Origin of the sequence: Bradyrhizobium sp. SSBR45G, from assembly GCF_030159255.1 — a bacterium.
Taxonomy (GTDB): Bacteria; Pseudomonadota; Alphaproteobacteria; order Rhizobiales; family Xanthobacteraceae; genus Bradyrhizobium.
Window position 1 is genome coordinate 18,074 of record NZ_BSCT01000044.1, and the last position, 45,480, is coordinate 63,553.

Annotated in this window: 33 protein-coding genes; 15 read left to right on the forward strand and 18 right to left on the reverse strand. The window is 66.9% G+C overall.

Annotated features, from left to right (window positions below; genetic code table 11):
- The first annotated feature begins 130 nt into the window (after nt 1-130).
- Nucleotides 131-850, forward strand: a complete 720-nt coding sequence (locus QQL87_RS32575; protein WP_284422379.1) for a ribonuclease activity regulator RraA — start codon at nt 131-133, stop codon at nt 848-850.
- Nucleotides 851-1,045: 195 nt separating this feature from the next.
- Here the strand turns inward: QQL87_RS32575 and QQL87_RS32580 are convergent, their stop codons facing one another.
- The 4 genes from QQL87_RS32580 to QQL87_RS32595 form a co-directional block, all read right to left on the reverse strand.
- Nucleotides 1,046-3,145: a S9 family peptidase gene (locus tag QQL87_RS32580; protein WP_284422381.1), complete on the reverse strand. Its 2,100-nt coding sequence runs from the start codon at nt 3,143-3,145 to the stop codon at nt 1,046-1,048.
- A gap of 8 nt (nt 3,146-3,153) precedes the next feature.
- Nucleotides 3,154-4,341, reverse strand: a complete 1,188-nt coding sequence (locus QQL87_RS32585; protein ID WP_284422382.1) for a pyridoxal-phosphate-dependent aminotransferase family protein — start codon at nt 4,339-4,341, stop codon at nt 3,154-3,156.
- 140 nt (nt 4,342-4,481) lie between these two features.
- Entirely contained in the window at nt 4,482-5,207 is a 726-nt protein-coding gene (locus QQL87_RS32590; protein ID WP_284422384.1) for a thermonuclease family protein, read from the reverse strand.
- Between the two features lie 399 nt (nt 5,208-5,606).
- Entirely contained in the window at nt 5,607-7,331 is a 1,725-nt protein-coding gene (locus tag QQL87_RS32595; protein WP_284422385.1) for a hypothetical protein, read from the reverse strand.
- 430 nt (nt 7,332-7,761) lie between these two features.
- Between QQL87_RS32595 and QQL87_RS32600 the strand changes: the two genes are divergently transcribed.
- Nucleotides 7,762-8,622 (forward strand): caspase family protein, encoded by an 861-nt coding sequence (locus QQL87_RS32600; RefSeq protein ID WP_284422386.1) that lies wholly within the window; start codon nt 7,762-7,764, stop codon nt 8,620-8,622.
- 176 nt (nt 8,623-8,798) lie between these two features.
- Here QQL87_RS32600 and QQL87_RS32605 read toward each other — a convergent pair whose 3' ends face one another.
- Nucleotides 8,799-9,689, reverse strand: a complete 891-nt coding sequence (locus QQL87_RS32605; protein WP_284422388.1) for an efflux RND transporter periplasmic adaptor subunit — start codon at nt 9,687-9,689, stop codon at nt 8,799-8,801.
- A 207-nt stretch (nt 9,690-9,896) separates the two neighbouring features.
- Between QQL87_RS32605 and QQL87_RS32610 the strand changes: the two genes are divergently transcribed.
- Nucleotides 9,897-10,943 (forward strand): L,D-transpeptidase, encoded by a 1,047-nt coding sequence (locus QQL87_RS32610; RefSeq protein WP_284422389.1) that lies wholly within the window; start codon nt 9,897-9,899, stop codon nt 10,941-10,943.
- Nucleotides 10,944-11,269: 326 nt separating this feature from the next.
- Complete coding sequence (locus tag QQL87_RS32615) at nt 11,270-11,557, forward strand: hypothetical protein (protein ID WP_284422390.1); 288 nt, start codon at nt 11,270-11,272, stop codon at nt 11,555-11,557.
- A 1,056-nt stretch (nt 11,558-12,613) separates the two neighbouring features.
- On the opposite strand, the gene QQL87_RS32620 is transcribed toward QQL87_RS32615, so the two are convergent.
- Entirely contained in the window at nt 12,614-13,420 is an 807-nt protein-coding gene (locus tag QQL87_RS32620) for an N-acyl homoserine lactonase family protein (RefSeq protein ID WP_284422391.1), read from the reverse strand.
- Nucleotides 13,421-13,772: 352 nt separating this feature from the next.
- On the opposite strand from QQL87_RS32620, the gene QQL87_RS32625 reads away from it, so the two are divergent.
- The 4 genes from QQL87_RS32625 to QQL87_RS32640 all read left to right on the forward strand — a co-directional run bounded on the left by QQL87_RS32625 (nt 13,773) and on the right by QQL87_RS32640 (nt 20,354).
- Nucleotides 13,773-15,296 (forward strand): caspase family protein, encoded by a 1,524-nt coding sequence (locus tag QQL87_RS32625; protein WP_284422445.1) that lies wholly within the window; start codon nt 13,773-13,775, stop codon nt 15,294-15,296.
- A gap of 142 nt (nt 15,297-15,438) precedes the next feature.
- Nucleotides 15,439-16,113, forward strand: a complete 675-nt coding sequence (locus tag QQL87_RS32630) for an OmpA family protein (RefSeq protein ID WP_284422392.1) — start codon at nt 15,439-15,441, stop codon at nt 16,111-16,113.
- Nucleotides 16,114-16,281: 168 nt separating this feature from the next.
- Nucleotides 16,282-17,208 (forward strand): efflux RND transporter periplasmic adaptor subunit, encoded by a 927-nt coding sequence (locus tag QQL87_RS32635; RefSeq protein WP_284422393.1) that lies wholly within the window; start codon nt 16,282-16,284, stop codon nt 17,206-17,208.
- Nucleotides 17,208-20,354, forward strand: a complete 3,147-nt coding sequence (locus QQL87_RS32640; protein WP_284422394.1) for an efflux RND transporter permease subunit — start codon at nt 17,208-17,210, stop codon at nt 20,352-20,354. The genes QQL87_RS32635 and QQL87_RS32640 overlap by 1 nt, the downstream gene beginning before the upstream one ends.
- Before the next feature lie 13 nt (nt 20,355-20,367).
- On the opposite strand, the gene QQL87_RS32645 is transcribed toward QQL87_RS32640, so the two are convergent.
- Together QQL87_RS32645 and QQL87_RS32650 are read right to left on the reverse strand one after the other, a co-directional pair.
- Nucleotides 20,368-22,002, reverse strand: coding sequence for a glycosyltransferase family 39 protein (locus QQL87_RS32645; protein ID WP_284422395.1), 1,635 nt, complete (start codon nt 22,000-22,002; stop codon nt 20,368-20,370).
- A 314-nt stretch (nt 22,003-22,316) separates the two neighbouring features.
- Complete coding sequence (locus QQL87_RS32650; RefSeq protein WP_284422396.1) at nt 22,317-22,991, reverse strand: Crp/Fnr family transcriptional regulator; 675 nt, start codon at nt 22,989-22,991, stop codon at nt 22,317-22,319.
- Nucleotides 22,992-23,203: 212 nt separating this feature from the next.
- On the opposite strand from QQL87_RS32650, the gene QQL87_RS32655 reads away from it, so the two are divergent.
- Nucleotides 23,204-25,315, forward strand: coding sequence for an AsmA family protein (locus tag QQL87_RS32655; protein WP_284422397.1), 2,112 nt, complete (start codon nt 23,204-23,206; stop codon nt 25,313-25,315).
- Between the two features lie 266 nt (nt 25,316-25,581).
- Complete coding sequence (locus QQL87_RS32660; protein ID WP_284422398.1) at nt 25,582-28,038, forward strand: adenylate/guanylate cyclase domain-containing protein; 2,457 nt, start codon at nt 25,582-25,584, stop codon at nt 28,036-28,038.
- 125 nt (nt 28,039-28,163) lie between these two features.
- Here QQL87_RS32660 and QQL87_RS32665 read toward each other — a convergent pair whose 3' ends face one another.
- The 6 genes from QQL87_RS32665 to QQL87_RS32690 all read right to left on the reverse strand — a co-directional run bounded on the left by QQL87_RS32665 (nt 28,164) and on the right by QQL87_RS32690 (nt 35,880).
- Complete coding sequence (locus tag QQL87_RS32665; protein ID WP_284422400.1) at nt 28,164-28,313, reverse strand: hypothetical protein; 150 nt, start codon at nt 28,311-28,313, stop codon at nt 28,164-28,166.
- A 469-nt stretch (nt 28,314-28,782) separates the two neighbouring features.
- Nucleotides 28,783-30,510, reverse strand: a complete 1,728-nt coding sequence (locus QQL87_RS32670) for a hypothetical protein (protein ID WP_284424055.1) — start codon at nt 30,508-30,510, stop codon at nt 28,783-28,785.
- A gap of 328 nt (nt 30,511-30,838) precedes the next feature.
- Entirely contained in the window at nt 30,839-32,458 is a 1,620-nt protein-coding gene (mdlC, locus tag QQL87_RS32675; protein WP_284424054.1) for a benzoylformate decarboxylase, read from the reverse strand.
- Between the two features lie 122 nt (nt 32,459-32,580).
- On the reverse strand, nt 32,581-33,429 hold the full coding sequence (locus tag QQL87_RS32680; protein WP_284424053.1) for an HTD2 family dehydratase: 849 nt from the start codon (nt 33,427-33,429) through the stop codon (nt 32,581-32,583).
- A gap of 2 nt (nt 33,430-33,431) precedes the next feature.
- The gene (locus QQL87_RS32685) at nt 33,432-34,544 is read right to left on the reverse strand and encodes a CaiB/BaiF CoA transferase family protein (RefSeq protein WP_284424052.1); all 1,113 of its coding nucleotides are present in this window, start codon (nt 34,542-34,544) and stop codon (nt 33,432-33,434) included.
- 169 nt (nt 34,545-34,713) lie between these two features.
- Nucleotides 34,714-35,880, reverse strand: a complete 1,167-nt coding sequence (locus QQL87_RS32690; RefSeq protein ID WP_284424051.1) for an acyl-CoA dehydrogenase family protein — start codon at nt 35,878-35,880, stop codon at nt 34,714-34,716.
- 91 nt (nt 35,881-35,971) lie between these two features.
- On the opposite strand from QQL87_RS32690, the gene QQL87_RS32695 reads away from it, so the two are divergent.
- Nucleotides 35,972-36,895, forward strand: a complete 924-nt coding sequence (locus tag QQL87_RS32695) for a LysR substrate-binding domain-containing protein (RefSeq protein WP_284424050.1) — start codon at nt 35,972-35,974, stop codon at nt 36,893-36,895.
- On the opposite strand, the gene QQL87_RS32700 is transcribed toward QQL87_RS32695, so the two are convergent.
- Together QQL87_RS32700 and QQL87_RS32705 are read right to left on the reverse strand one after the other, a co-directional pair.
- Nucleotides 36,892-37,473 carry a thiamine pyrophosphate-dependent enzyme gene (locus QQL87_RS32700; RefSeq protein ID WP_284424049.1) on the reverse strand — a complete coding sequence of 194 codons (582 nt, stop codon included), beginning with the start codon at nt 37,471-37,473 and terminating at the stop codon, nt 36,892-36,894. The genes QQL87_RS32695 and QQL87_RS32700 overlap by 4 nt on opposite strands.
- Nucleotides 37,473-38,018: a thiamine pyrophosphate-binding protein gene (locus tag QQL87_RS32705; protein WP_284424048.1), complete on the reverse strand. Its 546-nt coding sequence runs from the start codon at nt 38,016-38,018 to the stop codon at nt 37,473-37,475. Before QQL87_RS32705 ends, QQL87_RS32700 begins: the two co-directional genes overlap by 1 nt.
- A 240-nt stretch (nt 38,019-38,258) precedes the next feature.
- Here QQL87_RS32705 and QQL87_RS32710 point away from each other — a divergent pair, with 240 nt between their 5' ends.
- A complete protein-coding gene (locus tag QQL87_RS32710) occupies nt 38,259-38,516 on the forward strand; it encodes a hypothetical protein (protein WP_284424047.1) in 258 nt (85 codons plus the stop codon).
- 65 nt (nt 38,517-38,581) lie between these two features.
- Here QQL87_RS32710 and QQL87_RS32715 read toward each other — a convergent pair whose 3' ends face one another.
- Both QQL87_RS32715 and QQL87_RS32720 read right to left on the reverse strand, forming a co-directional pair.
- Complete coding sequence (locus QQL87_RS32715) at nt 38,582-39,853, reverse strand: cytochrome P450 (RefSeq protein WP_284424046.1); 1,272 nt, start codon at nt 39,851-39,853, stop codon at nt 38,582-38,584.
- 301 nt (nt 39,854-40,154) lie between these two features.
- Nucleotides 40,155-41,450 (reverse strand): cytochrome P450, encoded by a 1,296-nt coding sequence (locus QQL87_RS32720; RefSeq protein WP_284424045.1) that lies wholly within the window; start codon nt 41,448-41,450, stop codon nt 40,155-40,157.
- 218 nt (nt 41,451-41,668) lie between these two features.
- Here QQL87_RS32720 and QQL87_RS32725 point away from each other — a divergent pair, with 218 nt between their 5' ends.
- The 3 genes from QQL87_RS32725 to QQL87_RS32735 all read left to right on the forward strand — a co-directional run bounded on the left by QQL87_RS32725 (nt 41,669) and on the right by QQL87_RS32735 (nt 45,387).
- The gene (locus QQL87_RS32725; protein ID WP_284424044.1) at nt 41,669-42,841 is read left to right on the forward strand and encodes an isovaleryl-CoA dehydrogenase; all 1,173 of its coding nucleotides are present in this window, start codon (nt 41,669-41,671) and stop codon (nt 42,839-42,841) included.
- Nucleotides 42,842-43,043: 202 nt separating this feature from the next.
- Nucleotides 43,044-44,261 carry a DUF898 family protein gene (locus QQL87_RS32730; RefSeq protein ID WP_284424043.1) on the forward strand — a complete coding sequence of 406 codons (1,218 nt, stop codon included), beginning with the start codon at nt 43,044-43,046 and terminating at the stop codon, nt 44,259-44,261.
- On the forward strand, nt 44,236-45,387 hold the full coding sequence (locus QQL87_RS32735; RefSeq protein WP_284424042.1) for a M48 family metallopeptidase: 1,152 nt from the start codon (nt 44,236-44,238) through the stop codon (nt 45,385-45,387). Before QQL87_RS32730 ends, QQL87_RS32735 begins: the two co-directional genes overlap by 26 nt.
- Nucleotides 45,388-45,480 lie beyond the last annotated feature (93 nt).

Sequence of the window (45,480 nt, forward strand, 5' to 3'; positions counted from 1 at the left end):
GGCCCGGGGCCCGCCCCCCCCCCCCCCCCCCCCCCCCCCCCCCCCGCCCCGAGCGACACCGCTGATGTGGACCCCCACCCCCAACCCCTCCCCGCAAGGGGGAGGGGAGCGCAGCGAGCAAGACCAAGACATGACCAAACTCAGCACCGCCACCCGAAACAAGCTCAAGACCGTCTCGACCGCGACCGTCGCCACCGCGCTGTTCAAGCGCGGCCTGCGCGTCCAGTGCATCCAGAACGTTCATGCGCTCAATCCGGACGCCCCGACCATGGTCGGCGAGGCGTTCACGCTGCGCTACATTCCGGCGCGCGAGGATCTCAACACGATCGAGGTGTTTCGCGACCGCGGCCATCCGCAGCGCAAGGCTGTGGAAGACTGCCCGCCCGGCGCGGTGCTGGTGATGGACAGCCGCAAGGACCCGCGCGCCGCCTCGGCCGGCGCGATCCTGGTCAGCCGCCTGCAGCAGCGCGGTGTCGCCGGTGTCGTCACCGACGGCGGCTTCCGCGACGCCGCCGACATTGCCAAGCTCGGCATTCCAGCCTTCCACCAGCGCCCGAGCGCGCCGACCAATCTCACCTTGCATCATGCGATCGAGATCAACGGCCCGATCGCCTGCGGCGATGCGCCGGTGTTTCCGGGCGACGTGATCCTCGGCGATTCCGACGGCGTCATCGTCATCCCCGCCCATCTCGCCGACGAGATCGCGGATGAGACCTTCGAGATGACCGCGTTCGAAGACTTCGTCGCCGAGCAGGTCGCCCAGGGACGCTCGATCCTCGGCCTCTATCCGCCGACCGATCCGCAGACGCCGCAGGACTTTGCGGCGTGGCGCGCGAAGAATAACAGGTAGCCGCTCCAATTTCCGCTGTCGTCCCGGCCTTGAGCCGGGACCCATAACCACAGGGCGTCGTTATGGCAAAGAACGCAGCTCCAGCGCGCTCAACACTAACCAACGGTGGTTATGGGTCCCTGCGTTCGCAGGGACGACACCGTTGATGAGGCGCGATCTTGCCAAACATTCAGCTGGTGAACTGGCCTCAGCCGCTCACGCCGTCCGATCCGCCAATCCCACGGCCCACAGCGCGAACGCATAGACGATCGCGACCTCGTCGAGCCGGTTGAAGCGGCCGGAGGCGCCGCCGTGGCCGGCGCCCATGTTGGTGCGCAGGATGACCGGGCCGCCTGACGTCATCGTCGCGCGCAACCGTGCGACCCACTTGGCCGGCTCCCAATAGGTGACGCGCGGGTCGGTCAGTCCGGCCATCGCCAGGATCGCCGGATACTCCTTGGCCGCGACGTTGTCGTAGGGCGAGTAGGACAGGATGGTGCGAAAATCCTTCTCGCTCTCGATCGGGTTGCCCCATTCGGGCCATTCCGGCGGCGTCAGCGGCAGGGTGTCGTCGAGCATCGTATTCAGCACGTCGACGAACGGCACTTCCGCAACGATGCCGGCGAACAATTCGCCCGAGCGATTGGCGACCGCGCCCATCAGCATGCCGCCGGCACTGCCGCCATGGCCGACGATGCGCTTGGCGCTGGTGTAGTTCGCCGCGATCAGCGCCCGTGCGCTGGCTGCGAAATCGTCGAAGCTGTTGGTCTTCTTCTCGCGCTTGCCGTCGAGGTACCAGCCCCAGCCCTTGTCCGTGCCGCCGCGAATGTGCGCGATGGCGTAGACGAAGCCGCGGTCGACCAGCGACAGCCGGTTGGCCGAGAACGACGCCGGCATCGCCATGCCGTAGGAGCCGTAGCCGTAGAGCAGCAGCGGCGCCGTGCCGTCGGCTTTGAAGTCGCGCCGGTGCAGCAGCGACACCGGCACCTCGGCGCCATCATCGGCCTTGGCCATGATGCGCGTCGTGACGTAGTCGGCCGGATTGTGACCCGACGGAATCTCCTGGCGCTTGCGCAGGCGCTTTGCCCGCGTCACCATGTCGTAGTCATAGACTTCCGACGGCGTCGTCATCGACGAATAGGCAAAGCGCAGATTGGTTGTGTCGAATTCGTAGGAGCCCATTGCGTCCAGCGAATAGGCGCCCTCGTCGAACGCGATCGCGTGCTCATCGCCGGATTTCAGATCGCGGATCACGATCGACGGCAGCGCATTGGCGCGCTCCAGCCGCACCAGATGGCCAGCATAGAGATCATGGTCGAGCACATAGATCCCGGCGCGATGCGGAATGAGGTCGCGCCAATTGGCGCGCGCAGGATCGGCCAGCGGCGCGGTGACGATCTTGAAGTCGATGGCGCCGTCGGCATTGGTGAGGATGAACAGCTCCTCGCCGCGGTCGGCGATCGAATATTGCACGCCGTTTTCGCGCGCGGCCACCAGCCGCGGCGGTGCCTCGGGGTGGTCGAGATCGATCAGGCTCTGCTCGGAGGTCTCGTGATCGCCGCCGGCGATGACGCAGAACCGGCCGGAGGTCGACTCGTGCACATGGGTGAACCAGCCGGCGTCCTGCTCCTCATACACCAGCACGTCGTCAGACTGCTTGGTGCCGAGCTTGTGTCGCCACACCTGCATCGGACGGTGGTTGTCATCGAGCTTGACGTAGAAAAAGCTCGTGCAGTCGCGCGACCACACCACGCCGCCATCGGTCTCCTCGACGATGTCGTCGAGGTCATGGCCGCCATCCCAGTCGCGGACGCGGATGGTGAAGTATTCCGAGCCCTTGGTATCGGCGCTCCAGGCGACGAGCCTGTGATCATGCGAATGGCGGCTGCCGCCGAACTTGAAGTAGTCGTGGCCCCTGGCGAGCGCATCGCCGTCGAGCCCGATCGTCTCCGCCCCGCCGTTGCGCGGCGTGCGGCAGAACAGTTCGTGCTGGCCGCCTTCGCGATATTTGCGGAAATAGGCGTAAGCGCCGTCCGGCGACGGCACCGAGGAATCGTCCTCCTTGATGCGGCCGCGCATCTCCGCGACGATCGTCTTCTGCAGCGGCGCGGTGTGGCCGAGCACGCCCTCGGCATAGGCGTTCTCGGCCTCGAGATACGCCCTGATGTCGGCGTCGAGCAGCGCGGGATCGTGCAGCACCTCCTGCCAGCGCGCATCCTTCAGCCACGCATAGTCGTCGCTCACGGTGATGCCGTGACGGGTGAAGGAATGCGGGCGGCGCGGCGCCACCGGCGCCTGGTTGCTGCTGTCGGTCATGTCGTCCTTTACGGGGTCACGCTCTCGCCGAGCCATTGGATCGCGGCATCGAGGCCGCCGCGGCCGTGCGGAATCTTCAGCGCCACCAGCGCCATCTCGATCACTCCGAGCGTGCCCAGCACCATCGGCGCGTTGACATGGCCCATATGGGCGATGCGGAACGCCTGGCCGCTGAGATCGCCGATGCCGGTGCCGAGCACGACGCCGCATTGCTCCTTGCAATAGGTCTGCAGCACGGCGGGATCATAGCCGCCGCCGACCAGCACGGTGGTCACCGTGTTGGAGCGCTCCGCGGCGTCTGCGATGTTGAAGCCGATCACCTGGCCCTCGCTCCACTTCGCCACCGCGCGGCGCACGGCCTCGCCGAGCAAAGCATGGCGGCGGAATGCATGCGGCAGGCCTTCGGCGAACAGCATGTCCATCGCCTGGCGCAGCGCGAACAACAGATGCACCGGCGCGGTGCCGCCATATTTGCGATAATGCTCGGCGCCCTCGCGCTCGCTCCAGTCCCAATAGGGCGTGCGCATGTTGGCGCGCTTGTGCACCTCCAGCGCGCGGGCGTTGGCGGCGACGAAGCCTAAGCCAGGCGGCGTCATCAGGCCCTTCTGCGAGCCGGACATCGCGACGTCGATGTGCCACGCGTCCATCTCGAACGGCATGCAGCCGAGCGAGGCCACGGTGTCGACCATATACAGCGCCGGATGGCCGGAGGCCTTGACCGCGCGGCCGATCGCCTCGACGTCGTTGACGACGCCGGAGGCGGTATCGATCTGCGCCACCACGATGGCCTTGATGGTGTGCTCCTTGTCGGCGCGCAGCCGCGCCTCGACTTCGGCGGGACGCACCGCGCGGCGCCAGTCGCCGCGGAGCACCTCGACTTCGGCGCCCATCGCCTTGGCCGCATTGCCCCAGCCGATCGCGAAGCGCCCGCTCTCCAGCACCAGCACCTTGTCGCCGCGCGACAGCACGTTGGAGAGCACCGCCTCCCAGGCGCCATGGCCGTTGGCGATGTAAATGTAGGTCTTGCCCTTGGTGGCGAACAGACGGCCGAGGTCGGTCATGAGGCCGTCGGTCAGCTCGACCATCTGCTTCGAATAGATGTCGAGCGCCGGGCGGTGCATCGCCTGCAGCACCTCGTCGGGCATCGTGGTCGGTCCCGGGATGGCCAGAAACTCCCGGCCCGCGCGAACGGTCATTTGCGATTGTCCTTGATGGGTTGACGCGGCCCTCAAACCCGGTCGGGGCCTTTCGTAGGTCGGTTTTACGTGGCGCCGCCGCATAAGAAAAGCCGGAGAAGCCGGGGGGCTGGCATGCCCTATCTGGCCGAGCGTCCCGGCTAGCGCCTTGTCTCGCGGCAGCCGGCGGCCTCGGCCTCGTCGACCGAGCAGAACCAGCGTGTGCCCTTGGCGACGTGCATCTTGACCTGCGCGTACCAACGGCTCTGCGGCGTGTGATAGATGCATTCGCCGGCGCTGTTGACGTTGCCCTTGATGGTGCAGTCGGGCGAGGGCGCCACCGGTCCCGAAGCCGAGGCGAGCAGGATGGTGCTGGCATTCTCCGGCGGCTTGGCGGCGCCGAGGATCGTCGTCTTCTTGTTGCGCACGCGCCAGTCCCATGGCGCGATGAACGCGCCCTGCCACATCCCGGCCTTGGCGGCGCGCGCCTCGGCCTCGTCGGGCTCGTAGTCGTGCGAGATGGTGCGATAGGCCAGCGCCCAGCCGCTGCGCACCAGCCATTTCTGGATATCCTCGCCATCGACGTCGCAGCGCGCCACTTGGCGGCCGCGGCGGTCGATGGTGCGTGGATGGCACACCCAGCTCTTGCCGTCGGCATGCTTGATCAGTTCGTCGCGCGCCGCAACCCCGCAGGTCCAGCGCTCGCCATGGGGGTTGAGGCACAGCTGATCGACCGACGGCGCATCGATGCCGCCGAGCCGGATGCGCGTGGTCCCGATCACGACGCTGTCGGCCTCGCGGATCTTGGGAATGCCGGTGATGTCGGCGGCGGACGCGATCGAGGGCAGCAGCAGGAATAGCGCGAGGAGGGCTGATTTCATCGGCATGAACGGCGCGGGACGTCCTTGGGGATGGAAGCTTGGGATGGTGCCCAGCAATTGTGCGGCGGATCCGCCCGCCGTTCCAGCCCCGTCATTGCCTGAGCCACTCAACTTCGCGCGATGGTGGCTGAGAGTTGAATTCGAGCTATCGCCACAACGGCAGCGCGCTCCCCTCCCCCTTGCGGGGAGGGGTCGGGGGTGGGGGTCCGCGAGTGCTGAACTCAGCTGTTGTGCGAGATCACGCCAAGCCTTTCGCCGAGACCTTCGGCTACGGTCCTTGCGAAGCGGAGCGAAACGCTGACGTCCTCAGCGGCACCTCCTGTCATCACTTGGAGCGTGACTCGTGGACCCCCACCCCCAACCCCTCCCCGCAAGGGGGAGGGGAGCAGACCGCCGTCGGCTCCCTCACCGCACCACGGCCCGCCGGGCCAGCGCCAGGCCCATCAGCACGAAGGCTGATGTGACTTCGGGGCCGCCGACCAGGATGCGGGTCGGGGTCTTCATCTTGTTCCACTCATAGGCGCGGTACGGATGCCGCCGGCCGCCTTCGCCGAACGATGCGACGATGCAATGCACCGCCGGCGCGAAGCTCGCGGCATTGCCGCCGAGATGGCCAAGCGCGATCAGCGCCAGCGCCGCGTCGAACGGGTTCATCTCGCGGCCGACCAGCTCGTCCTCGACATAGCCGAGCACGCGCAAGCGGATCAGCTCGAAGGCGCCGTCCGGATCGATCGCCTGCCGTGCCGCCGGCGGCAGCGCCATGAAGGCGTGGTAGCAGCGTCCGAAATAGGCGCAATACAGCTCCGGCAGATAATAGATGTGCGAGCGCGGATCGGCGAAGGCGCCGCTCAGCACCAGCCGCTGCTGGAAGCCGATGATCCGCCGGATGACGTCCAGGCGATGCTGCGTTTCCAGGATCTGCCAGCGTGCGAGGTTGCGGAACGACACCTCGAGCACGTCGAGATTCAGGGTCGGATCGAGATCGTTGCCGTAGGGCCGCTCGCCGGCCATGCTGTCGATCCAGGTCGCGATGCCGCCGTCATAGTCGATGTTGTCGTTGATCGGCACCGTCACCCGCGGCTCGTTGCCGCCGGCCCGCACCTGATAGCCGGCATAGAAATCGACCAGCGGCTGATCGAGGATCGGATCGTTCGAGCCGGCCTGCGTCGCGGCCGAGAACGAGCACGCCGTGGTGTCGCAATCGGGCACGTAGACGCCGAAGCCGAGGTCCTGCTTGATCTGGGTGAAGAAGCGCGAGAAGCGCGGATGCGGCGGCGGCGCCAGCGCCGTGACGACGTTGTAGGTCTTGCCGTCGGCGCCCCGCACCTCCTCGCGGCTGATGGTCAGGCAGAAGTCGACCATGTCAGCGACCGCGCTGCGCGCCGCGCTGGCCTGCGCGGACGAAGCGAGGCCGGTCTCGACATAGCTCAGCAGCGCCTCGGTGAAGAACGCGTCGTAATAGGCCGAGCGGTGGCGGATCTGCACCGGCTCCCACATCGGCTCGGCGATGCCGCGCCACGGCGGATTGATCACGGCCGCCGCCGGCGAGCGCGCGATGAAGACGCGCGCGAGGTTGAACATCAGGGTCGAGTTCTTGTAGCCGCGGGCATCGAGGCCTTGCAGGGCCATCGTGACCTCGCGGCCCTTGATGTCGGGGTCGCCGATCAGGTTGAACGCCGCATAGGTCGGGATGAAGCCGTTGCGGCTGAACGACCCCAGCAGGTCGGCGCCGCAGGCGCGGATCACGCGGTCGATCTCATCAGCGCCGGGCATCGCCACCGCCTCGGTCCGGCGCGGCGGCGCTGGGTGATGCAGCGCGACGCTGTCGACCAGATCAGCGATCGGGCGGCCGACCTCCTCCCAGTCCGGCGTCGGATTGTCGCGGGCGAGAACCAGCGCCTGGCGCAGCGCATTGAGGCGAGCCGGATCGTTCAGCTCCGGCAATCCGGCGCGGCGCAGCAGCGCGCGCAGCGCGGGGTTGCCGAGCGCGGTCCGATAGAATTTCGACAGATGCGGGTCGCCGCTCCCGGGCTGGCGCAGGATGGGATCGCAGACCTCGTAGAGCGAGGGACCATCCTTCCGGGCCGTGAGCGCGCGACAGGCGGCTCCGGCGAAATATTGCAAACTCAACGTCGGACTCGCGGGTTGTCGGGGCGGGGACAGACGACATGCACGGCTCGAGACGCCCGGCAAACGGCTCGCACGCGCATCCATCGCGCAAGCTCGCATGCGCGGCGGCCAAAGACAACGTGACCGGGATCACGGCGCGCGCTGTGGATCTGGCGGCAATATGGCGTCCGGGCGGTCCCGCCGCGGCCGTTCCGGGATCCGCGCCATGGTTAAATTTGCGTTTCTCTTCAAGTGCTTGAAATGTCAATGGTGTTCCGATGTTGCCTCGCTTGCGGGTTCGGGTTAAGCCTTTCTTCGTTGCGGTGCCGCAATTTGCGCGCAAAGTGACGACACATCGTCTCGCAACCCCTCAAACCTCAGAGGCGCCAGCGCGACCAAAGGGTGCGACCCTTTGGCGATGACCGGACCGGCTCGGACCAGGATTGACGTGATGACCGCAAGGCAGCCCTCTCTTTCTCGCCGATCGGCCGTGATCGCCGCCGCGCTTCTCTGCACGGTGTCGCTCGCGCTCGGCGCACATGCTGCCCTGAACAAGCGTTCGCCCGATGCCGGCAAGTCCGCTGCGACCGAGCAGAGCGCTGCGCTCGGCAATGGCGCGCGCCTCGCCCTCGTCATCGGCAATGCGCATTATCCCGACGCCAATGCGCCGCTGGCCCAGCCGATCAACGACGCCCGCGCGCTGACCGGCGCGCTGCGCCGCGACGGCTTCGACGTCGACATCGTCGAGGATGCGACCAGGGAGGACATGAGCCGCGCGATCGAGCGGCTGAAATCCAGGATCAAGCCGGATTCGGTGGTGATGCTGTTCTTCGGCGGCTACGCCATCCAGGCCGGACGCGAGAGCTACATGATCCCGGTCGACGCCAGGATCTGGAAGGAAGCCGACGTGCGCCGCGAGGGCACCAGCATCGAGCAGGTGCTCGACGCCGTCCGCGAGCAGGGCGCGCGCGCCAAGCTCCTCGTCGTCGACGCCTCGCGCCGCAATCCCTATGAACGCCGTTTCCGCGCCTATTCGCACGGCCTCGCGCCGATCTCCGCTCCCGCCAACGCGCTGATCCTGTCGTCGGCGACGCCGGGCAAGGTGCTGGATGATCCGAACGGCCAGAGCAACAGCGTGCTGGTGTCGGAGCTGCTGCGCCAGATCGGCAAGACCGCGAGCGCCGAGGCCGTGTTCACCAAGACCCGCAACGCGATCGTGCGCAGCTCCGACGGCGAGCAGGTGCCGATGATGTCCTCGTCGCTGGTCGAAGACATCCGCCTGAGCACCGACGTCGCCAACGCCGGCAGCTGAGGCTGTCACTACAGTTCAGCACATCTCCGCTTACTGCCGAGTTCGACGGCCTCCAACTTCTTCCGTGGAGGCTCAGTCGCGTTGTAAGCGACACGCTCGCCACGCCGACGGTCGGCTCCCCTCCCCGCAAGGGGGAGGGGAGCGACCGCGTCTGCCGCTCTGCTCGGCTACCTCGCTCAGTTGCTCGCCATCACCGGGCGCACCGGGTCGCCCTCGCGCAGCAGCGCGCCGGCGCGGGTGACGACGACGTCGCCCTCGGCAAGGCCGTCCTTGATCTCGACCTGGCCGCCGGCCATCAGGCCGATCTCGACCCGCTTGGTCTCGATGCGCTGGGCGCGGACCACCTGCACCACGGTGCCGTCGGGATCGTAGAGGATGGCGGTCAGCGGCACCGCGACGCCGCAGCTCTGGCCGATCTTGATCACCGCGCGGCCGAACGCATTGACCAGCAGCCGGCCGGTGCCGGTGATGGCGATGAAGGCCTGGCCGAGCTGGCTATTCGGCTCGACGGTCGGCCCGACGCGGCGGATCTTGCCGTCGACCTCGCCGGCGCCGACGATGCGGATGCGCGCCGGCTGGTTGACCGCAAGCTTGCCGATCTGGGCTGATGGCACCAGCCCGACCAGATCATATTCGTTGCGGGCGATGATCGAGAACAGCGCCTCGCCGCGCCCCGAGGCGAAGGCGCCGATGGTGGCGCTGGACGACATGATGGTGCCGGCGACCGGCGCCTGGATCATGATCGAGCCGCCCTCGGGCGGCGTCAGCCGCGCCAGATTCTGTCCCGCCGTGACGGTGTCGCCGGCATCGGCCATCACCTCGGCGACCTTCAGTCCGGGGCGGTCCGGCCTGACCGCGGTCTCGTCGCGGGCGAGCACCATGCCGGACACCTCGACGGTGTTGTCGAAGCAGGCCTTGGTGGCCTTGAGCACGTTGACGGCGGCGCCCTTCGGCGCGTCGCCGCCGTCAGCCGCCGCGGCTTGGGCCGTGGCCTGGACCACAGCCAGCAGGCTGGCGACGGCGAGCATCGGCATCCGGCGCATCGTGGCAATTGCGGCATGTCCCATGCGAAACCGGTCCTCGACCCCATTCATCGAACGGCTGTTGCCGGAGATAGCAGACGCACAGCCGCCGGGCCAGCCGACCCGCATCCCCCGGTAGTCGCGCCAGGGTGCCGCGACGTTCAGCCGACAGCCCCGACCGCGCCGAACTTCTCGGTCATGGCCACGTTGTCGCTGCCGAACGTCGGCCGTCTTTCATCTGGGATCACGATCATGCTTCGGCTCTGGATACCGCTTCTGCTCTGCGCCGCCCTCATGACGCCCGCGGTCTCTGCCGAGCTCACGGCGGAGGCGGTCAACACCGCCGAGCTGCGCAAGCGGCCGCCGGCCGAGGACAAGACGGACCCGGTGGCGATCCGCGCCCAGGTGCTGCTCGACCGCGCCCACGTCTCGCCGGGGGAGATCGACGGCCGCTTCGGCGACAATGCCCAGAAGGCGCTCGCCGCCTTTGCCGCCGCCAAGGGCCTGAAGAGCGGTGCCAAGCTGACGCCCGAGCTGTGGGCGGCGCTGACCCAGCAGGACCAGGAGCCGGCGATCGTTACCTACAAGATCACGAAGCAGGACGTGAAGGGACCGTTCCTCAATCCGGTGCCGAAGAAGCTGGAGGCGATGAAGGACCTGCCGGTGATCGGCTATGCGACGCCGCGCGAGGCGCTGGCGGAGAAATTCCACATGAGCGAGGACCTGCTCGCCGCGCTCAACCCCGGCAAGGCCTTCGACAAGGCCGACGAGGAGATCGTCGTCGCCAACGTCGTCGCGCCGCCCGAGACTGCCAAGGGTGGCCGCAGCGAGAAATCCAAGGGGGAGTCCAAGGACAAGAAGGATCAGCCGAAGCCGAAACTCGCGCAGATCACCAGGCTTGCCGTCAACAAGGACGAGGGCACGGTGCAGGCCTTCGACAAGGACAACCATCTGGTGGCGTTCTTCCCGGCGACGGTCGGCAGTGACGAGAAGCCGACGCCCGAGGGCAGCTTCAAGGTGACCTCGCGCGATGCCGATCCGACCTATCGCTACAACCCCGACTACGACTTTCCCGGCGTCAAGGCGCGCACGCCATTCGTCATCAAGCCCGGCCCGAACGGTCCGGTCGGCTCGTATTGGATCGGCCTGTCGATCGGCAATGGCTACGGCATTCACGGCACCGCCGAGCCATCCAAGGTCGGCAAGTCCGAGTCGCATGGTTGCGTGCGCATGACCAATTGGGACGTCCGCTTCATCGGCGAGCACCTCGCGAAGAAGGCGACGGTGGAGCTGCATTGAGGGGGGCGGCGCTGCCTCCTCGTAGTCCGGATGAGCGACAGTCTGCGCCCGCAAGGGCGCAGGCGATAGCGACATCCGGGCTCATCGCCACAGTTCGTGAGAAGGTCTGATGTGGCGTCCGCCTCCGCCCTCCGGGCTTCGGCTTCCGCTCATCCACGCGACGGCGCGCGCTCCGACATCCCGCCGTGGCTCCGCAAATTCCCGTGCGCCGATGATCGGCGCCCGCAAGGCTTTGTTTGCCCTGGTGGCGATTACCACCCGCCGTCCTTGACGGGGATCGATCGATCCGCTGTTTAGCCGCATCGCAGCAAATCGCGGAGCCCATCGTGCAAGCCATCGCCCAGACCTTCTACCGTGTCCCCGTGATCGGCTGGATGACGCGGGAGGCTGTCCACGGCCCCGCTGATGCGAAGTACTTCTTCGCCTTCAACCTGGTCGTGCTGTTCGCCGCACTGGTCTACACCTTCGGCTATCCCTTCCTGATCTCGGTCGCACTGTTTGAAGCCGCCGCCGGCCTCGCCTTCCTGGTCGTGCTGACCGCCTCCGACGCCTTCACCAAGCAGCGCGCCCCCGCGCCCGACCCGACACTGCGCGCGCCGCGCAAGCGCGGCTGACGCCAGGACGACTAATAACCTGAATCTCGTCACTCCGGGGCGGTCGCCAACGGCGACCGAGCCCGGAATCCCGGTATCATCGTGGAATGCGCCAGCCCCGCGCCATTGCGAGCGAAGCGAAGAATCGTAGGGTGGGCAAAGGCGCGCAAGCAATACTATCAGCCCAGCCCACGTTGCATCGCGCGCCGTGCCCACCGCTCCCATCCACGATGCCGATGGTGGGCACGGCGCGCCGGACAGCGTTGCCAGCCGAGAGCGCAGGTGAGCGCGCCTTTGCCCACCCTACGAATCGCCTCGTCTTCCTGCGCGCAGGGACTGATTTGGTCAGCCATCTCAAGCTGATTTGGCCTGTCCAGATCTTCGTCAAAAAAGAAATCACTTGCACCGTCGGGCAAATCAGGTGGAGATTTCCGCCCGTCCCGCCTCATTGAAGAGGGGCGCCTTCGCGAACGTCACGATGCGTTGGGGTGGGATGCGATGGCCGCGGTGGGGTGCAGCGTGCTCGAGGGCATGCCGACGTACGCCACGCCGCGGACGGTGAAGTCGCAGGGTCCTGGCCTCCCGACGCTGAGGTCCGCGCAACGTGCGTCATGCGCGCGTTGTCGCCACGGTGGCAAACAAGCCGGTCGCCGAGGAGACTGCGTATAAAACGTAAAGCCATCGCGCAGGGAGGGCCGGGTCGTCCGGCTGACCTGTGGTTCTGCCGCGTGCTTGTTTGCTGCACGCGGACCGCAGGCCCCAGCCGGGGCCTGGCTCTCCCTGCGCCCTCTCGTTGGAGAGGGTGTCCCGATGCACAGCTCGGACGCGAAACGCGCCGCGAGAACGAGGTGTCATGTGCGCAGTCGTGCGCCGGAGATTCTCGATGTCGTCGCGCACGACATCAGCCCCGCGTCATTGCGAGCGAAGCGACTTTGTCCGCCGAAGCCCTTGGGCGACGGCGGAAGCAATCCAGAATGTTTCTGCGGAGGCAGCCTGGATTGCTTCGGCGCAAGGCGCCTCGCAATGACGGAGCAAGAGCCACGAGTGTGCGACTCACGTCTCCTCATCCTGCATCGCCTACCTCGCAAACGACCGCGACGGTGCGACATGCAGCGCATAGGCATCGGCGGCCTCGTTGACGCGCGGATAGAGCTCGGTGACCAGCGGGTCGTGGCCGGGGATGAATCGATCCGGGTGGCCGGCGAGGCGTTCGATGATCTCCCAGCCCAGCGCCATGTCGCCGACATTGTAGACGATCGGAAACGGGCTGCGGCGCTGCAGATTGGCGTAGTAATGCGCGGCGTCGGAGGCGAGCACCACGGGGCCGCGCGCGGTCTCGACCCGCACCACCTGCAGCCCGTCGGAATGGCCGCCGACGCGGTGCACGGTGACCCCCGGGGCGACCTCGCCGTCGCCGGCATGGAAGCTGACGCGCTCGCCATAGACATGGCGCACCATGGTGGTGACGTGCTCGACCGAGAACGGGTGGCGCAGCAGGCCGTTGCACATGCAGCGTCCGGTCGCATAGGCCATCTCGCGCTCCTGCAGATGAAAGCGCGCGTTCGGGAAGCGGTCGAGATTGCCGGCGTGGTCGTAATGCAGATGCGTGACGATGATGTCACGGATGTCGGCAGCGTTGACGCCGAATGCTTCGAGCGCGTCGACAGGATTGCGGGTGAGCCTGCGGTTGCGCGCCTGCGCCTCCGCGGCATTGAAGCCGGTGTCGACCAGGATGTCGCGCCCGGGCTGGCGGATCAGCCAGACGAAATAGTCGAGGTCCTGCGCGGTCGTGTCGTGCGGATCGGGCTGCAGGAAGTTCATGTGCAGGGTGCGCGGCGACATCGTCGCATAGCGCAGCGCGTAGATCTCGGCGGCGGTTCCCATGATGCCTTCGCGTTGCCTCGCTCGTCGTTGATCGGTCCGGCGGCATCGAGCCACCGGCGCGCACCAAGGTCAACCAGGGTCGAAATCGAACCGGAGCGAGGCGGGCGGCGACAGAGCGTGAGGTTTCTCACATTGCAGGACGTCGGTATCGCGGCATGGTCGGGTGGTGTCGTTCGACGAAAAGGATCGCAAGATCCCTTCGTCAGCGGCTGCCCCGGGCGACGATTCATCAACCGCCGCAAGCAGTTGACGTGTCGTCACGGCGATTTGATAATGCCTGACGCGTGGGTTAATGTCGCCGCGGCGCAAGCTGGACGGCGCCTGTTTGCTGGACCGCTGGACCGCCATCGTGATGATTCTCCGCCTGCTGTTGCTGCTCGGTTTGATGGCCTCTGTCGCCACGTCGGTCGGGTTCTCCCGGCCCGCGCACGCGGCCGGCGAGCGCTTTGCGCTCGTCATCGGCAATGCGAAATATCCCGATGCCGAGGCGCCGCTGAAGGAGCCGATCAACGACGCGCGCGACCTCAGCGACGAGCTGAAGCGCGATGGCTTCGTCGTCGAGACGATCGAGAACGCCACCGGCGATACGATGCGCCGCGGCCTCGATCGGCTCTATGGCAAGATCAAGCCGGGCTCGGTGGCGCTGTTGTTCTTCTCCGGCTACGGCATCCAGTCGAACCGGACCAGCTACATGGTTCCCGTCGACGCCCAGATCTGGCAGGAGGCCGACGTGCGGCGTGACGGCATCAGCCTCGAGCAGGTGCTGCAGGAGATCAACAGCCGCGGCGCCGGCGTGAAGATCGCGCTGCTCGATGCCTCCAGGCGCAATCCCTATGAGCGCCGCTTCCGCACCGCCTCGTCCGGCCTTGCGCCGGTGATCGCCCCGAGTGGTACCCTGGTCATGTACTCGGCCGCGCTGTCCTCGGTCGTCTCGGACACCGGCCGTGACCGCGGCCTGTTCGTGCAGGAATTGCTGAAGGAGATCCGCGTTCCCGACCTCACCGCGGAAGAGACGCTGAACCGTACCCGCGTCGGCGTGACGCGCGCCTCGCGCAGCGAGCAGGTGCCGTGGATCTCGTCCTCGCTGGCCGAGGATTTCTCGTTCGTGCCGGGCGCTGGCGGTGCACGCCCGACCGTGACGGCCGACGCCACCCCGGTGCCGCAGCCGACGCCCACACCGACTCCGCCGCCCGCACCCGCTCCGCCGGCGCCGCTGCCGCCAGCGCCTCTGCCGCTGCCGCCAGCTCCGCCGCCCCCGCCTCCAAAGGCGGAGACGCTGCCGGCGCCGCCGCTTCCGCCAGCCCCGCCTGTGCCGACGCCCGCGCCGACCAATCCTCCGACGGCCAACGTGCCGGCTCAGCCGCCGCAGGATCCGTTCGCCGACGATCCGAAAATCAAGGCTCTGACGGCCAGGATCCAGGCCAATCCGGATGACGCCGGCGCCTATTACGGGCGCGGCCAGGTCTATGCCAGCAAGGGCGCCTATCCGCAGGCAATCCGCGATTTCGACGAGGCCATCCGGATCAATCCGAAGGACGTCGAGGCGCTCAACAATCGCTGCTGGGCGCGCACGGTGGTCGGCGAGCTGCAGGCGGCGCTGCGCGACTGCAACGAGGCGCTGCGGCTGCGGCCGAACTTCGTCGACGCGCTCGACAGCCGCGGCCTCGTCAACCTCAAGAGCGGCGCCACCAAGAACGCGATCGCCGATTTCGATGCGGCGCTGAAGATCAACCCGCGGCTGACGTCATCCTTGTACGGGCGGGGTCTCGCCAAGCAGCGCAACGGCGCTGCGCAGGAGGGCGCGCTCGACATCGCCAACGCCAAGACGATCGATCCGAACATCGCGCGCGAGTTCGAGGATTACGGCGTGCGCTGATTTCTTGCGCGCGATGGCCGGCCGCCTCGAACCAGGCGGCGGGCCGGACCGACATATCTGCGGACAGCCGAAGTCGCGAGCGGGCGTTCGCGGCGGGACAGGCAGGTGAGTTCGCGTGCGTACTGCGCGAGGAGGGATGGCAATGACCGCAAAGACCAATTCGACCCACGCCGTCGGCCTGACGGCTGTGCTGGTGGCCGCGAGCCTCGTCGCGTTCGCCTCGCTCGGCCTCACCCGGGCCGTCGCGGCCGAGGACGTCACCGAGGATCAGATCGTCCGCGCACTGGCCGGACCGAAGAAGCCGCTGACCCGCGGGCTGTCGATGTCGCCGCCGGCGGACGCGGCGCCCGCCGTGGCGCCGGAGCAGGACAAGTTCCTGCAGAGCATCCGCGGCCGCTCGACCCGCTCGCTGTCGTCAGCCGAGCGCGAGGAGATCGCGACGGTCGCCAAGACCAAGCCGAACATCGATCTCGAGATCACCTTCGACTACAACTCGGCCAACATCAGCCAGAAGTCGATGGCCTCGGTTCAGGCGCTCGGCCGGGCGTTGACCAGCCCCGACCTGAAAGGGTCGACCTTCGTCGTCGCGGGCCACACCGATGCCGCCGGCGCCGACGCCTACAACCAGGATCTCTCGGAGCGCCGCGCCGATTCGATCAAGCGCTATCTGGTCGAGAAGTTCGGCATCGCCGGCGCCGACCTCGTCACGGTCGGCTACGGCAAGAGCAAGCTGAAGGATCCGAGCCAGCCGCTGGCCGAGGTCAACCGCCGCGTCCAGGTCGTCAACATGCAGAGCAAGACGGCGGCCGCCAAGTAGCCCGCACCAGCACCGTCGGAAGGCGCGCGTGGCCGGAGATCGAGCTGACCGGATGCGTCCCGCAGCCTTGCGGGGCGCGTCGTCTCGTCGGAACCTGCCACGCCACCTCAGCAGGAGCATCCGCTCCATCATGAAACCGCCTCTCGAGCCGCCCGGATCCGCTCTCCGATGAAGCTGCCAAAATCACTCAAGACCGCGGCCAGCGCGGTGGTCTTCGTGGCTCTGTTCGCGGGCTATTACTGGTATGAGCACCGTCCCCATCCGGCTGCCGAGGAGCCGCGCATGCAGGCCCAGGTGCTGGTGACCAAGGCGGGTAAGGCCTGCTTCTCCGATCTGGTGCGTGTCACCGGCTTCGTCGTGCCCCGCCGCGAGGCCGTGGTCGGTGCTGACCAGGAGGGCTCGCGGGTGACCGACGTCCTGGTCAAGGAAGGCGACGTGGTCACCGAGAACCAGGAGCTCGCGCGCCTGACACCGCCTCCGCCCCAGCCGGGCGCTCCGGCGGCCGCCGCGAACCGGCCGCTGTCGCTGCGGGCGCCGGCGGCGGGCGTCGTCACCGAAGTCCGCACCATTGCCGGCGCGCCGGCCTCGCCCCAGGCGGGGCCGATGTTCCGCATTGCCGTCAACAACGAGCTGGAGCTCGACGCCGAAGTTCCGAGCATTCATCTGCTCAAGCTCAGCGCGGGCGCGCCCGCGCGCATCAACCGCGACGATCTTCCCGACATCATCGGCCGGCTGCGCGTGGTGGCGCCGCAGGTCGACCGGACGACCCAGCTCGGTCATGTCCGCATCACCATGACCAGCAATCCCTCACTCAAGCCCGGCATGTTCGCGCGCGCCAACATCGATGCGCGACGGAGCTGCGGTGTCGCCATTCCCAATACGGCGATCGATCATCTCACCATCCAGGTCGTGAAGGGCGATACGATCGAGACGCGCAGGGTCCGGGTCGGCCTGGTGTCCGATACGTCGACCGAGATCCTCGAAGGTCTGGCCGAGGGCGAGGTCGTGGTGGCCGACGCCGGCAGCTCGCTGCATGACGGCGACCAGATCAAGACCATGTTCGCCGAAGACATCGATCGCACGCGGGTACGCTGATGGCACTGAATATCTCGGCATGGTCGATCCGGAACCCGCTGCCCTCGATCCTCTTCTCCATCATCCTGCTGATCCTCGGCTGGATGAGCTTCACCAAGCTCGCGGTCACAAGACTGCCGAACGCCGACATTCCGGTGATCTCGGTCGCGGTGGCGCAATTCGGTGCGGCGCCGTCGGAGCTTGAGTCGCAGGTCACCAAGATCATCGAGGACGGTGTCTCCGGCGTCGAAGGCGCGCGCCACATCCAGTCGCTGATCACCGACGGCCTGTCGGTCACCACGATCACCTTCGCGCTCGAGACCAACACCGACCGCGCCATCAACGACGTCAAGGATTCGGTGACGCGGGTCCGCTCCGACCTGCCGCAGAACGTCACCGAGCCCTTGATCTCGCGCGTCGACAAGATCGGCCTGCCGATCGTCACCTATGCCGCGATCTCGCCCGGCAAGACGCCGGAGCAGCTGTCCTTCTTCGTCGATGACGTGGTCAAGCGCGAGTTGCAGGGCGTGCGCGGCGTCAGCCAGGTCGAGCGCATCGGCGGCGTCGAGCGCGAGATCCTGGTCTCGCTCGATCCCGACCGGCTGCAGGCCATGGGCCTCACCGCGGTCAATGTCAGCCAGAGCCTGCGCGGCACCAATGTCGATGTCGCCGGCGGCCGCGCCGAGATCGGCAAGAACGACCAGGCGATCCGTACGCTCGCCGGCGCCAAGACGCTGAACGAGCTGTCGAACACCATGATCCCGCTGTTCGGCGGCGGCGAGGTCCGGCTCGCCGATCTCGGGACGGTCACCGACACCATCGCCGATCGCCGCACCTTCGCGCGCTTCAACGGCGAGCCGGTGGTGGCACTCGGCATCAAGCGGTCCAAGGGCGCCAGCGATGTCGTCGTCGCCGAGGCGGTGCAGAAGCGCATCGACCAGGTCAAGGCCGCCCATCCCGACGTCGATCTCCGGCTGATCGACACCTCGGTCGAATTCACCAAGGGCAACTACGAAGCCGCGATCTCGACGCTGTTCGAAGGCGCGATCCTCGCCGTCATCATCGTGCTGCTGTTCCTGCGTGATTTCCGCGCGACGGTCATTGCCGCGATCTCGCTGCCGCTGTCGATCTTCCCGGCGTTCTGGGCGATGGACATCCTCGGCTTCTCGCTGAACATGGTGTCGTTCCTGGCGATCACGCTATCGACCGGCATTCTCGTCGACGACGCCATCGTCGAGATCGAGAACATCGTGCGTCACATGCGGATGGGCAAGTCGCCGTATCGCGCGGCGCTGGATGCCGCCGACGAGATCGGCCTCGCGGTGATCGCGATCAGCCTTACCATCATCGCGATCTTCGCGCCGGCCAGCTTCATGTCGGGCATCGCCGGGCAGTTCTTCAAGCAGTTCGGCATTACCGTCTCGGTGCAGGTGTTCTTCTCGCTGCTGGCGGCGCGTTTCGTCACGCCGATGCTGGCAGCCTATTTCCTCAAGCCTCACGACCACGACGATCCGCCGCCGGGCTTCATCCTGCGGGCGTATCAGCGCATCGTGACCTTGTCGGTGAGGCACTACTACATCACGATCCTGCTGGGCGTCGGGATCTTCGCGGGCTCGATCTGGAGCACGACCCTGCTGTCGAAGGGCTTCCTGCCGGCGCAGGACGCGGCGCGATCGCTGCTCGCGATCGAGCTGCCGCCCGGCGCGCAGCTCGCCTACACGGAGAAGGTCACCGAGGACATCGTGGCGCAGCTGCGCAAGCGGCCCGAGGTTCGCAGTGTCTTCGTCGACGGCGGCCGGCTGCAGGGGGCGATGGAGGTTCGCCGCGCCGGCATGATCGTCAACTACACGCCGAAGACCGAGCGCAAGATCACCCAGAAGGAGCTCGAGCTCGCGATCACGAAGGACCTCGAGAACATTCCCGACATCCGCTTCTGGTTCACGGATGAGAATGGCCTGCGTCCGATCAAGCTGGTTCTGACGGGATCGGATCCCAAGCTGGTCGACAATGTCGCGAGCGAGCTGGCCTCGCAGATGAAGCGGATTGCGATCATCTCCAACGTCGTGTCGGACACCTCGCTCGACCGGCCGGAATTGCGGGTGCAGCCGCGCGCCGATCTCGCGGCGCGGCTCGGCGTCTCCACCGAAAGCCTGTCGCAGACGATCCGCGTCGCCACCATCGGCGACGTCGGGCCGGCGCTGGCGAAATACGACGTCGGCGGCCGGCTGGTCCCGATCCGGGTGCAGCTCGAGGACGCGGCGCGCAGCGACGTGAAGACTCTCGAACAATTGCGGGTGCCGCTCGGCCAGTTTGGCGAGAAGGGCGGCGTGCCGCTGGCCGTGGTCGCCGACATCAAGCTCGATCAGGGCCCGACCAGCATCAGCCGCTACGACCGCGGGCGGCAGGCAACGGTTTCGGCCGACCTCGTCGGACTTGCGGCGCTCGGCGATGCGACGAAGCAGATCGACGAGCTGCCGGTCCGAAAGAGCATGCCGGCCAGCGTCAAGCTGATCCCGTCTGATGATGCCGAGAGCCTGAACGAGCTGGCGTCCGGCTTCATCACGGCGATCACGGCAGGCCTGATGATCGTCTATGCAGTGCTGGTGCTGCTGTTCGGCACCTTCCTGCAGCCGATTACGATCCTGTTCTCGCTGCCGCTGTCGATCGGCGGCGCGATCGGCGCCTTGATGCTCACGGGCAAGCAGCTCACGATCCCGGTCTATATCGGCATGATGATGCTGATGGGCATCGTCACCAAGAACGCGATCATGCTGGTGGAGTTCGCGGTCGAGGCGATCCATGCCGGCATCAGGCGCGACGAGGCGATCATCGATGCCGGGATGAAGCGCGCCCGTCCGATCGTGATGACCACGATCGCGATGGTCGCCGGCATGATGCCGAGCGCGCTCGCGGTCGGCGCCGGCGGCGAATTCCGCTCGCCGATGGCGCTCGCCGTGATCGGCGGCCTGGTGTTCTCGACCGTGCTGTCGCTGCTGTTCGTGCCGGCGATGTTCCTGGTGATGGACGATCTCAGCGGATTGTTCGCGCGGCTCGGCCGCAGGCTGATCGTGTCCGATGGCGCGGAAGAGGCGGCTTCGGCCCACGCGGCCGATGAGGAGCACATGCACAAGCCGCCGCCGTCGGTCATCTCGCCGGCCGCTGAATGACAGTGGAGCTCGATCAGTCCGCGGTCGACAGCACGCGCCGCCGCGCGCTGAGGTCGTAGGCGCCGCCTGGCATCTTTGGGGCCGGCTGCTCGGTCTCGGGCGGCACGATCAGGGCGACGAAGCCCTGGCTGGCGCCCTGCCAGCCGAACAGATTGGTCCGGAGCGTGAAGGTGGCGCGCACCGAATGCCGCGCCCGCGCCGCGGCGCCCTGCATGCCCGTGACGCAGGAGATGTCGGTCTCATAGCACAGCGCGGCCCAGCCCCGCGCCATCAGCTCGGGGGCGGGAGGCTGCAACTCGTGCGGATGCACCAGGCTCATCTCGTAGCGCGGATGGTCGGGGCTGTAGAACGCGGCAGCAAAGGCGAGCCCATCGTCGCCGCCGACAGCCGGAAGGACGCTGTCCGACGCCGTCCGCCACAGGCGGTCGAGTTCGGCGACCGCCGGCTGGTAGAAGTTCCGGCCCTCGCTCAGCGGCACGTAGTTCCGGTACAGCGCATGGAGCGGCGCAACCACGATCGCAGCGAACGCCGCAATCCCGATCGCCGATGCGGCGAGATTGACCGTCAGGGCGCGGGGCGCCTGGTAGCTGGCGCCGCATACGGTGACGATGACGAACAGGAACACGCCCTGCAGGCCCCAAAGCGGCGGCATATCGGTGCCGAAGATCGCCGAGACCCATGCGGGAAGCGTCACCGTGCCGATGCCGATCATCGCCAGCAGCTGGAGTCCGCTATCGAGACTGAGCGCGTCGTTCAGCACGCGGCCGGGGCGGGGTCGCGTCATTGCAAGCCAGATCAGGCCCGGGATGCCGGCGATCCCGGCCATCGCGAGCAGGAACCCGCCGCCCTCGACCAGCGCCGCGCCGGTGGTCTTGCCGACGTGATGTTGGATCGCATGCGAGAACGGCTGGGCGCCCGTCGTGGCGAGCCAGTAGAGATGCGGCACAAGCGCGACCAGGCCGGACACGGCGGCAATCCAGGGCGCCCATGAGGTGAAATAGGCGCGCCGCTCGCTGTGACACAGCGCTGCGATCGCAAAGCCCGCGATCAGGAAGATCGAGTAGTATTTTCCGAGCATCGCGAGCGCGGCGGTCAGGCCGGCGGCGATGGCCCAGCCGAACTGGCGCGTCTCGAACGAGCGCAGGAAGCACCAGGTTGCGAGCGGCCAGCTCGACAGCAGCACGGCGTTGGCGTTGAAGCGCTGCGCATGCAGCTGATAGATCGGCAGCAGCATGAGCAGCAGCAATACGACGATGCGCTTGTCGCCATGCGCGAAGCGGCGCGTGATGCGGTCGATGGCCCACAATCCAACGGCGGCGTTGGTCAGCGCCAGCAGGTTGAACGACCAGTTCGTGAGCGGAAACACCGTCGTCCAGGCACGGGCCGCCCAGCCCATCAGGGGCGGATGCTTGGTGGAACCCCAATCGAAGCTGCGGCCGAGCGACCAGGTCTCGATCACGTCCTGGTGCAGATCGCCGCCCATATAAGCGAGCGAGAAATAGATCATCCAGACGGCGACGAACCCCGCGATCAGCGCCGGCACGACCCAGCCGTCCTCGACGGCATCGATCCACACCATCAGAGTTTTGCGCCAGCGACCAACGCAACTGTTGGCCTCGATGACAAGCGCCGGCAAAGCAAGACTCATGACTTCAATTCCAACCACAAGCGTCTGGCACGATGCCTTCACCCCGCACGCAGGCGCGCGTGGAGGAACTGACCGCTGCCGGATTGACCCCAGTTAGAATTGTTAAAAACAGTTCATGTCGCAAATTGTGAATCGTGGTGGCCCAATTGCGATCATGTTTGGCCGATGTCGATACGAAGCGAAGCACTGCGAACGATTCTCGCCATGTGCGGGGCCCGCATCGGACAAAGTCGGCGCGCCCGTCTTCACTTGCCGCACATGACCGGCAAGACGGAAGCTCAGGAGGTGCGTACAACAGTCGACGCCGTCGTCGGCTACTCGTTGCGAGCGATCGTGCCGAGCTTCGTCAGGTCATGCAGCAGGATGCGCCCGCGTTGCAGGTCGAGGATCTTGTCCTTGCGCCATGCCTGCAGCTGGCGATTGACGCTCTCGCGCGCCGCGCCGACGAAGACGCCGAGCTGCTCCTGCGAGATGTGGACCTCGGAGCCGAAATCCTCCGCCAGCGCGCACAGCCGGCGCGCCAGTCGCACCGGCAGCGGCTGCAGCACCGATTCTTCCATCCGCTCGCTCTGCCAGCGGATCCGCTGGCACAGCAGCTGAATGATCTTGATCGCGACCTTCGGCTCGCGCTCCAGGAAGCTCAGAAAGTCCTCGCGCCGGAGCACGAACAGCTCGGTGACCTCGCCGGCGGTGGCGTCCGCCGTGCGCTCCTGGCCGTCGAGCACCGCGACCTCGCCGAACAGATCGCCCGGGCCCATGAAGTTCAGGGTCAGCCGGCTGCCGTCGGTGGCGCCGGTCTCGATCCGAACCTGGCCGCGCCGCACCCCGAACAGGGCGTTGCCGGGATCGCCCTTCTGGAACAGCACCTCGCCCGACGACAGATGCTGGGTGTGGCAAAGGTTCGAGATGCGCTGCAGTTCGTCGGCCCCGAGGTCGGCGAACATCGGGTTCATCTTCAGAATGACCGCAAATTCGGCCTGCTTGCTCATCACTATACCTTTGGCAATGGTTCAAAGTGTCAGTTACAGAAACCGCCAGGGCGGAAGTGTGTCACAAGTCACATAACCGCGCACGTGCTCACGACTATTTTGGTCGCTCTCGGACCGGTCTTCGTTTCGAGAAAATTTCGGATTGAACCGGGCTGGCATTGCCGCATGCTAACCCGTGGAGACCGCTCGTGCGCCGCGCTTGGGACATCGTCATGAAAGCATTGAAGATCGCAGGCGGATTCATCGGGGCCCTCCTCGTCGTGCTGGCCCTCGCGCTCGCCTTCGGCCTTCCGGCAGGCTTCCTGACGGTCGCCATTCAGGACCGTGTCGAGCGCGACACGGGATATCGCTTGGACATCGCCGGCTCCGCAAGCTTCAGCCTGTGGCCGTCGCTGCGCGCGACGCTGACCGACCTCACGCTGCAGGATCCGAAGGATCGGGACGGCAACAATCGGCTGACGGTCGGCAAGCTGCAGGCGGACATGGCGCTGTCGAGCCTGTGGTCCGGCCGGCCCGACATCGGCGAGATCATCATCGACAAGCCGACGGTCTATCTGCCGCTGCTGCGCGAACGGCTGCGGGACAATGCGCCGCGCAACCGCGCGTCGGCAAAGCCGGAGGCCGCCCCCGCGGTCCGGGTCGGGCGCGTCACCGTCAGAGACGGAGCCGTCATTCTCTCCAATCCGCGCGACCGTGTCGAAAATCGTCTTGACGGCATTGGTGCGACCGCGTCGCTGAGCGACGATGGCAAGATCAAGATTGCGGGCACTGCCCGGGCCGGCGATCGCCTTGTGACCTTCGATGTCACTTCGGTCGCGCCGGCGATGCCGATCGATCGGCAGACCCTGCCGGTGGACTTCCGGATCGGCATGGAGAGCGCGTTTCACGGTGCTGTGGCGGGGCGCGCCGATGTCCGGCTGAATGGTTCGCTGGTCATGATCAACGGCCTCAGCGGCACGCTCGGGGACGGCGACTTCAACGGCTGGGCCTCGGTCGATCTCGCCAGCAAGCCGTTGGTGAAGGTCGATCTCGACCTGCGCCGCCTCGATATCGCGGACTCGGCATTGCAGGGCTCATCGCGCACCTCGGGGTGGAGCACCTCGGCGATCGATCTGCGCGGCCTCAATTATATCGACGCCCGAGTGAGGCTGTCGGCGACAGATATCGGCATTTCCGGCGCTCGCCTCGGTCCGTTGGACGTGGAAACGTCGCTGGCGGGGGGCGTGCTGAAGGCCACCGTCACCAATCTCGGCGTCTATGGCGGGCAGGCCAGCGGCGAGGTCGTGATCGACGCCTCCACCGGCAACCCGGCCTACGCGATGCACTGCGACCTCGTCGGCGTCAAAGCGCTGCCGCTGCTCTCGAACCTCGCAGGCTTCGGCAAGCTCGATGCGCGGATGCAGGGCAAGCTGGCGCTGCGCTCGGGTGGCGCCAGCCAGCAGGCGATCATGAGCAATCTGAGCGGCTCGGCCTTCCTGCTGTTCCAGGACGGCGCGATCCGCGGCATCAACGTTGCGCAGATGATCCGCTCGCTGACCACCAATCCGTTGTCTGGCTGGCAGGACTCGCAGGAACTGACCACCGATCTCACCCAGCTGTCGGCCTCGTTCCAGGTCGAACGCGGCCAGGCGGCGACCAGTGACCTCAATCTGGTCGGGCCCCTGGTGAAGGTCACCGGCGCGGGGACGATCGATCTCGGCAACCGCGCCCTGGCGATGCGTGTCGAGCCGAAGCTCGTGATGACGTCCGAGGGGCAGGGCCGCACCTCGGATCCGATCGGTCTCGGCATTCCCGTCGTGATCGACGGTCCGTGGAGCCAGCCGCGCTTCTATCCCGACATGGCCGGCATCCTCGACAATCCCGAAGCCGCCTATGGCAAGCTCAAGCAGATGGGGCAGGGCCTGTTCGGCAAGGACGGCGCCGGTCTCAACAACCTGATCAACGGCATCGGTGGCCTGATCGGAAGCGCCACGCCGAATGGCGCCGTCGTTCCGAACGCCGCGCCCTCGACGGCGGCGCCGAATCCGCAGGCGCCGGCGGCGGGCCAATCCGATCTGCTCGGCGGTCAGCTTGGGGCGGCGATCGGCAATCTGATCCAGCAGGGACTGCAGCCGAGCGCGCCGCCACAACCCCGGAGCCGTGGCCGTACCGTGGGTCCCTCCGGCGGCGCGGTTCCGCTGCTGCAGGCGCCGCAGGCCGATCAGGCGGCTCCCTCCGCCGAGGCTGGCCAAGCGACCGCAGCAACTCCGGTCGAGCCGCGCGATGACAATGTGCAGGACAGTCAGCCCATGAACGATGTTCTGAAGCGCATCTTCAACAGGTAAAATAAGACCTGGGCGGAATCCGTCTGCAGCGGCCTCCGCCGAACCAAAGAAGATATCGCCGGCCGTCGGCGCGATCACCTCTGCCCGACAGCGCCGAACCTGCGCGTGCGGCCGGTTTGCCGGCACGTTCTGTGCTAGACGGAGGGTTGGCGGCGGGCCCTCTCGGCAGGCGAGTGGTCCCGCTGCTGCAGTGTCGCTGCCGCGAGGGCGGCGGACGCGCCCGTCCGAGGTCCGGGCCTCGGTGATGACGCGCGTGAGGGGTCCGAATGAACGAGGTCGAGAACAAAGGCTGGTCGCTGCGGCAGGGCTTGTTCGCCAAATATGTCGTGTCGCTGGTCGGACTCGTCGTGTTCGTGCTGGCCGTCAACGGCGCGACCGAAACCTGGATCAGCTATCAGTCCACCAAGGCGAGTCTGACCGCCGCGATGGCCGAGAAGGCCGATGCGAGCGCCCGGCGCATCGACCAGGCGGTCTCCGACCTGCAGCGCCAGATCAGCTGGGTGACGCGGGCGAGCGCCAATACGCTGGAGCTGCGTCGCGCCGACTACGTGCAGTTGCTGAGCCAGGCTCCGGCCGTTCGGCAGCTCTATCAGCTCGACGGGCAGGGCCGCGAGCAGCTCCGGGTCTCCCGCACCTCGATCTCGTTCTCCTCTGGCAACGACCTGTCGCGCGATCTGCGCTTCACCGACACCGTCACGCATGGCAGCAACTTCTCGGCCGTGACCTTCAAGGGTGCGCAGCCGATGATGTCGATCTCGGTCGCGCATTCCGGCTTCAACGCCGGCGTCACCGTGGCCGACATCGATCTCGACTTCCTCGAAGACTTCATGACCGAGGCGCAGACCGGCAAGGTCGCAACCGCCTATGTCGTCGATCCGCGCGGCCAGGTGCTGGCGAGCTCGGCGAAAGGGCCGGCCGTCGGCCAGGATCTCGCCAAGCTGCCGCAGGTCGCCGCGGTGCTCTCGCCCGACGGCCGGCCGCTCGCCTCCGGCACCGACAGCGAGGGGCGTGCCGTGCTCTCGGCGGTGGCGACCCTGCCCAAGCTTGGCTGGGCGGTGTTCTTCGAGCAATCGACGGCGCATGCGTTGGCGCCGATCCGCGACCAGCTGTTGCGCGGCGCGCTCCTGATCGCGCTCGGCCTCGCGGTTGCGATCCTCGCAGGGACGCTGCTGGCGCGCCGCATGCTCGTTCCGATCACCGCGTTGCGGGCCGGCGCGCGCAAGCTCGGTGCCGGCGATTTCGCGCAGCGCATCGAGGTGAAGACCCATGACGAGCTGGAGGAGCTGGCCGATCAGTTCAACAGCATGGCTGGCCAGCTCGCGCAGTCCTATGCCGTGCTGGAAGCGAAGGTCGAGGAGCGTACGCGCGATCTCGCGCAGTCGATCAACGAGTTGAAGGTCTTGGAGGAGGTCGGGCGCGCGGTGGCGTCCTCGCTCGATCTCAACGCGGTGCTGCCGACGGTCGCGGCGCGGGCGCTCGAGATCACCGCGGCCGATGCCGTGCTGATCTATTCCTATGATGCCGCCGAACGGCGCTTCAGGCTGGTGGAGGCCAAAGGCATCGACCGCACGCAGGACGGCGCGCACACCATGCTCGACGAGCAGACCAGCCTGCTGTCGGACTCCGTGCGCAGCGGCGAGCCGATCGCGATCGCCGAGCTTGAAACCGCGCCGGATCATCCGCTGCGCGCCGTCGCCGTCGCGGCCGGATTTCACGCGGTGCTGTTCACGCCGTTGGTCGACCAGCAGGGCGTACTCGGCGCGCTCGTCGTGCTCCGGCGCTCGGCCGGCGCGTTTCCGCCCAACCTGATCGGGCTGATGCGGACCTTCGCCCACCAGGCGGTGCTCGCCATGCGCAACGCGCGGCTGTTCACCGAGGTCGATCAAAAGGGCCGCGAGCTGGCGCTGGCGCACGACACCGTGCAGCAGCAGGCCGCCAAGCTCACCGAGCAGACCGGGCAGCTGCGCGAATGGAACAAGTCGCTCGAAGAGCGCGTCGAGAAGCAGCTCGCCGAGATCGAGCGCATCCGCCGGCTCGAGCGCTTCCTGGCGCCGCAAGTCGCGCAGATCATCGCGTCGTCGGATGGCCATGATGCGCTGCTGGAGAGCCATCGCCGCGAGGTGACGGTCGTGTTCTGCGATCTGCGCGGCTTCACGGCGTTCACCGAGACCACCGAGCCCGAAGAGGCCATGAACGTGCTGCGCGAATATCATGCCGCGCTCGGCAAGCACATCTTCAAGTATGAGGGCACGCTCGACCGCTATGCCGGCGACGGCGTCATGATCCTGTTCAACGCGCCGATCCCGTTCGAGGACCACACGGCCCGCGCGGTCAAGATGGCGATGGAGATGCGCGAGGAGATCGGCGAGCTCACCGAGCGCTGGAAGAATCGCGGCCACAGCCTGGGGTTTGGCGTCGGCATCGCGCTGGGCTATGCCACGCTCGGCCAGGTCGGCTTCGAGAACCGGCTCGAATATGCCGCGATCGGCAGCGTCACCAATCTCGCCTCGCGGCTATGCGACGCGGCGAAGGCCGGGCAGGTGATCGCGTCGCGCCGCGTGTTTGGCGTGGTCGAAGCGTCGGTCGACGCAAGGCCGATCGACGACCTGCATCTCAAGGGCTTCAATCATCCGGTGCTGGCGATGGAGATCCTGCACTGGCGGGGAGAAGGCGCTGAGACGATCGACGTCACCGAGGAGCGGCGGCGGTCGGCGGCAACGTGAGCTGAGCCACGCAGGATGAGGACCGCTTTTCGGCAGGCCGACGCCCCTCTCCATGCGCACGCCAATGGCCAAGCTGCAGCGCCGATTTCGGCGCCAAACCCTCTCCATGAACACGCTGATCATGGTCAGTTGTCGGGACGGTCCAGCGCGACGCTCGCTGCCAGCCTCTCTCCGCCTGCGGCAGGGCTATCGCATTTGATGATCGAAGTGTTGCGCTCGTCTGTTTCCACGCCGTCATGGCCGGGCTTGTCCCGGCCATCCACGTCGTTCGGCATGCTGAGAACGACGTGGATGCCCGGGACGGAGCCCGGGCATGACGATGTGGAAACGGTTTCGCGAAAAGCTCAGATTGCTCATATCCGATAGCCCTGCCTCAGGCGGGGAGAGGCTGGCAGCGAGCGTCGCGCTGGACCGTCCCGACAACTGACCATGATCAACGTGCTCATGGAGAGGGTCGGGTTCTGAGACCGGCGCAGCAGGTTGGCGATCAGCCGCGTGTTCATGGAGAGGAGCGGCGCTGGTCGGCGGCAGCAAAAAAGAAGCCCCGCAGGGGGCGGGGCTGGAGGCAATGCATGTCCGGCGGATGGGGGGCCGGGGGAGGATCATGCGACGGGGTGAGGTCAAGTCCTGTCGTGTGATCATTACCCCCGGCCGGTCGGCATGCGGCTGGTGGTGGCTTTGTTGTCGTTGCCGTGCCCGCGCCGCCCCATGGGAACCAGGAGGACGGCGCGGACCGCGGTGGCCTTACTGCTCGAGCGCTGCCAGCGCGGCGTTGCCGACCTGCTGCGCCTCGGCCCAGGCGGCCTGGGTCGCCTGCTGTGCGGCGGTATAGCCGGCCTGGATCTGCTGCTGGGCTGCCGCCCGCAGCGCCTGCTCCTGCTGCTCGCCGGTCTCGCGGGCCTGGGTCAGGGCCTGGTTGTCGGCGTTCAACTGGTTGTTGGCGGCGTTGAAGGCGTTGGCGGTGGTCTGTGCCTTGGCCTGCGCCGCGGCCAGTGCGGCCTGGTTGGCGGCATTGTTGGCGCGCTCGAGGACCTCAGCCGCCTCCTGCGCATCCTGCGTGGCCTGCTGCGCGACCTGACGCGCCTTCTCGAGCGCCTGCCGGTCGGCATTCACCTTCTGCTCGGCCGCTTCGACCGTCGCATCGATCGTGCCGATCTTCTGGTTGAGCGCGGCCTCGACCGTCTTCTGGTTCTGGGTCGCTGCGGCCTGCGCAGCCTGCGTCTTCTGCTGGGCAGCCGCACGCGCCTGCTCGCCGGTCTTCAGGGCCGCCTGGAGCGCAGCCTGCTCGGCGGCCTCCTTCGCCTCCTGGTTCTGCTGGTTGTTGTTGTTGGCGTTGCCGTTGTTCGCTGCCGCGCCGCCATTGTTCGCGGCGGCTCCGCCGTTGTTGGCATTGCCGGCGGCCTGGCCGGCCTGCTGGGCGGCCTTTCCGGCGGCTTCCGCCGTCTCGCGCGCGGTGTCCTTGGCGGCGTTGGCGGCTTCCTTGGCCTCGTTGGACACGTCGATGTCCTTGTCGAGCTTCTGGAAGGCTGCCTGCAGCGCGGCGGAGGCTGCGGTCAACTTCGCAGCAGCCGCGGTGGCGGCGGCCTGGGCGGCTGCGGTCGGGTTCTTCTCGGCCTGCTCCTGGGCCTCGATCGCGGCGCCGCGTGCGGTCTGCTCGGCCTGGCGGGCGGCATCGATCGCCTTGCGGTCGGTTGCGACCTGGGCCTCTGCGGCGGCTGCGGTCTGCGCAGCGGCGGCTGCGGCAGCGTTGGCCTTGGCGACGGCATCGGTGGTGCTCGACGCGGCGGCCGCAGCCTTGGCCGGCGTTGCTGCCGCTGCCGGCGTGGCGGTGGCCTTCGCGACCGCGACGGTGGTCGTGGCTGCCGCTGCTGCAGCGGCCGGCTTGGCGGCCGTCGTCGTGGTGGTCGCGGCTGCGGTCTTGGCCGTGCCGGTCGTGGTCGTCGCAGCTGCCGTCGTGGCGACAGTCGTCGTCTTGGCAGCCGTGCTCGCCGTCGTGGTGGTGGCCGCGGTCTTGGCAGCGGTGCTCGCCGTTCCCGTGGTGGTGGTGGCGGCGGTCTTGGCGGCCGTGCTTGCTGCGGTCGTGGCAGCGGTTGCGGCGGCCGTGGTCGCGGCCTTGGTGGCGGCGGCGGATGCAGCCTTGGCGGCCGCAGCGGCGGCGGCCTTGGTGGCCGCGGCGGCCGCAGCCTTCGCGGCGGCATCCTGCGCGGCCTTGGCTGCTGCGGCGGCAGCGGCCTTGGCGGCGGCGTCCTGCGCAGCCTTGGCGGCAGCGCTGGCCGCGGCCTTGACCGCGGCATCCTGGGCCGCCTTCGCCGCGGCGTTCGTGGTGGTCGTCGTGGCCAGCGCGATGGCCTGCGCGTTGGCATTGTGGGGCAGTGCGGTGATCGCCAGTGCGGCCATGAGGGCCAGCACGCTGACATGCCGGTAAAGGTCTTTCTTGCCGGCCGCGGGTTGAAGGTTCTTCTTATCCGCCATCAGCTCAACTCCCTTGGGTACGCTGGATTGGATGCGGAACCTTTCTGGTAATGATTTTGGTTTGCAGGATGGTCGGACCATGCAAGCAGCATGGCGTCTGTCTGCAACCTCAGGGCAGGATTTCGCGGCATTTGCGGCGAGCAAGCTGCGACGCGGTGGCGCAGGGGGACAGAAAGCTTCTGAAACAATCGCTTGGCCGCGCACCCCCGGCTTCATCGTTTGGGCCGGCAGGTGAGGATTTCGAGGCAAGCCATACCGTCGGCCGCCAGATGCGACGTATTGTCGCGATGGCGGTTGTTGACTCGCTGTCCGTTGATCGAACGGCGCCTCAGCGCTTGGTCGCGTAAAGCAGGGGGACGGCGGAATCCACCATCACCTCGACGAGGCTCGTGCCGGGATGGCTGAGGCTGCGGGCGAGCGCCGCCGGCAGATCGGCCGATCGGTCCACCCGGACGGCGTCGCAGCCCATGCCCTCGGCGAGCCTGACGAAATCCAGGCCGGGCAGATCGAGGCCGGGCACGTTGCGCACCTGCATGACCTGGCTGAACGAGCGCATCGCGCCATAGCCGGAATTGTTGATCACCACGACGGTCATCGGCAGCCGGCGCTGCGCTGATGTCCACAGCGCCTGCAGCGAATACATCGCCGAACCGTCGCCGATCAGGCAGATGGTGCGATCCTTCGGCCGTCCGAGCGCCATGCCGACGGCGGCCGGCAGGCTGTAGCCGAGCCCGCCGCTCGCCATCGTGTAGAACGAATCCGCGCCCGGCATCGGCATGTGCTTGTGCATCACAGGGCGGTGCGAGGGGATCTCCTCGACGACGGCGCTGTGGGCGGGCAAGGCTTGTGACAGCGTGTGCAGCAGATAGTCGACCGGGATCGGGTCGGCCGGCTTCGGCGCCTCCGGCAGCACGCGGCCCTTCGGCGCGGCACGCGCGGTCTCCGCCAGCAGCTCCAGCAGCAGCGACAGCGCCGGGCGCATCGTGGCGATGATGCTGGTGCCGATCGGCGGCACCGCCGCGCCCTCGGCATCGTCGGTGATCTGATAGATCGCGGCCGCGCCGTCGAAGATCGCGGCATGGCCTTCGACGTGGAAGGTGAACACCGGGGCGCCGATCACCACGACCACATCGTGCGGCCTCAAGGCATCCGACAATTGTCCCGGCGCAGCGTGCAGAAAACCCTGGAATTGCGGATGCCGCTCGGGAAACGAGCAGCGCGCCGAGAACGGGCTGACCCAGACGCTCGCTTTCGCCTTCTCCGCGACCGCGACCATCAGCTCGACACAGCCGGCGCGGTCGATGCCCGGGCCGACCACGAGCGCGGGGTTCTTTGCGGCAGTGAGCGCGCTGACCAGCTCGTCCATCGCGGCGCGGTCGGGGCCGAGCTCGCGGCTGACCTTGCGGGCCGCCACCGGCTGCGCCGGATGCATCCAGTCGTCGATCGGGATCGAGACGAAGGTCGGCCCGCACGGCGGCTGCATCGCGGTGTAATAGGCGCGGGCGATCGCGCCGGGCACGTCCTCGGGGCGCGCCGGCTCGACGCTGTATTTGACGTAAGGCCTGGGAAATTCCGACGGGCGCTCGGCGTAGAGGAACGCCTGCAGCGGCAGGATCGAGCGCGCCTGCTGGCCGGCGGTGATCACCAGCGGCGTCTGGTTGCGATGGGCGGTGTAGATGTTGCCGAGCGCATTGCCGACGCCGGCCGCCGAATGCAGATTGACGAAGCCGGCATTGCGCGTCGCCTGCGCATAGCCGTCGGCCATGCCGACGACGCTCGCCTCCTGGAGGCCGAGCACGTAGTCGATGTCATCGGGCCAGTCGCTCAGGAACGGCAGCTCGGTCGAGCCGGGATTGCCGAACACTTTTGTGATGCCGAAGGCGCGCAGCAGCTCGAAGGTGGCCTGCTTGACGGTGACGGGCTTGGTCTTGGATGATTTGGCCGACAAAGGGGTTTCCTCGCACCGTTGTTGCTATTCTCGTCATTGCGAGCGAAGCGAAGCAATCCAGAGCCGCTTTCGAGACTCTGGATTGCTTCGTCGCTTCGCTCCTCGCAGTGACGGCGTTTGTATCACCAATTCGCGGTGCCCTTCATCGTCGGCTGCCGCTCGGCGTTGGCGGTCCACAGCTCCAGACCGCCATCCTTGTCGTTGGCATTCACCGAGAATTCGCTGCCCTCGAACAGCGGCTGCACGCCGCGATAGGCGAATTTGGCCGGCGGCTTGCCTTTCAGCCTGGCGGCGAACTCGACCAGGAGAGCGGCCTGCAACGGACCGTGGAAGATCAGCCCGGGATAGCCCTCGACCCTGGTGACGTAGTCGCGGTCGTAATGGATGCGGTGGCCGTTGAAGGTCAGGGCCGAATAGCGAAACAGCAGCACGGCATCGGAAACGCGCGTCTCGCTGTGCTGCGCCACCGGCGGGGGCGGCGGTGCCTTGGCCGGTGCTGCCGGCGCGCCGCCCATGTCGCGATAGACGATGTCCTGGCGCTCGCGGATCGCTGTCCCGCGCGGCGTCGACACGACATGCTCGACCGCGACGAAGCAGAGCTGGCCGGTCGAGCCGCTCTTCAGCGTGACGTCGGTGATGGTCGAGACGCGGGTGGCGACGTCGCCGACGCGCAAGGGATCAATGAACTGGACCTCGCCGCCGGCCCACATCCGCCGCGGCAGCGGCACCGGCGGCAGGAAGCCGCCGCGGGTCGGATGGCCGTCGGGGCCGAGCTGATCATGCGGGAACACCGGCTGGGCCAGGCACCAATGGACGGTGTAGGGCGCGATGTCGCCGGTCACGGGCTCGCCGATGTCCTGAAACAGCGTCGCGCGCAGGCCTTTTGTCAGTTGCGCGGTGACGATGTCGGTCGCTTCAGTGCTGCGGCCGACCCATTGCCGGAGATGGTCGAGATCGAGGGTCTCCGTCATGATCATCCCTTTCGCTGCTGGGGCGAGGCGGTCTCGCCGATCGCTGGCACCGCGCCGTACTGCCTGTCATCGCCGACCACGATCGCCGCCGGCGCCGGATAGCTGACGACGCCGTTGGGCGTGTCGACCGCGATGCGCCGCAGATGCGGATGGGTCGAGAGATCCGCCATGCTGTTGACCTCGGCAAAGGCGATGTCGGCCGCGGCGAGCTTGGCGAGCAGTTCGTCACGCGACAGCGCCGCGAAGCGCGCGGCAACGATGCCGTCAGTCAGCGTGCGATTGCGGACGCGTTCGACCATGTTGGCAAAGCGCGGATCGTCGGGCAGGCCGGGCTGCTCCAGCACCTTGGCGCACAGCGTCGTCCACTCGCGCTCGCTCTGGATCGAGATCAGGATGTCCTTGCCGTCCTTCGACGTGAACACGCCATAGGGCGCGATCGATGGATGCGCGAGACCGATGCGCTTCGGCGCATTGCCGGCCTCGGCGTTCAGCAACGGCACGGTGAGCCAGTCGGCCATCACGTCGAACATCGAGATCCTGATATCGGCGCCCTCGCCGGTGCGGCCGCGCTTGATCAGCGCCTCCAGGATCGCGGCATGCGCGGTCGCGCCGGTGGCGACGTCGACGATCGACATGCCGACGCGCGACGGCCCCTCGGGGCCGCCGGTGATGGAGGCGAGGCCGCTCTCGGCCTGGATCAGCAAATCATAGGCCTTGCGGTCGGCATAGGGGCCGCTGTCGCCATAGCCGGTGATCGTGCAGCAGATCAGTTTTGGATAATCCTTGCGCAGGCGTTCGCGGGCAAAGCCCATCTTGTCCATCGAGCCGGGCTTGAGGTTCTGCAGCAGCACGTCGGCGCCCGCGATCAGCGTCTCCAACTCGGCGCGGCCTTCCGGCTTGGCGAGATCGATGACACGCGAATCCTTGCCGCGGTTGAGCCAGACGAAGTAGCTGCTCTGACCCTTCGCTGCCGCGTCGTAGCCGCGGGCGAAATCGCCCTCGGGCCGTTCGATCTTGATGACATGGGCGCCGGCATCCGCCAGCCGCGACGAGCAGAACGGCGCGGCCACCGCCTGCTCGACGGCGACGACGGTGATCCCTTCAAGTGGCAGCATGGCGCGGACTCATGGAGTGGGGCCTCATGGTTCGAGACGCGCCGCAAGGGCGGCGCTCCTCACCATGAGGGGTGGGACTCTCGCAGTGCCTTCGATCCTCATCCTGAGGAGCACGCCGGAGGCGGGCGTCTCGAAGGATAGCCACGAGCGATGAACTAACATGGCCATGTCAATACGACCTGGGCATGCCGAGCACGTGCTCGGCGACGTAGGACAGGATCAAATTGGTCGAGATCGGCGCCACCTGATACAGCCGCGTCTCGCGGAATTTGCGCTCGACGTCGTACTCCTCGGCGAAACCGAAGCCGCCATGGGTCTGGATGCAGGCGTTGGCCGCCTCGAACGAGGCGTCGGCGGCGAGCATCTTGGCCATGTTGGCCTCGGCGCCGCAATCCTGCCCGGCCTCGTATTTGCGCGTCGCTTCCTTGACCATCAGCTCGGCCGCGCGCATCGACGCATAGGCCTTGGCGATCGGGAACTGGATGCCTTGATTTTGGCCGATCGGGCGGCCGAACACGACGCGCTCCTTGGCGTAAGCAGTCGCCTTGGCGATGAACCATTTGGCGTCGCCGACGCATTCGGCGGCGATCAGGATGCGCTCGGCGTTCATGCCGGAGAGGATGTAGCGAAAGCCTCTGCCTTCCTCGCCGATCAGGTTCTCGGCCGGCACGCGCATGTCGGTGAAGAACACTTCCGTGGTGGCGTGGTTCATCATCGTGCGGATCGGACGGATGGTGAGCCCGGCCTTCTTGGCCTCGCGCATGTCGACGATGAACACCGAGAGGCCATCGGTGCGCTTCTCCGCCTGGTCCTTCGGCGTGGTGCGCGCCAGCAGGATCATCAGGTCGGAATATTCGGCGCGGCTGGTCCAGATCTTCTGGCCGTTGACGATGTAGCTGTCGCCGTCGCGCTTGGCGAAGGTCTTCAGCGACGAGGTGTCCGTACCCGAGGTCGGCTCGGTGACGCCGAACGCCTGCAGCCGCAATTCGCCGCTGGCGACCTTCGGCAGCCATTTGGCCTTCTGCTCGGCCGAGCCGTGCCGCAGCACCGTGCCCATCGTGTACATCTGGGCATGACAGCCGCCGCCATTGCAGCCGGCGCGCTGGATCTCCTCCAGGATCGCCGCCGCCGCCGACAGCTTCAGGCCGGCGCCGCCATATTCCTCGGGGATCAGCACGGAGAGATAGCCGGCCTGCGTCAGCGCATCGACGAACGCCGATGGATAGGCCATCTCGCGATCGAGCTTGCGCCAATAGTCGCCGGGGAACTGGGCGCAGAGCTTGGCCACCGCGTCGCGGATGTCGGGGTAGTCGTCGTGCTGATGTTGTTCTGTCATTCGCTTGTCCCGCGGACGATTGTGAAACGCCCGCGGTCTCCCTATGCTGGATTGTTATAGCCTATGACCAAGCCTTCCAAGATTGGCAAGCATGGATTTCCGTCAGCTCAAGACGTTCAGTTGCGTGGCCGAGCTCGGCAGCCTGTCGAAAGCCTCCGACCGCCTGCGCATCGCCCAGCCGGCGCTGAGCCGCCAGATCAAGCTGCTGGAGCACGAGCTGCGCGCGGAGCTGTTCACGCGCAACGGCCGCGGCATGGTGCTGACCGAGGCGGGCAAGCTGCTGCTGGCGCGCACCTCCGGCATCGTGCGGCAGCTCGACCAGATCCGCGACGACATCCAGTCGCAGGCGGGCCAGCCGTCCGGCCGCGTCGTCCTCGGGCTCGTCCCGACCGTCAGCTACGTGCTGTCGGCGCGGCTCGCGCGCCGCACGGTCGAGCGCTATCCCGGCATCTCCCTGTGCATCGTCGAGAGCTATAGCGGCCACCTGACCGAATGGCTGCATCGCGGCGAGATGGATCTCGCAGTGGTCTATGGTCCGTCGGCGGATCTGCATCTGGCGATGCAGCCGCTCGGGCGCGACAGCGTCGTCGCTGTCGGGCCGAAGGGCTCGGGGCTCGCGCGGATGAAGCGCGTCGACATGGACTGGCTGCTGCGCCAGAAGCTGGTGCTGCCCAGTCATTCGCACGGCCTCCGCGCGCTGATCGAGCACGAGGCGGCCAGGCGCAAGACCCGGCTCGATGTGCAGATCGAGGCGGATTCGTTTCGCGTGCTGACCTCGATCGTCGAGGCGGGCCTCGGCTTCACGCTGCTGCCGCCGTCGTCGCTGCGCGACCAGATCACGGCCGGCACGCTGGAGACCGCCGTCATCGCCAAGCACGGCCCGATGCGCGAGCTGCTGGTCGCTGCGCCCATCGACCATCCCGGCTCGGCGGCCACGGCGGCGATCACCGCGCTGCTGCGCAGTGAAACCAGGGCCTGTCGGGATGAGGGCGTGTGGGACATCAAGCTCGGCTAGTTCACCGGCAGGCCGAGATGGCCGCGGAAGCGGTTCTTCAGGAAGACGCCGTCACGCGGGGGCAAAGCGCGGTCGACATGATCGGTCGAGATCGCGACGCGGGCGAAATGCGGGCCTGAGAGATCGTGCAGCTTCGGCCGGAAGGCATTCAGGGCCGCAAGAGTCTCGATCGTGCTCACCGAGGGAAAGCCGGCGCCGGTCGCGATCAGCTCGAGATTTGCGCCGAGCCCCGAATGGCTCATCTGCATGCCGGTCTCACCGAAATGAGCGTTGTCGAGCACGACGATCGAGAGGTTCCCCGGCTTCTTGGCTGCGATCGTCGCAAGGCTGCCGAGGCCCATCAGCTGCTCGCCGTCGCCGGTGACGATGGCGACCGGCCGCGACGGCTGCGCCAGTGCGAGTCCAAGGCCGATCATGGCCGCGCCGCCCATCGCGCCCCAGAGATAAAAGTTCGCCGGATGATCGCCGGCATCGAACACGTCGTAGGAGGAGGAGCCGAGCCCGCTGACGATCAGGAGGTCGCCACGGTCCTGCAGCAGCGCCTTCACGGCTGCACGGCGATCGAGTGCTGCCTTCATCACTTGGCCTCCGTCCACTTCTTGGCGCCGATCATGCGCTGGGAGATCAGCACCGCGATCGGCTGATCGCTGTCATAGGCGAGCCTTGCGGCTGCGGCCGCCATTTCGCCGGCGTCTTCGGGGCGATCGATCCGGAACACGGTGACGCCCATGATCTCGAAGGCGGAGGGCGTCGCCTTGCCCATCGGCACCTGCCACGGATTGAACTCGGCCCATTCGCCGCGCATCGTCACGAAGGTCAGGAACGGGAAGCGGCAGCTCTGAAGCAGCGAGAACATGTTGACGCAATTGCCGACGCCGCTCGACTGCATCAGCAGCACCGCGCGCTGGCCGCCCAGCCAGGCGCCGGCCGACAGCGCGACGCCTTCCTCCTCGGTGGTCAGCACCGTCGTTGCGACAGCCGGATCGTCATGCGCGAGGCGGATGAGGCGGGAGTGGCCGGCGTCCGGCACGTAGCAGAGCTGCCTGACGTCGGCGGCCTTCAGCGCGTTGTAGATCTCGAGCGGCCAGTCGGAGCCCGTCGTCGGCGTATCGGAGGCGGCCATGGCGTCCTGCGGTTCGTGCGCACCCGCGACAGGTGCAGGATTGGATTTAGCCAGAAACCAGGGGCACGGCTCATCGCATCTGGTTCACCCAGCCATGCCGGTTTTCTATAGGCGGCCCGCGATAGTCTCTGCAGCTTCGTCGTGATCGCGAATATAAATGCAATCTTTGCTTGTGCTCTCGTCCATGCCGGCTATCGTCTCCGCGTTTGATTCCATGCACTTCGGAGAGGACTGATTCAGATGCGGCTGCCCGGTATTATAGTCCTTGTCTCGACGAGTCTGCTCGCTTCCAACTACGCCAATGCCAGAGAGCGCAATGATAGTCCGCACTCTCAGGCCTGCATGGCCAAGAACGGCTTCACGCTGGAGATGTGGCGTGCCCATCGCGCCGGGACCGACGCGCAGGTTCTGAAATACATCATGTGCCGGGACGGGGTGTCGAAGGCCCAAGCGCTCGAGATTGGGCGGGCTGACGGTAATTTCAGTCGCGGCTTCTGACTCGAATCGCGCCGCCGGGCCGCGGCGACAGGCGAGTGAACAGGTGGGGGCCTCAGGCGTGGCCCTCACCCCGGGATCCTCACAGGCAGCGACTCGTAGCCTCGCACGAAGCTTGAATACACCCGCTTCGGTTCGCCCACGACTTCGATGCGATCGAAGCGCTTGAGGATCTCCTGCCAGACGATGCGCAGCTGCAACTCGGCCAAGCGCATGCCGACGCAGCGGTGGATGCCGAAGCCGAAGGAGAGGTGGATGCGCGGCCGCTTGCGGTCGATGATGAAGGCGTCGGGATTCTCGATCACCTCCTCGTCGCGGTTGCCCGAGATGTACCACATCACGACACGGTCGCCCTTCCTGATTGTCTTCCCGCCGAGCTCGGTGTCGACCAATGCGGTGCGCCGCATGTGGGCGAGCGGCGTCTGCCAGCGGATCACCTCGGGCACCATGGTGTCGATCAGCGCCGGATTGTCGCGCAGCTTCTGATACTCGGCCGGGTTCTCGTGCAGCGCCAGCACCGAGGCGGTCATGGTGTTGCGCGTGGTGTCGTTGCCGCCAACGATCAGCAGGATCAGGTTGCCCATCAGATTGTCCGGCGTCATGTGCCGCGTCGCGTCGCTGTGCGCCATCATCGAGATCAGGTCGCGGCCCGGATTGGCCTGCCGTTCCTTCCACATCCGGCCGAACGTCTCGGCGCAGTCGGCCAGTTCGCGCAGTCGCTCCTCCTCCGACGAGACAATGCCGCTTTTGGGCAGTGCCGTGGAGACGTCCGACCAGCGCGTCAGCTTGCGCCGCTCCTCGAATGGGAAGTCGAACAAGGTCGCCAGCATCTGCGTGGTCAGCTCGATCGAGACCTTCTCGACCCAGTTGAACGTCTCGTTGCGCGGCAGCGAATCCAGCACCTTGGCGGAGCGCTGGCGGATCAGAACGGCCATCTCGTCGAGATGGTCGGGCGTGAACATCGGCTGCACCGTCTTGCGCTGCTCGCCATGAACCGGCTCGTCCATCGCGATGAAGCTCGGCCATTCATAGCCGGGCGGCACGTCGCGGATCATGATGCCGCCATTGCTGACATCCGAAGAGAAGATCGCGTGATTGGTGTCGACATGCATGATGTCGTGATAGCGCGTGACCGACCAATAGGGCTCGATCGGCGCGTTGGTGCAGTAGTGCACCGGCGCCTCCTTGCGCAGCCGCTCGAACCACGGCCACAGCGTGTCGTTCTGAAACAGCCTGGGCGCGCCGGGATGAAAGTCCCCGATCGGCGTGGAATAGGCCTCCAGCCGCGCCTCGCGCAGCAGATCGGCATGGTCGGAACGAAGCGCGGCCTGGGCGGTCATGGGGGGTCCTTTGCTGAAAGGGTTGCTCGACTATCGAAACCAAATCTGCTGCGCATTTGCGGTGCAATTGAATGCGCCCTCTCCCCTTGCGGGAGAGGGCATGTAGGAAGGCTCAGCAAACTCGGTCGGGTGAGGGGTATGTCTCTACGAGTGTCGTACGCGGAGCGACACCCCTCACCCAACCGCGTGCATGGAAAGGTCGGAGATGCCCTCTCCCGCAAGGGGAGAGGGCACTGTATCGGGCAGCTACGGGGCCGCACATGGGCACCCAATTCGAATCCAATCGAATCTCAAACACAACCTACGCCGCAATCCGCACCGGCAGTGTCTCATATCCCTTCACGAAGCTGGAATAGACCCGCTTCGGCTCGTCCATCACGTCGATATGATCGAAGCGCTTCAGGATCTCCTCCCAGATGATCTTGAGCTGCAACTCGGCCAGGCGAAGGCCGACGCAGCGGTGGATGCCGAAGCCGAACGACAGGTGCTGGCGCGGCCTGGCACGATCGATGATGAACTCGTAGGGGCGATCGATCGCGGCCTCGTCGCGGTTCCCCGAGACATACCACATCACCACCTTGTCGCCTTTCTTGATCTGCTTGCCGCGAAACTCGAAGTCTTGAAGGGCGGTGCGGCGCATGTGCGCGAGCGGCGTCTGCCAACGGATCACCTCCGGCACGAAGCTGTCGATCAGCGCCGGGTTGGCCTTGAGCTTGCGGTATTGATCCGGATTCCGGCTCAGCGCGTAGATGCTGCCGGACATGGTGTTGCGCGTGGTGTCGTTGCCGCCGACGATCAGCAGCACGAGATTGCCGAGAAAGTTCTTCGGGTCCATGTTCCGCGTGGCCTCGCTGTGCGCCATCATCGACAGCAGGTCGCTCTTCGGCGGCTGGCTGGCGCGCTCCTGCCAGAGCCGGGCGAAATAGCGCGCGCACTCCAGCAGCTCGGCCTGCCGCGCGTCCTCGGTCGCGACCAGCCCGCCGGGGCCGGGAAGCGTCGTCGCGATGTCCGACCAGCGCGTCAGCTTGCGGCGGTCCTCCCAGGGGAAGTCGAACAGCACCGCCAGCATCTGCGTGGTCAGCTCGATCGAGACGCGGTCGACCCAGTCGAACACCTCGCCGAAGGGCAGCTTGTCGAGGCATTCGGCCGAACGCGTGCGGATGTTGATCGCGAGCTCGTCGAGATGCGTTGGCGTGAACATCGGCGCCACCGTCTTGCGCTGGGCGGCATGGCGGGGCGGGTCCATCGCGATGAAGCTCTCGCGGCGCAGATCGGGATCGACGTCGCGGATGGTGATGCCGCCGAGCATCGATGCCGAGGAGAACACCGCGTGATTGGTCTCGATCTCCATGATGTCGTCGTAGCGGGTGATCGACCAGTACGGACCAAACATCGATTCCTTGCAGTAGTGCACCGGATCCTCGCGGCGCAGCCGGTCGAAATAGGGCCAGTGCGTGTCGGTGCGGAACAGCTCGGGATTGCCAGGATCGAACGCGGCCAGCGGCAGCGTCGCGGCGCGCCGTGCGGCATCGTCGGCCGCGGATTGCTGTGACGCCGATGGCTGCCGCGTGCTGACGAGCTCGGTGGTCGCTTGCATTGACGTCTCCCTCGTGACCGGGTCTTGGAGCCCGGCGTCATCCGCGCGATTACATCCTGCCCGGGGCGGAGGGGCAAGCGCGGAGTTTACCGGGCACCGCCGGAGTCTTGCGTCACAACGCTGGCATTCGGCCGGACGTCGGACGTGACAAGCGCCACGCCACGGAATATGGCTGTGAGCCATTGTTGCAAAGCAGAAGACGAGCAGGAGGCCGCCACATGATCGCCAACGCGCAGCGCATGTTCAATTTCGATCTCGGCGAAACCGCCGATGCGATCCGCGAGACGGTGGCCGGTTTCTCGCAAGACCAGATCGCGCCGCGCGCGGCCGAGATCGACCGTTCCAACCAGTTCCCGCGCGACCTCTGGCCCAAGCTCGGCGAGCTCGGCCTGCACGGCATCACGGTGGAGGAGGAGCATGGCGGCGCCGGGCTCGGCTATCTCGAGCACTGCATCGCCATGGAGGAGATCTCGCGCGCCTCGGCCTCGGTCGGCCTGTCCTACGGCGCGCACTCCAATCTCTGCGTCAACCAGATCCGCCGCAACGGCAGCGAGGCGCAGAAGCGCAAATATCTGCCGAAGCTGATCTCCGGCGAGCATGTCGGCTCGCTCGCGATGTCCGAGCCGCAGGCCGGGTCCGACGTCGTCTCGATGAAGACGCGCGCCGAGAAGAAGGGGGATCGCTTCGTGCTGAACGGCAGCAAGATGTGGATCACCAACGGACCCGTCGCGGAGACGCTGGTGGTCTATGCCAAGACCGATCCGCAGGGCGGGCCGCGCGGCATCACCGCCTTCATCATCGAGAAGGGCATGAAGGGGTTTTCGACGGCGCAGAAGCTCGACAAGCTCGGCATGCGCGGCTCCGACACCTGCGAGCTGGTGTTCGAGGATTGCGAGGTGCCGGAAGAGAACGTGCTGGGGCAGGTCGGCCGCGGCGTCAACGTGCTGATGAGTGGCCTCGACTACGAACGCGCGGTGCTCGCCGCGGGCCCCCTCGGCATCATGCAGGCCTGCATGGACGTGGTGCTGCCTTACGTGCACGAGCGCAAGCAGTTCGGCCAGCCGATCGGCACGTTCCAGCTGGTGCAGGGCAAGGTCGCCGACATGTACACCACCATGAACGCGGCGCGCGCCTATGTGTATGCCGTGGCCAAGGCCTGCGACCGCGGCGAGACCACGCGCGAGGACGCGGCGGGCGCCATCCTGTTCGCAGCGGAGAAGGCGACGCAATGCGCGCTCGATGCGATCCAGCTGCTCGGCGGCAACGGCTACATAAACGACTATCCGACCGGACGGCTGCTGCGTGACGCCAAGCTCTATGAGATCGGCGCCGGCACCAGCGAGATCAGGCGCATGCTGATCGGGCGAGAGCTGTTCGACAAGACGTCGTGACGCGCCACCGGCTTGAGGCCGGCGTCGGCAACACGTTCGCACACCGGCCAGCTGCAGATATTTTGCGTGATGCAGCCAGGGCGGTGTTTTTTTCCGGCCGACTTGCGTACAAAGGAGTCGAACCTTGGAGTCGTCCCGGCGACGAATAACCGGGTTATTTTGTACATTTTTGCGTGGGTCGGAGGCGTAAGCCGTGAACCAGATGAGTTACGTTCCAGGGCAGCCTCCGCCGCTCCCGCCTTTGACTGCCACCTTTTCCGGATCCCGCGGCGAGTTCTTCCGCCTGGTCAGCCGCGGTGCGGCCATCGAATTGATCACGCTGGGCTTCTACCGGTTCTGGCTGGCCACCGACATCCGCCGCCATCTGTGGGTCAACACGGCGGTCGACGGCGATGCCGCCGAATACACCGGACGCGGCAAGGAGCTTCTGATCGGCTTCCTGTTCGCGATGGCGATCCTGGTTCCGATCTACCTCGTCTATTTCCTCATCGGCGTCGAGGCCGAGCGCTACCAGGGCTTCGCCAGCGCGCCGCTGGTGATCTCCTTCTATGCGTTCGGCCAGTTCGCGATCTACCGCGCGCGCCGCTACCGGCTAACGCGCACGGTCTGGCGCGGCATCCGGTTCTGGATGGACGGCTCCGGCTGGGCCTATGCTGGCCGTGCGATGTTGTGGACGCTGCTGACGGTGCTCACGCTGGGACTGGCTTGGCCATGGCGGGCTGCCGCGCTCGAGCGCTACAAGATGCGACATTCGCATTACGGCGACCTGCGCGGCGATTTCGAAGGACGCGGCTGGGACTTCTTCAAGCGGGCTTGGTATCTGTGGCTGGCCCCGCCAGCCGCCACTGCCGCCGTGTCGCTGTTGATGTATCTGGCCTTCAACTCCGGCGGCTGGCCTTCGGCGGGCGTCGCAGGCGCCTTCTCAGCCATCGTTCTCCTGGTCCTCGCGCCGTTTCTTTATGCACAGTTCAAAGCGGTCGAGTGGAGCTGGTGGCTGTCGGGCATCCGTTTCGGCGGAGTCCGCCTGGACTCGACGCTGGCTGGCGACGCCTTCTACGCCCTTTACTGGAAGGTGATCGCCTGGTTCTTCCTGCTCTCGATAGCCTCCGCTGCCTACTTCAGCGCCGTGCTCGCGGTGACCGCGCAACTGCTCGGGCCGGATGGTGGCGGTTTGCAGCGAGCGCAATCCTTATCCAACCAGATGCCGGCGCTGGTGCTGGGCGGACTGGGCTACATCGCCTGGATCCTGGCGCTCAACGTCGTGATGCGTCTCTATCTCGTGCGCGACATCTGGGCGACGGTGCTCGAGTCGGTGCAGGTGCATGGCATCGAGGCCATGGCCAACGTCGCCGCCAAGGGCGATCTGGCCAGTGCGCTCGGCGAAGGGTTTGCCGATGGCCTCGACGTCGCCGGATTCTGATCCAGAGCTCGGCGCCGCCAGCGCCGCCAGCGCCGGCGAGGCGACGCCGGTGGAGCAGGCCGCTCCGCCGGGCGGCCCTGCCATCTATTTCGACGGCCGGTCGAACCGGCGGCAGAACGTCACGATCGGCTTTGCCAATCAGCTCGTGCTGCGCAGCCCCGACAATTTCGTCTCCTGGCCGTATGACGACATCCGCCGGGTCGATGGGCCGAGTGGCACCTTGCGGGTCAGCTGCCTGTCGGCCTCGCCCCTGGCCCGGCTCGAGATCCGCGAGCCGGCTCTGGCGGCTGAGCTGGTCGGGCGCTGCAGCCACATCGACCAGAACAGCCTGACGCGCGGAGCGGTCGCGCGCATCGTCGGCTGGTCGCTGGCGGCGGTGGCCTCGATCATCGCGGTCGTGCTGGTCGTGCTGCCGTTCGCTGCTGACCGGCTGACGCCGCTCGTGCCGCCGACCATGGAGCGTCATCTCGGCGAGGCGGCCGTGGTGCAGGTCCAGACGCTGTTCGGCGACAAGCTGTGCGACGAGGCGGCGGGGCAGGCTGCGTTTGCCAAGCTCGTGACGGCGCTGCGCCGGCCGGCCGGCCTCGACGACACGATCGCGTCGCAGGTTCTGGACACGCCGATCCCCAATGCCTTCGCGCTGCCGGGCGGCCGCTTCTTCCTGTTCCGCGGCCTGCTCGACAAGGCCAATGATCCGGACGAGGTGGCCGGCGTTCTGGCCCATGAGCTCGGCCACCTGAAGCATCGCGATAATCTGCGGCTCCTGATCCACAATGGCGGCAGCTCGTTCCTGATCGGCCTGTTGTTCGGAGACATCACCGGCGCGGGCGCCGCGATCTTCGCCACCCGCGCCATGATCAGCGCGTCCTATTCGCGCGAGGCGGAGGAGGGCGCCGACAGTTTCGCGATCGAGGTGATGCACAAGCTCGGACGGCCGACGCGGCCGATGGGCGAGTTGATGTTCCGCATCACCGGCCGGGAGGACGGCAAGCGGCCGTCGCTATGGTCGAGCCATCCGCTGACCGAGGACCGCCTCGCCCGCATGCGCGCCGAGGACCGCCCGGCGACCGGGGCGCCATTGCTGAGCGCCGAGGAGTGGAAGGCCCTGAAGGGGATCTGCAAATAGGGCTGAGTTGCCGCAGCCGTTTCTCCACAAGCGGTGTCGTCCCGGCGTTCGCCCATAGGCGCTAAGATAGTTTTAGCATCATTTGATAGCGAC

What these genes read in the sequence shown, in the direction of transcription:
- QQL87_RS32645 (WP_284422395.1), bottom strand. Translation starts at nt 22,002, where the DNA reads ATGAGTCTTGCTTTGCCGGCGCTTGTCATCGAGGCCAACAGTTGCGTT.
- QQL87_RS32690 (WP_284424051.1), bottom strand. Translation starts at nt 35,880, where the DNA reads ATGACAGAACAACATCAGCACGACGACTACCCCGACATCCGCGACGCG.
- QQL87_RS32625 (WP_284422445.1), top strand. Translation starts at nt 13,773, where the DNA reads ATGATTCTCCGCCTGCTGTTGCTGCTCGGTTTGATGGCCTCTGTCGCC.
- QQL87_RS32600 (WP_284422386.1), top strand. Translation starts at nt 7,762, where the DNA reads ATGACCGCAAGGCAGCCCTCTCTTTCTCGCCGATCGGCCGTGATCGCC.
- QQL87_RS32630 (WP_284422392.1), top strand. Translation starts at nt 15,439, where the DNA reads ATGACCGCAAAGACCAATTCGACCCACGCCGTCGGCCTGACGGCTGTG.
- QQL87_RS32700 (WP_284424049.1), bottom strand. Translation starts at nt 37,473, where the DNA reads ATGAAGGCAGCACTCGATCGCCGTGCAGCCGTGAAGGCGCTGCTGCAG.
- QQL87_RS32730 (WP_284424043.1), top strand. Translation starts at nt 43,044, where the DNA reads ATGAGTTACGTTCCAGGGCAGCCTCCGCCGCTCCCGCCTTTGACTGCC.
- QQL87_RS32735 (WP_284424042.1), top strand. Translation starts at nt 44,236, where the DNA reads ATGGCCTCGACGTCGCCGGATTCTGATCCAGAGCTCGGCGCCGCCAGC.
- QQL87_RS32610 (WP_284422389.1), top strand. Translation starts at nt 9,897, where the DNA reads ATGCTTCGGCTCTGGATACCGCTTCTGCTCTGCGCCGCCCTCATGACG.
- QQL87_RS32575 (WP_284422379.1), top strand. Translation starts at nt 131, where the DNA reads ATGACCAAACTCAGCACCGCCACCCGAAACAAGCTCAAGACCGTCTCG.
- QQL87_RS32680 (WP_284424053.1), bottom strand. Translation starts at nt 33,429, where the DNA reads ATGACGGAGACCCTCGATCTCGACCATCTCCGGCAATGGGTCGGCCGC.
- QQL87_RS32655 (WP_284422397.1), top strand. Translation starts at nt 23,204, where the DNA reads ATGAAAGCATTGAAGATCGCAGGCGGATTCATCGGGGCCCTCCTCGTC.
- QQL87_RS32695 (WP_284424050.1), top strand. Translation starts at nt 35,972, where the DNA reads ATGGATTTCCGTCAGCTCAAGACGTTCAGTTGCGTGGCCGAGCTCGGC.
- QQL87_RS32635 (WP_284422393.1), top strand. Translation starts at nt 16,282, where the DNA reads ATGAAGCTGCCAAAATCACTCAAGACCGCGGCCAGCGCGGTGGTCTTC.
- QQL87_RS32580 (WP_284422381.1), bottom strand. Translation starts at nt 3,145, where the DNA reads ATGACCGACAGCAGCAACCAGGCGCCGGTGGCGCCGCGCCGCCCGCAT.
- QQL87_RS32620 (WP_284422391.1), bottom strand. Translation starts at nt 13,420, where the DNA reads ATGGGAACCGCCGCCGAGATCTACGCGCTGCGCTATGCGACGATGTCG.
- QQL87_RS32725 (WP_284424044.1), top strand. Translation starts at nt 41,669, where the DNA reads ATGATCGCCAACGCGCAGCGCATGTTCAATTTCGATCTCGGCGAAACC.
- QQL87_RS32715 (WP_284424046.1), bottom strand. Translation starts at nt 39,853, where the DNA reads ATGACCGCCCAGGCCGCGCTTCGTTCCGACCATGCCGATCTGCTGCGC.
- QQL87_RS32670 (WP_284424055.1), bottom strand. Translation starts at nt 30,510, where the DNA reads ATGGCGGATAAGAAGAACCTTCAACCCGCGGCCGGCAAGAAAGACCTT.
- QQL87_RS32660 (WP_284422398.1), top strand. Translation starts at nt 25,582, where the DNA reads ATGAACGAGGTCGAGAACAAAGGCTGGTCGCTGCGGCAGGGCTTGTTC.
- QQL87_RS32585 (WP_284422382.1), bottom strand. Translation starts at nt 4,341, where the DNA reads ATGACCGTTCGCGCGGGCCGGGAGTTTCTGGCCATCCCGGGACCGACC.
- QQL87_RS32590 (WP_284422384.1), bottom strand. Translation starts at nt 5,207, where the DNA reads ATGCCGATGAAATCAGCCCTCCTCGCGCTATTCCTGCTGCTGCCCTCG.
- QQL87_RS32720 (WP_284424045.1), bottom strand. Translation starts at nt 41,450, where the DNA reads ATGCAAGCGACCACCGAGCTCGTCAGCACGCGGCAGCCATCGGCGTCA.
- QQL87_RS32665 (WP_284422400.1), bottom strand. Translation starts at nt 28,313, where the DNA reads ATGCCGAACGACGTGGATGGCCGGGACAAGCCCGGCCATGACGGCGTG.
- QQL87_RS32605 (WP_284422388.1), bottom strand. Translation starts at nt 9,689, where the DNA reads ATGGGACATGCCGCAATTGCCACGATGCGCCGGATGCCGATGCTCGCC.
- QQL87_RS32685 (WP_284424052.1), bottom strand. Translation starts at nt 34,544, where the DNA reads ATGCTGCCACTTGAAGGGATCACCGTCGTCGCCGTCGAGCAGGCGGTG.
- QQL87_RS32705 (WP_284424048.1), bottom strand. Translation starts at nt 38,018, where the DNA reads ATGGCCGCCTCCGATACGCCGACGACGGGCTCCGACTGGCCGCTCGAG.
- QQL87_RS32710 (WP_284424047.1), top strand. Translation starts at nt 38,259, where the DNA reads ATGCGGCTGCCCGGTATTATAGTCCTTGTCTCGACGAGTCTGCTCGCT.
- QQL87_RS32640 (WP_284422394.1), top strand. Translation starts at nt 17,208, where the DNA reads ATGGCACTGAATATCTCGGCATGGTCGATCCGGAACCCGCTGCCCTCG.
- QQL87_RS32650 (WP_284422396.1), bottom strand. Translation starts at nt 22,991, where the DNA reads ATGAGCAAGCAGGCCGAATTTGCGGTCATTCTGAAGATGAACCCGATG.